Source organism: Sphingobacterium sp. UBA7253 (assembly GCF_002472745.1).
In the GTDB taxonomy this organism is placed as follows: domain Bacteria; phylum Bacteroidota; class Bacteroidia; order Sphingobacteriales; family Sphingobacteriaceae; genus Sphingobacterium; species Sphingobacterium siyangense.
Genome location: NZ_DKSP01000201.1, coordinates 63,109 through 118,897, shown reverse-complemented (window position 1 = coordinate 118,897; position 55,789 = coordinate 63,109). Strand labels below are relative to the sequence as shown.

Genomic DNA, 55,789 nt, shown 5'->3' with positions numbered 1-55,789 from the left:
GCATAATCTGTGTTTTTCCATAATTTTTCAATATGCTCAGGCTCATTTTGAATAATTTCCAAAGCTTTCAATGTTGAAGCAACCGAAGCTGGAGTCATTGAAGCACTGAACATCACAGAGCGCGCATTATGTTTTAAGAAATCAATCACATCTGCATCACCGGCCACAAATCCACCTAAAGAAGCTAACGATTTACTAAATGTACCCATAATCAAGTCTACATCATCATTAAGCCCAAAATGAGAAGCTGTACCAGCTCCTTTGTGCCCAATAACACCTAAACTGTGTGCGTCGTCAACCATTACGGCAGCATCAAACTCATTGGCAATCGATGTAAGCTCAGGCAAATTAACAATATCACCCTCCATACTAAAGATACCATCCGTACAAATTAACTTGGCACTATCCTCAGGTAGGCGTGATAACTTAGCACGTAAGTCCTCCATATTGTTATGACCGTATTTGATTACTTTGGAAAAAGACAAACGGCTACCATCAATAATTGACGCGTGGTCACGTTCATCCAACAAAATATAATCATTACGTCCCATTAGACATGACAAAGGGCCTAGATTTGATTGGAATCCTGTACTAAAAAGAATCGCGGCTTCTTTACCTACATAAGCAGATAATTTTTCTTCCAGTTCCACGTGAATATCCAACGTACCGTTTAAGAAACGAGATCCAGCACATCCAGTACCATACTTTTCCAAAGCATCTTGCGCTGCCTTTATAATACGTGTATCAGTCGTTAACCCTAAATAAGAGTTAGAACCAAACATCAATACACGTCTACCATCGATTTTTACTTCGGTATCTTGTTTTGATTGAATAGGTCTAAAATAGGCATATAAGCCCTTAGCTTTCAACTCCTCAACAATCTTAAATTGCGATATTTTTTCGCCTAACTTTCCTTTACTCATGCGATAAAAAGGTATTTCTAAAACTATTTCTAACTTTTAGATGTTATTGTAACAAACAAAATTATCGAATTGGACTTTTATATAAAAAACTCGGTCTCCGACTAAAAATCTGCTAATATGCACAATGCAAGTTGAAATTCTACGTTGTATATATTCACAATAATTCCAAAAAACGTTGCAAACATACGAAAACATAATCTGACTTTCGCTTAAATTTAGTCATATTTTTAACACATCGCCCAAAACCGTTAATTTTATTTTAATACTCCGCTAACATCTGCCCACACAATTCTACTTTAAAATAAGACAATTTTAATAATTATATTTGCGAACTTTAAATTATCCTATAATTAGTTACATTTAGGTTCATTGCAATAGCAATGGTATAGACTTACTAATATACAACAATATATGGCTTTATCTTCAGATATCAATATAAAAAATAAAAAAGCTTCTTTTGAATACCACTTACTGGACAAGTACATTGCAGGAATTCGATTATTGGGTACAGAAATAAAATCCATACGCGAAGGAAAGGCAAATATTAACGATAGTTTCTGTAGTTTTTTTGAGGACGGATTATATATCCGAAACATGCACATCGCTGAATACTCCATGGGATCTTTTTATAACCATGAAGCAAAACGCGACCGTCAACTACTATTGACAAAAAGAGAATTAAAAAAGCTAAAAGAGAAGGGGGAAGAACGTGGTTTTACCATTGTACCCCTACGCATCTTTATCAGTTCCCGGGGGTTTGCCAAAGTTGAAATTGCCTTGGCACAGGGTAAAAAAGATTTTGACAAACGAGAAAACATCAAAGAAAGAGATGTTAAACGAGAGCTTGATCGCGTGATGAAATTCTAGATTAACGCGCCAGGACAAATGCGCCTGGCGTCATTCCTACCCTGCTTTTAAAAAGCCTGACAAAGTAGTTGACATCATTAAATCCAGCCCCATAGCAAGACTCCTTTACATTCCGGGTGAGTAAAAGCATTTTTTTTGCCTTCTCGATACGCTGTTGGATCACATACTCCATCGGACTAAGTCCAAGTTCACGGTTAAACATCCGCGTAAGACTCGCTTTGCTCATGTGGGCAGTCCGCTCCAATAAACCAATTGAAATTTTCTCGGTAATATGTTTCTGAATAAATTCCTGCACATGTAACAGCACCTTGTTGGGCGACTTCCCAATTTTTAATGCAATCAGCGACTGTGACTGAAGTAGCCGAATCGTAAGCTCTTTAAAAGTCAAATCTGCAAGTACATCTTTCAACGGATTTTCGCTAATAATAATTTGAAACAACTTGTTCACCAGGTCGGCGAGCTCAGTCGAATTGTACAGATGAAAAAAATCCGGATCAATCCGCCACTGACTAAATTGTTCTTTCGGATAAAACTCATTTAGATAGTCCAAGACTGCTGCTATCTTCTCTTTATGAATTGTTAAAGCGGTACACTGCGTGGGCTGGTCGAGGCTCGCTTCCGGAAAGTCAATATGCATAGCCACCGATGCAGGCAACACCATCATCTGACCGGGCAGATAGTCAAAAGCCTTTACATTCTCCAAATGCATGATCTTTTTACCTTGGATCATGTTAATCATAACCAAATCCTCAAAACATAAAGGCACATGCTGCGATACCCGATATGTTTCGTAGATATTAAGCTCCAAGCTATCTAACGTAAATGCGCGTCGGTTCTCCACTAATGTGCTAAGCTCCCCAGCCCGCGAAAATGGCAATGTATGAATCAGCGTCCTATCTCCCATAGTGCAACAATTAAATATAATTGGCAGTCAATCAAATATAATAAAAAAAATAAATTGTAGCCGAAATTCATCTGCCACAATTGTGCTATGTTTTGGATCAATTCTGCTACGCTATTGAATAATTGCTGGCTAACTTTGATAAGAAGGGATTAAAAATAATTAATAATAAACCATATGAGCGCAATCAAAAGACCATCGTTCAAAGAACGATATGACAACTACATTGGTGGTAAATTTGTCGCACCAATTCAAGGAAAATACTTCGATAATATCTCGCCGGTAGACGGAAAAGTGTTTACTCAAGTTGCCCATTCAACAAAAGAAGATCTGGATCTCGCTGTCAACACTGCAGCCAAAGCTTTTGAAACCTGGGGAAAAACCTCCGCTACAGAACGAAGTATTATCCTCAATAAAATTGCTGACCGCATTGAAGCTAATTTAGCATATATCGCAGCCGTTGAAACAATAGACAACGGAAAAGCTGTACGTGAAACACTCAATGCGGATATCCCATTAGCCATCGACCATTTCCGGTATTTTGCCGGTGTAATCCGTGCTGAAGAGGGGTCCATAAGCGAACTGGACAGCAATACGGTGTCGCTGATTGTACACGAACCAATCGGTGTTGTTGCACAGATTATTCCATGGAATTTCCCGATTCTGATGGCCGTATGGAAACTAGCTCCGGCCCTTGCTGCAGGGAACACTGTCGTATTAAAGCCCGCTGAAAGTACACCAGCATCTATTCTTGTTCTTATGGAAATCATCGGTGATTTGATTCCTGCCGGAGTGGTCAATATCGTCAACGGTTTCGGCGCAGAACTTGGTCGTTCCTTGGTCACCAATCCTAAGGTCTCCAAAGCAGCATTCACAGGCTCCACAGCAACAGGACGTTTGGTCATGCAATATGCGACTGAAAATATCATCCCGGTAACCCTAGAATTGGGGGGAAAATCGCCCAATATTTTCTTCAGTTCGGTAATGGATGCAGATGATGCATTTTTGGACAAAGCAGTTGAAGGGGCGGTATTATTCGCGCTCAACCAGGGCGAAATTTGCACCTGCCCCTCTCGTCTACTGATCCAGGAGGATATTTATGAAAAATTCATTGCTAAAGTGATCGATCGGGTTAATCAGATCAAAGTCGGGGATCCATTAGACCCAACAACAATGATGGGTGCTCAGGCATCGAAGATTCAAAAAGATAAGATCATGTCCTATATTAAACTTGGCAAAGAAGAAGGAGCCGAAGTATTGACTGGCGGAGATGAAAACAATGTTGGTGCTGGTTTTGAAGAAGGCTACTACATCAAACCCACCCTATTCAAAGGTGATAATAGCATGCGCATTTTCCAGGAAGAAATCTTCGGCCCCGTGCTTGCAGTGACCACGTTCAAAGACGAACAAGAAGCAATTGCCATCGCCAACGATACCATGTATGGTCTCGGAGCAGGTGTATGGACCCGAGATGCACATCAGCTTTATCAGGTTCCACGTGCCATACAAGCTGGACGTGTATGGGTAAATCAGTACCACTCCTACCCAGCTGGCGCTCCATTTGGCGGATACAAACAATCAGGAATTGGACGGGAAAACCATAAAATGATGCTTGCCCATTACAGACAAGCCAAGAATATGTTGATTTCCTACAGCAAAGAAAAACTTGGCTTCTTTTAACTGAAGCATACCGGGTATACTTTTCGAACAGCTTGATACCCGAGTCTAGGGGGAGCAAATGCTGCCCCTTCCGCTGAATTTCATATGAACCAACGCTAAAACACATAAACTGATTTCACCATGATTAATAGATTAGACATCACTGAAAAAGCAAGGGAGCTCATCCATGAACTTGAAGCAAAGCATGGTAAATTAATGTTTTATCAAGCCGGAGGCTGTTGCGAGGGTACGCAGCCACAGTGTTTTGAGGAAGGAGGGTATTTTCCGAGGACGAATGATGCCATGATCGGATTAGCTGAAGGATATGAATTTTGGGTGGATCGTGATCTCTTTGAATATTGGAAACATGCGCATTTCACCCTCGATGTACTGGATGGGTTTGGTCCCGGAGGATTCTCATTGGAAACGCCACTGGGTAAAACTTTCAAAGTTCATTATCGCCTATTTACAACCGAAGAGCTTAATGACCTCGGCCCAATCAAACGAAACGAATAAAAAAAGCATAAAACACCATAGAATCACAACGTTGTAGAGATGACCTATAAAATTCTGGATCACTCTCTCAAAGAAAAAAGGGGCGCAGATGCGTCCCTTTTTCGATGTTATAATTTTAAAAAATTCTCTCCTGAGTTTCCGCATTCGGAATGCTAAAATTTTATTCAATATCCAAGCCTTCAAGGACTGGAATTGGCTGTTTGTTTTCATCTAGGGCAACAAATGTAAAAACACCCTCAATGGCCAGTTCTCTTCCCTCCTTGTACATATGTTCCAAAAATATCTCGACCTTCACCTTCAAGCTGGTCCGGCCTACATTCTGAACCCTTGCGATAGCTTCAATAATACTTCCGGAAGGAATTGCCCTATTGAAGTCTATACGATCTGTCGATACAGTCACCAACGTTTTGCGGCAAAATCGTGTTGCAGCCATAAACGATACTTCGTCCATAATGGACATCGCCTTGCCGCCGAATAAGGTATCGTGATGATTCGTCAAAAACGGAAACACGGTCGTGCAGACGTGTGTTTCTGATAAATCAATACGTTCTTGTAAAGTCATTTATTTTTTTATTAAGTGGATTTAAGAGGAGACAAATGTAAACCAATCTAGCTCCAGTTCCGTCATTTTTATTCCATATTTTCGTCGATATCCACTCCTATACCTTTCAATAAAAGCGAAGCATTGAATATTTTACATTCTCCTATCTTCAGCTTATAATCAAACAGCATCTGACCCTCGTCGACACGAATGTCAAAATGATAATTTTTGATATCTCCCGGAAATTCCTCTTGTAAACTGGACAGCTGTAAGTCATGTGTAGCCACCATACCTTTACCATCCAATCGAACCAGTTTCTTTATAATTGCACGGGAGCCCAGATATTTGTCGACAGAATTTGTCCCACGAAGCATCTCATCGATTAGAAAAAAACTATCGCTATGTGCTGAAACTGTATCCAATATAAATTTCATCCGATTCAATTCAGCTTTAAAGGTCGACGTACTTTCATTCAAATTATCCTTGATTCGCATATAGGATATCAGTTTATAAATCGGGAGCTGAAAAGAAGCTGCAGCAACCGCAGCTCCGGCATATGCCAAAATTGCATTAATACCTACTGTCCGCAGAAACGTACTCTTTCCAGCCATATTTGAACCTGTCACCAAAGCAACTCGATGGTCTATACTACTGTAATCATTGGCTACAACCTGATTGCTTGGAATCAATGGATGATATACCCCTTGCGCATCAATCTTATTTTCCAGTGGGTTATCCAAAATTACTGGATAAATGTACGACGAATGGTTTCTCATCCAAATAGCAAGGCTAGTTACAGCCTCAACCTTAGCTAAGGTATCAAATGAATTTAGAATCTCGTGTTCGTATTTATTCTTCCAGTCAACAATAGCCAATACTTGTCTAAAATCCCAAAGCAGAAACAAGTTTAGAAATATCCCGACAAAGACATTATTCCGGGCGTCCAAATTATTAATAAGACCAGCGAGTTTCTTAAAGGCAAGGGAAATGGATTCTGTACCCTGGTTTTGTTTAAGCTCTCCCGCAATCTCCCGCATAGCAATAGACTTCCATGCGTGGTCTTCAATAGATTGAATCGCCTCTGCGTATGAGCCCAGCACGCCACCTATCTTGTCTATTCGAGAGGAGAATATACTAACACTTCCAGCTTTGGCTAATGCCCAAAGAATATGAAATAGCCCTATCAATGTTGCCACCCCAGCCAATTTTGGCACGAAAAAACTGCCGACTAAAGCGACCAAAAATAAAACAGGCCCTACTTTGAGATAGACTCGCATGAAGGCATTTCCGAACTGAAAATTTCGGTCTTGAAAGTAATTTGTCAAAAATGCTTTGATATCCAATTTATGGTTCAGATTGGCCAAAAGCTTTGCCTGAAAATCCCATATCCATTCCGATTCATTTTCAAGTTCCTGGGAAGCTTCTTGATTGCGTTGAATTTGATGGCTTTGGAGAGGTGCATCAAGCCAAGAAGCCAAAAGATCAATTCCCTGTTTGGTCGTTGCCCGATTTATCTGTGCAAATAAGGAGTATGTTCCAAAGACATCCATATCGGAGCTATAAGGATGAGCTCCGTTTTCGAAATGCTGGCCATGATCATACATATTTAATTTTCCGTCCGCCAGGGCCTGTTCATTTGCCAAAACTTTCAGATAGGCTTCAAAATAGTTCTTCTGAAGCTCTAGCTGGCTCTGCTTCCGCACGAGATAGGCGAATAGGAACAATAATGCAAAAAAACAGAAAAAAACCAGCGGAAGGCTTTCCAGTTGAAAGGTATAAAATAATAATGCTCCGCCACCGAGTATCACAAATAGCCGCGACAAGCTGAGCGTGTTGACTTGTTTATTTAATTTGAGGACAGTTGAAGCGATTTCGCGATGCTTCTGGTCATATAGTATTGCAGTTGGAGTCATAAGGTGAATATTTATTCTTTCACGTTCATTTCAATTTAATCATGGATGTTTTGGTGTCGCTTAAAGACCTTGAGGGAAGTCGTTTAAGCTGGTTGAATGGATATCCTACCAGGCTTGATCACCCACCAAAGGCACAAAACGAAAAGTATCCAATTCGATACGGTCAAAATCATTTTCACCGACGCGAATGATCGTCATCATCTTTTGCGATTTTTCGTCTCCTACAGGGATTACAAAAATTCCGCCCATTTTCAGCTGCTTTAACATAACCTCTGGCACGAATGGCGCACCCGCAGTTACAATAATCTTGTCATAAGGAGCGTGCTCTTCAATTCCCTTGGAGCCATCGCCCAAAAAGAAATTCGGTTTATAGCCCATGTACGGCAACACTTGAATGGTTCGTTGATATAGGTTTTCCTGACGTTCGATGGTATATACGTCTGCGCCAAGTTCCAATAAGATACAGGTTTGGTATCCCGATCCCGTACCAATTTCCAGTACTTTATCTCCTTTTTTGACGTGGAGCAGTTCGGATTGATAGGCGACGGTATACGGCTGTGAAATTGTTTGCCCGTCACCTATTGGAAAAGCAATGTCCCGATAGGCCTGATTCCAGAATGTTTCATCAAAAAAATAGTGACGTGGTACCTTGCCAATGGCATCTAATACTTTCTGGTCCGCAATCCCCCGGCTTTTAAGATGTTCAACCAATTTCTTACGAGCACCTTTCTCTCGATAATTATCAATAAACTTGTACGCCATGATGTTTCAAATTTACCTTTTAAAAGGCACATTAAGCAGAATTAATCACAAATAATTCAATACCAATACAGTACACATTTTCAAGTCAATTTGCTTTATTTTCCAAATCACCTGTCCTTATGCCCAATCTACGCTGACCTCTTGAATTTGGGACCGAACAAAACGATAAGCGCATGTGGTTTAACTTTACCTAAAACGCAAGTCTTTAAAAGCTATATGGGTAATAATTGTCGCTAATATGGATCTACATCGACCTGAACGCGTACACCAGCATTGGTTTTATCTATTTCAAAATCCAGGAGAACCGAGCGGATCAATTCCTTGACCTTCGCAATACTAATATTTGTGCGTTCAATCTTTAAGGTAATGGTCTGGATAAAATTATTCCGCACGCGTGAAACTAAAGGCGGTTCCGGACCCAATACCCTTGCACCCAATTGTTGACGCAGCGCCGAGGCAAAACGATTGGCCGAATCATAGCATTTCTGAAAATCCGTATGTTTAATATCAATCCGAATAAGCCGGTAGAAAGGAGGATAAAGATAGTTTTTTCGTTCTGTAATTTCCGTCATAAACATCCCTTCATAATCGTTATTGACCACCTGTTCTAACACCCGATGATTCGTGGTGTAGCTCTGAATGATCACTTTTCCGCCTGCTTCGCGCCGACCTGCACGTCCTGCTACCTGGGAAAATAACGAAAAAGATCGTTCATACGAACGGAAATCCGGAAAGTTAATGATCGTATCTGCATTGACAACACCGATGAGGCTTACTCTTCCGAAATCGAGCCCCTTAGCAACCATTTGCGTCCCAATAAGAACATCAAATTCATGCTCATCAAAAGCCGTGATAATTTTATCGAAACCGTATTTACCTTTTGTGGAATCCAGATCCAACCGACCGATGCGAATTTCGGGCATCAGGATTTCAAGTTCTTCCTCTACCCTTTCTGTACCGAATCCTTTACTTTCGATATGCGGCATTCCACAGGCCGGACAAACACGAAGTGGAGGCTCCACATGACCACAATAATGGCAATGCATCATATTAGAGCTCTTGTGATAGGTTAAGCTGACATCACAATTGACACATTTTGCAACGAATCCACAGGTATTACATTGGATCATTGTCGTGTGCCCACGTCTATTTTGAAATAATATAACCTGCTCTTTATTTTTTACGGCTTCTTCAATTGCTTTTAACAAGGTGCCAGAAAAATAGGAAAACATATTTTCTTTTCTTCCCTCTTCGGGAATATTCACCAACTCAATACTTGGCAATTGTGCGTTGCCATAACGCTCAAGCAGTTGCACAAAACCATACTTCTTAGCCTTGGCATTGTAATAACTTTCCAAAGAAGGCGTCGCTGATCCCAATAGCACTTTGGTCTGATGTAGAAACCCGAGGTAAATAGCCGTATCTCGGGCATGGTAACGTGGAGCTGGATCAAACTGTTTATAGGAGCTTTCGTGCTCTTCATCAACGATGATAATCCCTAAATCCTGAAAGGGCAGAAAAACTGAAGAACGGGCCCCAATCACGACCTGAAATTCATTTTTCATTACTTTATGCCATACCTCGGCACGTTCATTATCATTAAACTTGGAGTGGTACACCCCCAATTTATCGCCGAAATGCAGCTTTAAGCGTGCCGTAATCTGTGCTGTCAGCGCAATCTCAGGCAGTAGATAGAGGGCTGATTTTCCAGCTGCAATTGCTTGTTCGATAAGCCGTATATAAATCTGTGTTTTTCCCGAAGCAGTAACACCATGTAACAGGGTAACTTCCTTATCTTCAAACGACTCTTGTATTTCAGTATAGGCCCTTTGCTGGTTTTCATTAAATTGAAAATTGGCATCCAGTTCGATATCTTCCCCCTGGAACCGGGATACAACCTTTTCCTTTATTTCAAAAACACCTTTGTCAATCAAAGCCGTAATAGCACCGTTACCACAGCCCGAGGCCTCAGCCAACATGGGCCGCGTGATCTCCTCGGTTTTTTTGACCAGCTGCATAAATGCCAATACCGCATCTTGTTGTTTTGGCGCACGGTTTAAGCTATCCAACAATTCTCTTTTTGCATCTTCATTTCTAAAGTCGGGAGCAAAACGTAAAAATGCTTTGGTCTTGGGTTTATATCTTTCTGTAATCTCTTCAGAAATCAAAACAATTCCTTTGTCAAATAATTGCTTCAATATGGGGAAGACTGTTTTTTGTCCCAGCAATTTCACAATATCATTGACTTTAAGTTCTCCCGCCACCTCCAAAGCCTCGATGATAAGATACTCTTTATCTGAAAGTGTAGAACGGTCAAAATCTGTCGCAATCGATGAAACGACTTTGGTCTCACTGGCCAGCTTCAATGCCGAAGGTAGCGCAGCCTGCATGACCTCGCCTAAACTACATATGTAATAATCGGCTAGCCAATCCCAAAGTTTAAATTGAGCCAAATTGACAATGGGTTTGTCATCAATGATGTCCAAAATATACTTTGCTTCATAGTGCTTTGGCGCCTCCTGACTAATGGACTTCACAACCGCAGAATAGATCTTATTCTTCCCAAATTGCACAATGACGCGTACACCAACCTGCACACGATCATTCCAGTCAATCGGAATACGATAAGTATATGTTCTTGCCAATGCTAGTGGTAGGACCACATCAACAAACAGCGTATCTCTTTCACTAAAAATCGTAGATTGTGGATTGGACATAAATTCAAATTATGGTATAAAAGTACAAAAAAAACTTCAGGAAAAGAGGTCAAACGACCCCGGCGATACCTAAACCGACAACACCCATGCGGGCTCAAAGCGATATCGGAGTGAAAAAACCAAGAGATCAAAGCTCAATCAATTGCAACCTAAAAAAGCCTTCCTGAAATCTATTCAAGAAGGCTCCGTTATAATTAGATACGAATATGATTTCGTATGAACATAGGCAATTAAATAGGATTACGATTTATTTTTTAGTGCAGCAATAAATAATGCAACCCAGCCAACGATTAACGACAATCCTCCCAAAGGGGTGATAGGTCCTAAAATAGACGGATTTCCAAAGCCGGTTATTTCGCGCACGCTTAAGACATATAACGATCCCGAGAAAAAAAGTATACCAATGAGGAAAGCTATAAATGACACTTTAATGGAGTACGTCTTTGCTCGCGAAAAAGTGGATAAAAATAGCAGGGCGAAGGTATGATAGAAATGATACTGATTTGCAGTTTTCCAAGTTTCAATATGATATGTACTTACCTTTCCTTCTAGACCATGAGCACCAAAGGCCCCTAATATTACAGCTAATGCTCCCAACAACGAAGCGGCTAAAATGATTTTCTTATTCATTATGTTAAAGTGAATGCTGAAAATGAGTTTCTAGCGATAAATGTATTAAAAACAGAGCAAAATAAGGAATTTTTTGTTAAATTTATATTACAAAGGCGCATTATAGGAACGATTTTCTATCTCTTCCCATATATTTTTATTAGGTTTGTTTTACGTATGAATCATCATGAGCATCGTGCAGCTCACCGAAATCTTGAACGAGGTGCAAGATTTGTATATTCTTGATAAACATCTGCCGCATGATGGCTTCATCACCATAAAAAAAACAAATTTAGTGTACTTATTCTGCTGACAAGAAAATGAGTACCTCATAAATAGTTGTTCTGATCAAACTGGATTTTTAATCGCATCGACCAGCGTGGTAGTGGCGATTTATTCGAGTTCCTATCAGACATTGAAAAAAATAAAAAGGATGAAAAAAACAATCATCATCACTGTTATATTATTCATCGCGGTCATCGCGGCCACGATCTATCTTTTTGGAGACTTCAATAAAAACAATAAACAAGATTCTAAAGCTTTACAATATCTTCCTGAAAGTACATTAGCAATTGCCTCCTTTGCCAATGATCAGACTGTAGATACGATCTTCAATGACTATGAGCTCTTTAAAGCCATTATAGGTCAACGCAATTTTGGCAACCTGGAGCGTCTTAAAGACGAATTATTACGTAGTGAACAGTTAGCACCTCTTGTAGCGGGGCAGCAAATATTACTCTCCTTTCACCAGGAAAAAGACCAGATTACCCCATTATATAGCGTTCAGGTTGGTCAAAGCATTGATAATAACTCGCTGGCAACATTACTTGGAAACGTCGGTAAAAACTACAAAATACAACCTTTTGACACCTTAGGGCAACGATTTTATGGGCTTAATCAAGGCAGCAAGGATAGTACACTTTATTGCGCTTATTCCCACGAAATCATTTTCGCCAGCTACTCCAAACAGGTACTTTCCCAGATCTTTGATAAACAGGTTAAGAAAATAAGTACCAAACAAATCGAGTTCTTCGTAAACCATAACAATAAAAACACGCCACTTAGTCTCTATTTTTTCAATGAACAATTGGCGCAAATTGCTCGAATATTGATGAAATCCAAATTTGGCACTTATCTCAACTTAATCGATTCGCTGAAGGGCCAAACGTCCTGGAACATGAATTTCAAAAAGGATGCTTTTATTTTTAAGGGTGAAACAGATCTCACGGCGAGCAAAAATAGCTACCTACAGTTATTTGCAACGCAGACGGCTCAAGTGCAAGCTCTGGGGAATTATCTGCCTAAAAATGCTGCATCTTATATAGACTTTAGTATTTCAGATCCCCATAGTTTTCGAAGCGGACTGAAAGCCTTGTTGGTACAGCAAAAAGAAGACGGCCGATTGGCTAAAAGTATAAAGAACTTTGAAGAAGACAGCAAAGTATCATTTGACAGTATCATCGCGCCAATTTTCAACGATGAATTTGCGCTCGCGGAATTGGATAATCAGGATGCAATAGGTTTGATCAGCATTTCGGATTCAACGCAGTTTGCTGATAATCTCAAGAAATTCAGCTCATCTGTAGGTGATTCAATCTATCAATTTAAATATTCGAATCTCTTACATGCGCTATTTGGTGAACCTTTCAAAAGCTTTACCCGACCCTATTTTACCATTGTAGATAACATTATGGTGGTAGCTACACGGACGGGCATCTTGAGAGATTATCGGGAATCTTTCCGGGAAAAGCAATTTCTTTCCGGAACGGCTATTTTCAAAAATCATGCAGCATTGCAGAATAGCCGCAGCAACGTGACTTTCTATTTAGAACCTAAAGCTGGTAAAAGCAATATTCTAGATAACTTAAAAGCTGACTTTGCAAAGAACTTTAAAGATGAGGATGCATATGGCTTTCAAAATTTCTACTCCTGGTCTTACCAGTTGAGTGGCAATCAGGGCACATTTTCGTCTAGTTTATATGCCCTCTTTAAGAGTGATACGAGATTAGGCGGCAAACCAGAATGGACAGTCCAGCTGGAGAACCGAATTATCAATAAACCTTGGATTTTCGATCAAGATGGGAAGAACAAGTTTATCCTGATTCAAGAACAAGATCATACGGTACATGCATTTTCGCCAGATGGAAAAGAACTCTGGCAAAACCTCTTCCAAGGTGAAATTTTGGGCGAGCCAATTCAGTTACAGGATCTCAGTATTGTCGCCGTTACAAAAAACCGCTTGTATCGCTTTATGCCCGATGGTAAAAACAGAACTGGCTTCTCCGTTGAACTTCCATACTCGGCAACTTACGGAGCTACAATCGCCACCTTCAATAAAGAACAACGTATTTACATTCCGGCAACAGACCGCATTCTTGCGTATACCCTGGATGGCAAAAAAGTGGAGGGCTTTGAAAATAATAGCGTGGATGGCCGAATTTTATTCGATCTAAAAACAACCAGCCTGGGACAGACAAATTATATTATTGCCGGTACAAGCACTGCTTCCGTGTATTTCTTCGATCAAAATGGTAAGATCATCCGTAAAAAAACAATGGATACCGATGGGGAAAGTGTTAAAAATCCAATTGGTTTAGTTGCGGCGTCGGATGAAAAAAACTCCTTCATTTACTTGGCAAACAATAAAGGCAGCGTATTCAAAATTCCTTTCGAAGGCGAAACCAAAAAAATAAAACTAGGTGATTGGGGTAAAGATGCGTTCTTTAATTTTGAAGATATTAGCGGTGGTGCTGACAGAGATTTTGTTATTCTAGCCAACAACAAACTGAATGCCTACAGTTCAAGAGACTCGTCTTCCTACTTTGAATATAAATTCATCGAAGAGGCCAGTAACAGACCGCTGTTTTTTAAACGAATAGGTAAATCTGATATCATAGGTGTTGGAACTGACAACCGCATGATTTATGTTTTCGGATCCGATGGCTTGGTCCAGGAGGGATTCCCTGTAGAAGGTTTTTCAAAGTTCTATTATGGACCGATTAACTTTGGCGACAATGCCAATTATTTAATCTGCATGAAGCGGGATTTCAAGATCTATGTTTATAAGTTTTAAAAACCTGAAAATCAATTTTTTAAAATCAACACCAAACGCTATAAGATGCTAAAAGATCTTTATAAAAAATTTGTCTAATCTAATTTTTTTATAGTAGGTTTGCAGACTTAATATGACTATGCTGAAATCGGAAGAATTAAAAGAATTATTAGCTGAACCAAAACGTATTGTAATTACAACGCACTACAAACCAGATGGGGACGCATTGGGTTCATCTTTAGGATTATATTTTTGGTTGACCGCGAAAGGACACCACGTAAATCTCATTGTACCGTCAGACTTTCCAGCCTTTTTGGATTGGTTGCCTGGCTTAGAAAATGTACAAATTTATACGCAGGATATTGACCTGCACAATCAACAGATTGACGCAGCTGAATTCATTTTCTGCTTAGATTTTAATGGCCTTGCCCGGATTCACGAAATGGGTGAACCTATTCGTCAAGCGAAAGGAATCAAATGCATGATTGATCACCATTTAGATCCGGAAGGATTTGAAGACTACGCATTTTGGGATCCATCTGCTGCAGCGACGGCACAATTGATCTATCGCTTCTTAGTCCATGAGATGCAAGATCCAGACCATATCAGTGCTGACATGGCGACATGCCTATATACCGGTATTATGACCGATACGGGCTCTTTCCGCTTCCGTTCTACCACTGCTGAAATTCATCGCATCATTGCATCACTCATTGATTGCGGTGCACAAAACTGGGCTATTCACGAAGAGATTTACAATAGCTCGTCAGAAAGCCGCCTGAAATTCTTAGGGTTCTGTCTATTGAATCGTCTAGAGGTTATCCATGAATATAACACCGCCATTATCCATGTAACCAAAGCGGATCTCACGCAGTTTGAAGTGATCACCGGTGATACCGAAGGATTAGTCAATTATGCCCTTTCTATCAAAGGAATTCGATTGGCTGCTTTAATTATTGACAGAAATGAACAAATTAAACTATCTTTGCGTTCGATTGGAGAAGTTCCTTGCAATGAGATCTGTAAATTGTATTTCAATGGAGGTGGGCATCTTAACGCTTCAGGAGGTAATTCGAAAGAAAGCCTTGAAGCAGTGATTGCAAAATTCAAATCGGTTTTACCAAATTATAAAGAAATATTAACAAAATAAGATATCGTAACATACATTAGAAAATGAAGAAAGCAATTCTATTTTTCGCGGCTGCCGGTCTTTTGATGACGTCATGCCAAAAATTCAAAAAGGCTGAAGGTGGTCTTGAGTATAAAATCGTGGATGATAATGCAAAAGAAAAAGCAGTATCAGGCGATTTATTAGCACTTGACATGGTTGTGAAAACGGACAGAGATTCTACAATGCAAAGTACGTATGACATGGGAGTCCCTCAAATCGTTCAATTATATCCAGATAGTATCATCGCAAAAAATCCAGGTGACCCTACAGGTTTATTCAAATACGTAGGTGAAGGCGATAGCTTGGTATTCAAAATCAATTTGGATTCTATGGCTGCTAAAACACATCAACCAAAACCAGAGTTTGCAGATAAATTCATTGTTTATTCGATCAAAGTCAAAAAACACTTCAAAAAAGGAAAGTTAACAGACCAACAATTGGGTGAACAAGTTCAGAAATATTTTGAAGAAGAATTGAACAAACACAAGGCAGCTGAACCAGCTAAACTTGAAAAATACATCAAGGATAAAAGCTTGAAAACAACGAAAACAGCTTCAGGTCTTCAATATGTAATTACTAAACCTGGAACAGGTACAAATGCGAAAGTAGGTGATTCCATTCACGTGAACTATGTAGGATCATTAACTACAGGAAAAGTATTTGACACAAACCTTCCAGATGTAGCTAAAAAAGAGAAAATTTTCAACCCTCAACGTCCTTATGAAGCATTAAAATTCCAATTAGGTGTTGATGGTGTGATCCCTGGATGGACTGAAGCATTCCAATTGTTTAACAAAGGTACAAAAGCAACTTTAGTCATTCCTTCATCTTTGGCTTATGGCGATCGCCCTTCAGGTGTTATCCCTCCATATGCTCCTTTAGTATTTGAAGTAGAAGTATTGGATATCAAACCTGGAAAAGTTCCTGCTCCTACAGCAACAACTCCAGGCATGGTAGCGCCTACTGGAACTACAGCTCCAGCGGCAACCGCTCCTGCAACTAAAGCTCCTGCAGCAAAAAAATAATTCGACTGTAAATTTCAGTTAACAAAAAAGCGGTTTCATCGAGATGAAACCGCTTTTTTGTTGTTCGTTTTTTTATTCACTATATGCTCATCTTCTTATCTTCTTTTTTGATCTTACGTATTTTCAGCCATAGTATTATTACCGCCAATATAAAACTGATGATCATAATGATGGTCAATGCGATCAACGCCTTATCGGTATGGTAATTTTCAGCATGCTGAATAAACATTAGCCTAAAAATTCGTAGATAATGGGTCGATGGGATTACATTTGCAATTGCTTGCACCCAGCCTGGCATTAGACTAGAAGGCCAGGTAAAGCCACTCAAGATAAATGCTGGCGTCGCAATTACCATTAGGACTTCCGTCGATTTCAACTGCGAAGGCAGTAGAATACTGACGAGTACACCTATAAAACACACGGCAAGCAAAAAGACGAAAGTACAGAGTACAAAGCGACCAAATTCGGCTTGTAAAGGCATACGGTAATATTGGCCAAAACCCCAATATAAAACCAGAATACCGACAGACATCAAAACATAAGGTAATATCTTAACAAGAATAAGTCCGATGGGATTACCGATTTTACGTACCAGCTCCGGAAATGTATTGCCTTCAAATTCTGAGGAAAAAGATAAAGCCAAGCCTAAGAGCAAGACCTGCTGCAGCACAGTAATTAGCACTCCCGGTAGCATAAAATACAGGTAATTTCCACTTCGAATATTCTGCTTAACAAAAGTTGTCTTAAAGGGTTCGTACTGCTGTGCAGCGATCTTTGCCGGAACACCACGTTTCATTTGCGCCTGAATCTGTATGCCCGCTTTCAACGTCGAGGCACACACATTGACAGCCATCATGGCGGTATTGGAGGTCAATGTATTGGCACCGTCTACAAAAACAGTCATTTCCGGCAAACGCCCCTGTTGTACTCCGGATGCAAAACCCTTGGGAATATGTACAATCGTAGTTGCCTCATATTGCATAGCAATATCTTTTGAATCAAATAAGGACGGTAATACACGGGCAACTTCAATACTCTCATTATCTGAAAGCATATCAATAAATGAACTGCTTAAGGGGCTATTATCCTCATCAACCACAATGACCGGCATCTGAGTTACCTTACCTTGTTTATAAACATGCCCCACCAAGACACCATACAATACAGGTGCACCTAGAAAAAGCATCAATAGCACTTTATTATTGAAGAAGAGCTTAAACTCCCGTTGGATCAATTCTAAAAATTTTTTCACAGTCAAGCTCTTTAATTCGCATGGAGAACCACAAGCGTTTTTGTTAACAAATCTTTGCTACCGGCAACATCTTCAGGAACAATTTTCAATTCAAACACAGCCTGTTGCGGATCGAAATCAGGATAAGCTGAGGCAATGCTTGCGTACGAATTTAAGGCTTTGATACTGATCACCTTTGCTTTAACCTTTTTGTGATTCAAATAAGGAATTTCTACCTCCACAGCCTCTCCTTTTTGAAGTTTTCCCATTTTATTTTCGGGCAATGTGAATCTAAAATAGGTCGATCGATCGAGGAAACCATTGATAATCGGATAGCCTGCCATCGCCAATTCACCGACTTTCAGATTAATCGTTTCCACACTCATGTCCTGTGGAGCAATGACATATTTCTCCTGGGCAGCAACATTGACTTCAGATACCGCTCCCAGCGCACGTTCTTTTTGCCCCAAGGCCATAATCTGCTGTTCTTGTCTAGCCCCTCCTTTTGCTTCAGCTAGTTCAGCCTGTGCTGCAAGATATTGATTTTTAGCCCCCTGAAATTTAGCGTAGGTCTCGTCGTACTTTTGCTGCGGAATCAGGCTGTCCTGCAAAAGGGCATCCAGCCTACCTATTGATTTTTTCGCAAATTCATATTGTTCCTTAAGTCCATCTACCTTTGCTTGCAATTGTACCAATTGCCCTTTCGTAGCACCTTTGACTGCCATATTATATTGAGCGTCAGCAGACTGCAGCGCTCCCTTTGCCTGCTCTTCTTTCGCATCTACCTCGGGAATACTCAAAATAGCCAAGGTATCACCCGCATGCACAAAGTCACCCTCTTCAACCAGAAGCTTCGCAATTTTCCCCGGAACCTTTGTCACAACCGTCACTTGCTCTCGCTCCACCTTGCCTTCAATAGGCTTCTCTTTCACTTGATTTGTACAAGAAACAAAAATAGACAGAGATAATATCCCATATAAATTCTTCATGTTACTCATGTATAGTTTGTAATAATTTTCCTGATGTATGTAGTAATTCAACCGCAGCGGTACGTTGCTGCAGAACATTGTTAAAATAACCCAAATTAACTTTGTACCAATCGTTTTCAGCAGCCAATAACTCAGTAACATCTATTAAGCCCGCTTGGTACTGTTTAACAGCCATGGAAAGGTTATTTTCGGCAACTTTCAATTGCTGTTCCCCCACTTTCAACTTTTGATTGCCTGTCGTATAGGTAACGGTATTTTTGCTGAGTAATAAATTTAATTTTTCTTGCGCATCTTCTCGCTTGGTCGTATTGATATGCTGATCGAGTTTAACTTGCTTTATCTTATTATGATGTTCTCCGCCCGTATAGAGATCCCATTTAACCCCTACGCCGACCATTAAATTGGGGCTCCCCTTGATGGAATTAAGCTGTAAGTTGACTGTCCCAAATAGCGGTTGATCTTTCACCGTGAGTTTGGAGTTGAATACATTTAGATAGTTTGCGGATCCAAAGGCAAAGACAGCAGGAAGAGCTCCCCCCTTTTCTTTTTTATACAGGTACTCATACGCTTTTGAGGAAGCATCCAGTGCTTTCAATTCGGATCTTTGTTCAACATCACGTGGAAGATCCGACAAAAATATAGGTTTAAGTCCATAATGAATTCCGCCAACCTCCTGAAAAGATACCCCTGTTTCTTGTTCGATCTTTTGACACAACAAATTCCGATTGCCAGAAACCTCTACCTTTTTCTCTTCCAGCTCCAGCAAGGCCAATTTCAATTTATCTCTATCATACGGTATTGCTAGGCCGTTTTGAATCGCTTTGTTGACCTTTTCCTGTTCTTTCTTTAATCGCTTCTCAGAATCGACAATCAATTTATCCACCTCATCCAACAACATCAGCTGATCAAAAGAAGCAATAATATCCTTTGAAAGTGTTTCTCGACCGGCCGATTCTAAATATTGTTGAGCCGCAGCTTTCTCCTGCAATGCTTTTATTCCATTCGGAATCTGTAATCCCGAGAAAATAATCTGCTTTACAGACACACCCGCATAGGCCGCTTGACCATGCATACTAAATCCTGTTGCGCCTTCAAACAAGCCGAGGTTCAATAAAGGGATATTAACCGTAGGAATATCAATACTCCCATTGCTATGTACATAACCGTATAATCCGAGTGCGGAGACATGTGGTAGCCGGTTTGCTTTTACCCCGTCGGCTTCCAGACGTGCTTTATCGACTTCGTAAGCCTTCAATTTCAATTCTTTATTTGTCTGAAAGGCTTTTTGAATAATATCTTTTACCGAAGGGTCAATCAATGATTGCGCATGTAGTTTGTTTAAAAACATAACCGACGCCAAAGTCAAGAAACCCAGGCATAACCTCTTATTCATCATATGATTCATTTGTTCTTATAAAAATAGGACAACAACCGCATCTTTTATCTGTTTAACAGTAAATCGGACGGTATGTTTGACTTCTGACTCTTTTTAATTAAACGTATCTTTTCAACAGCCAATAACAATCGTCACTTATGCATTCATGGCATGAAGGACTGAACTCCACCTGTTAGCTTTTCCAAGATACAAAAAAGGAATTCGTTTCTGTAGAAGGAATCCTGTATTAATTTTCATTTTTGCTAATTAATAAGTTATCTTTGGAGAGCGAATTGAAATTTTGGTAATTAAGTCTACCACTTTATTCGATAATAATAAAAACAAGTTTTTACCCTAACCCGCTGCTTCCACGCAGAAAACTATGTTGCTTACAGATACACATACACACATTTATTACCATGCAGGAACCGAAAAACTGCAAGAACATCTACAACGTTGCTTTGATAATGGCATCCAACGTCTTTTTTTGCCGAATGTGAATAGCGCTTCCATAAAACCTGTATTTGATACCGTAGCAGCTTATCCAGAACATTGTTTTCCCATGCTTGGATTACATCCATGCGATGTAAAGGAAAACTATGTGGAAGAGTTAGAAACCATCCGAAAGAGCTTGGAAACACACAAAGTCCATGCCATAGGTGAGATCGGGCTGGATCTTTATTGGGATAAAAGCACGCTTGAAATTCAAAAAGACGCCTTTCGAACGCAGGTTCAATGGGCTAAGGAATTAAATTTACCGATCGATATCCACTGCCGGGAAGCCTTCACTGAACTGTTCGAATTATTGGAAGAACTTCACGACGACAAATTATTTGGCGTTCTGCACTGCTTTACCGGCTCCCTGGAGCAGGCCCAACAGGCTATCGATTTAGGTTTCGCGCTTGGTATTGGCGGAGTCGTTACCTTTAAAAAAGCGGGCTTAGATCAGGTGGTCAAAGAAATCGATTTAAAACATATTGTTCTGGAAACAGATGCACCTTATTTGGCTCCTGTCCCCTTTCGCGGTAAAGAAAATGAAAGTAGCTATTTGGTTTACGTCGCACAAAAAGTAGCTGACCTTCACCAGATCTCCGTCGAGAAGGTAGCCGAAATCACAACAGAAAATTCAAAACGTATATTTGGTATATAATTTCAAAACTCAATGCATAATATCTTTATTATCTACACAGGTGGGACCATTGGAATGGTTAAAGATGAAACAGGAACATTCGTTCCTTTCGACTTTGAATTGATCAAACGTAATCTCCCTGATTTAAGTCGCTTAGACTATAAGCTGACCGTGCACTCTTTCGAACCCATTATCGATTCATCCAACATGAAGCCCGAGATATGGATTGAAATGGCACAAATTATTAAGGATAACTATGCAGATTACGACGGTTTTGTTATTCTGCATGGTTCCGATACAATGGCTTTTACAGCCTCAGTATTGAGCTTTATGTTGGAGGGACTCCAAAAACCGGTCATTTTATCTGGCTCTCAGCTGCCTATCGGAGAGATCCGAACGGATGCGCGGGAAAATATGATGACAGCCCTTGAAATTGCTTCAGCAAAACAAGATGGCGTATCTATCATACAAGAGGTATGCATTCTTTTCGACAATAAATTATTCCGTGGCAATCGCTCATTTAAATATAATTCGGCCAAATTTGAGGCCTTTAGATCACCAAACTATCCCGTATTGGTTGAAGCAGGTATTCACCTCAAATATAATACAGATGCTTTATTAAATAATATTGATAAAGAATTTATCCTACATACCAAACTGGACAATCGCGTTGCGGTATTGAAATTATTCCCCGGAATTTCTGCACAAACGATCAAAGCCGTCTTAGACTCCGATGTCCGTTCCATTGTGATGGAAACATTTGGGTCAGGCAATACCACCACCGACACTTGGTTTCTGGATCTATTGAAAGAAGCAATTGAACAAGGTAAAAATATCCTCAACATTTCGCAATGTAAAGTAGGCTCTGTTGAATTAGGTCGCTATGAGACTTCACAAGGACTTAAATCCATCGGCGTGCTCAATGGCTACGACCTTACATTCGAAGCGGCAGTAACCAAATTAATGTATCTTCAAGGCGAGTTAGAAGATCAAAAAGAAGTCGCTTATTGGATTGAAAAGGATATCCGTGGTGAATTGACGATCAATGACTAATGACCAACGGCACAAAATCACAAAAAAGGGAGCTGCACTTCACGCAGCTCCCTTTTTGTGATCGGTTTCTATGAATTCCTCCCGCAGATTTATTTGCGAGGAAAGGTGATATTCTTATTCCTGCGTCAAACGAGCAAGCACTTCCGCAACAACAAAATTGCTTCCGCCAACAAAAATAAGGTTCCCTTGTTGATACGCTTCTTTTGCTGCATCAAACGCAGCTCCTACCGATGCATAATCAAGTCCCGTTAGACCAAATTCCATAGCTTCTTTCCGCAGCTCCTCGGATGGCATTGCACGCGGAATATCCGGAGCAGAGAAATAGTAGGTTGCATCCTTGGGTAGATAAGGCAACATATGTGATAAATCCTTATCGCGCATGGCCCCTATCACAAAGTGCAATTTATCATAAGCGGTTGTAGCCAGATTTTTGAGCACTTCATGAATTCCGTCCTCATTGTGCCCCGTATCACAGATGATAAATGGATCCTTAGACAATTGTTGCCATCGGCCTTGAATTCCTGTGGTTGCCTGCACATTTTTTAGCGCTTGATGCACATGTTGATCACTGATCTCAAAGCCCTGTTGACGTAACTCATCCACAGCTAACAGGACGCCGGCGAGATTCTTGACCTGATAAGAGCCTTTTAAATCCAGTTGAAAGTCTGCTGAATGACTTGCAGTATCCCTCGCTTGTACCGTCAAATAATCTTGGTCCACGCCCAGCATTTTCGTGGCATACTTATCGGAAGCGAATTGGATCGGTGCATGCTCGATCGCTGCTTTATCCAAAAACACAGCTGCTGTCTCTTCAGCATATTCCGAAATAACGACAGGTGTATTTCTTTTGATAATTCCGGCCTTCTCAGCAGCAATTTCCACCAGTGTATTACCAAGAAGATTCATGTGATCAAAACCGATATTGGTAATTACCGACAGCAAAGGCTGAATAATATTGGTGCTGTCCAAACGCCCGCCAAGGCCGACTTCAATGACAGCGATATCAACCTTATTCTTCTCGAAATAATCAAAAGCCATGGCTACAGTAATTTCGAAAAACGATGGACTGACTTCTTCTATAAGCTCGCGATGGGTATTGACAAAATCAACAACAAATTCTTTCTCACATAACTGACCATTGACACGAATACGTTCTCTGAAATCCAGTAAATGTGGTGAAGTATAGAGACCTGTCTTATATCCTGCCTCGGCCAAAATAGCGGCCAACATGTGGGAGGTCGATCCCTTTCCGTTTGTACCGGCAATATGTAATGTTTTGAATTTTCGCTGTGGGTTGTCCAAAGCAGCGCAAAGTTTGATGGTATTGTCAAGGTCTTTTTTGAAGGCAGAGGCGCCATCCCTTGTAAACATAGGCAATCGAGTATACAGATACTCGATTGCCTCATTATAAGCATTCATGTGAATGATTTTTATCTTAATCTAAAATTGAATACAATCCGTCCTGTTTGGGAGTCGGGAGCATTTGGCAATTGGTTTAGCCGAGCGCCACGTACAGCACGCTCACATTTCTCCAACAAGGATGGATCGGTAATCGTCGTTCCTTTTACACCAGCACGCGCATAGGTGATAACCCCTTGCTTGTTCACTCTAAACTCCACAGCAACCTTTCCTGCTTGCTGTCCATTATCGTCGATACTTGGTCGTTGTGTAAAACTTCGGTTTTCAATAGACAACATCATGTTACCATTTCCAGATCCCCCTTCGCCGTAGTTACTTGCTAAAGGATCACCCAGTTTGGAACCCTGATTTCCAGGAGTTGTCCCTGTACCATCACCAGCCCCAGTGCCGTTATTTTTATTGCCTTTAAAAAGCGCTTTGGCATTGGCCTGTGGTGCCACTTCTTTTACAGCTTTGGTTGTTTCCGGTGCTTTTGAAACGACCTTCTTTTCCGTTTTTGTTACCGCAGGGGCATCTTCTAAATCCTGTGTGACAACCGCTTTCTCCGCAACTTGCTGCGTTGGAGTTGGGGTAGGTGTTTCAACAGGATCAATACGGTCAGGGCGTTCATTATTGGCGTTGGGGTCCACCGATGGTTCCTCAACACTCATATAGTCATCTCCCATTCCCTCAGGTGAAGTACCGTAATTGACGATCATTCCCCCCATTCCATATTCATCAGGTGCCTGAGATTTAAAAACAACAAAAAATCCAATCAAGAGCAACGATGCCATGACCAAAGTCGATATCCCCAATGCTTTGGGGAAATTATTTTCTTCATGTTGAAGGTGATATCTCATCGCATTAATCTCCTATATTAATAGCTGACCAATAAACTTAAAAAAAGTTTAATTGCTCCTATTTATCTTTTTTTGGCTCTGTTGCCAATACCACTTTAATCTTCAATCGATTAGCGACATCCATTACAGAAATAACATTTTGAATGGGAACCGTATTATCGACATAGAGCATAATGGTCACTTCCTCACCCGCAGCCATTTGCGATTGAATTGCAGCTTCCAATCCTTCAATGGGAACTGGAGTTTTGTCAATAAAATAGCCCAAATCTTTTGTAATCGATACCGTAACGGTCTTTTTAGCAACAGATTGTTCTCCCGCACTTGACTTTGGTAACAATAGCTTCACCACTTGCGGATTAGAAACTGCAGAAGCCAACAGGAAGAACAACATCAGGAAAAACATGATGTCATTCAGCGCTGAAGTATGTACTTCCGCAGATGGTTTATTTTTTCTACTTCGTAAGTTCATTATCTTCCGGGTTCATCCAATAAATCAATAAATTCTACTGCATCCGTTTCCATACGTAAAATCAATCGCTCCACCATCATATTGAGGATATGGTAGCCCAAATAAGCTAAGATACCCACCGCAAGACCTGATGCAGAAGACACCATTTTTACATATAGACCACCAGATACAGAAGCGATATCAATACCACCAGCTAATTCGACGTCGTGGAAAATCTTAATTACTCCAAAGATCGTACCTACGAAACCAAGCATCGGGGCAATACCAGCAATAATACCCAAAATATTGATATTCTTTTCTAACTTGGCAACTTCCAATTTACCCACGTTTTCGATCGCTCCTTCAATATCTTTGATCGGTCTGCCGACACGCAATAAGCCTTTTTGCAACATACGTCCCAAAGCGGAGTTACTTGAACGAACTACAGCTAATGCCGAATCCAAATTTCCGGACAAAACATTTGCCTTTACTTGCGACATTAAGCTGTTATCATATTTTGCGGCACGACGGATAGTCAAATAACGCTCAAAAAAGATAACCAATCCAATAAAGAACAACAATAGGATTGGAACCATGATCCATCCCCCTTTGATCATCATATCGATCAAACTCATGTTTTCTGTAGGCGCAGCAGCAGGTAATGGTTGTTGTGCAGCTTGATTAAACGAATCCACAGCAGCCCGTGCTGTATCTTGTACTAATGACATAATTATTAATAGTTTTATATAGTTTCTATAATGTTTCTACCCAAGCACCTTCAATCTTTTTCTCTACAGATTTCTTAGCGAGGTCTGCCTCCGATTTTGTCATGTAGGTGTTTAAGATGATTTTCTTTCTATTTCTTTTGAACTTTCCCTCTACAGCTCGTGCTGTTTTATAGCCCATTTCCCGAAGACGCTTGGCTTCCTGCTCTGCTTGTGCCATTGTCTTTGCAGAACCTATTACCAATTGATATCTGGGTTGTGCAACAGGAATAGACTCTTTGATCACAGGATTTGCTTCCAAAACCGGAGATTTTGCTGCCGCATTGGTCGCAGGTACAGTTGTTGTCTTTTTAACAGAATCTTTCACACCAGTTTTAGCCAATGAATCGACTTGCTTTAAACTATCTGCTTGCATTGTATTGGACAAGGTATCAGCAGGCATGATCGGCTGTTTTTGAACAAGCGTATCTGCCGCTTTTACAACAGGTTTGGTCGGCCCAAATAACGAATTCTTCAACGCAGGATTGGTGTAAACGACCGCAACAGCAACCATTGCCAGCACAATAATTCCAGTCATCCAATACCAGATCGCATTTGAATTACGCGGCTCTTCCTCATAGATATTTGGCGCGTATGTTGAATTAGCGTTAGCCGACGCAATAGCACCGATTTCTTTTTTTTCAGCGATTTCTTCCTCTGGAGTAACCGAATGATTGCTATCAGTTATCACAGTTGTATCCACAGGTTCAAACTCTTCAGTTTCCTTTTGCGCTAACGACGACTCTTCAGCTTCAAGACCGGTACGATCGTTTGTTGGTGCTGTCTCCTGCGAAAGCTCATCCGCTGCTGGATCCGTTACCACGACCGGTTCCTGTGCTGTTTCAGTTTCTTCTTTGACCTCTTCAACCTCGATCGTTTCATCTTGATCCACCGTATCCGGCATAGACTCTACCACAAGCTCCACCTTATCATTAGCTTCCACCACAGGATCTTCTTCCACAACAGGGTCTTCTTCAACCGCTAAGGTCGTAAATTCTTCTTCTTTGGTTTCTTCCAAAGAAGAAACGACTGTTTCAATCTCTGGTGCAACAAGATTTGTGACCGGCTGGAAGTCGAATCCCGATAGATCCAGGGGTTTGAAGACTAAACTTGCGCCATAACTAATTAATAAGCCAAGATCATCAAGTTTAGCCTGTCCAAACTGACCTAAATCAGCTCTTAGGTTATCAACAGCTTCCGATAAAATCTGCTGTGCCTGATTGAGGCCTAAATTTTCCTGTTGTTGGATATAATGAACAATATTAAATCCTTGTTGAGCAGAATAGTCCAGTTCGACGTAGGAAATCGGGGGCAAAAATACATTATTCTGTTTATCGAACTGAGCCGGAGAATGAATTCGTTTGAACACACCTATTCCGGGCACGTATACTTCCGCATAACGTTTTAATAAACTATTGATGTTTTTGCCTAGATTCATCGCGCACTATTTTAAGATGCAAATTTATAATCTTAATTCGTTAAAACGAATAATTAAGACCACCAATTACATTAAAGCCCAATCTTGGGTAATACATATAACGTTCGTATTCTTTTCCAAAAATGTTATTTGCTTTGACGAAAATACCAAATTGTTTTTTGATTCGGTATTCTGCGCCTGCATTAAGATCAGCAAACGACGCTATTGTTGCCTTATGCCCACTGTTGGCAATACGACTGCCATCTGCATTATAGTCATAAATATACGCATAGGTATTGCCTTGTGTAGAAAGTTCAGCATCTACGAAAAATTTATCGGAGATATTGAAGCGTGCATTAGCCTGCATACGGAATTTTGGCAATCCCCAAGCTTCTTCCTCATCACTCAATTTATAATCGTCTATATACACTTTTCCGCCCAGATTAACCAGTTGTGAAAGACGTACATTGATTTCTCCTTCCAATCCCATATGTTTAGCTTTATTGATCACGCCGTCATAAACGACATCAAAAGCCCAAGGAACATAGCCATTTTGACTATCGCCAAATGCACTGTTTTTAAATAAAGGCAATCCCTCAATCTGTTTGTAGAATACCTTTACTTTATAACCAAATGTTGCGCCAGCATTTCCTTTTAAACCCGCGTAAACATTCATTTTCTCAATCGAGTTTATCATTTTAGCATTAGGAGCCAAATACGGATTTTCTTTAGCGAAACTACGGAAAGAAGCTTGCTTCACTCCGCCATTGATTCCGGCAAACAAAGAGATATATTCAGGTGCCAAAGCAAAATCAGCTTCTACGGATGGGAAAATATTGAATCTTGAGCTATCGCCAAATTCAGAAGTTAAATTCGCGCCCAAGGTTACGTTATAGTTGTCGCCCTTAAAACGAATATATGGATTGATGACCGCCAAATGATTTTTTACTTCAGCACTATCTTTCACATTATTCATTGTCACGCTCAAATTCGCACCAACATTGAATGCACTTAGGCGTTTATTCAAATAACCGGATAATGCGATGGAATTTTCTTTGGCTTTATAAGCGTCTTTAAACAAATAACCATCAACTTTTGCGGAATAGCTTAAGGCTTGCTCATTTTTTGGATCCACATTACTTGACAGCTCTCCATTCAAGTAGATATCTGTAAAGGTCTGTTTATCCGGAGTCGTATTCAACAAGGTTGTTCCCGATTGATCAAAAGTCTGACCATAGAAGTTTGTGCCATAACGATTGTATCCGATGGTACCTTTAACGGTTACCGCATCCAATACACGACAACCAAAGATACCGATATCTTGTGTACTGAACTTCTGTCCGTCAATATTACCCTTTTGGCTCAAATGCTTTGCAAATAAACCAAATCGTGTATTTTCAAACTGTTCAGAAGCCAAATAAGCTTCGCCCAATATACTGTTATAGTTTCCGATACCAAATTTGACATAGTTGCTACTATGTTCAAAAGGTTGTGCAAAAGGAATCTCCTGTACATTCAATTGTTTCAAACCGGTATTGATATCCAATTTCTTGTCCAAAATATTGTTGTAGGACAATTTGGGCTGGTATTCTCTTTTATTGGTCATATCCGGACTGCGGCGGATTTTCACAGCATCCGCAAGAATTGGCTTATAATCACGAACAACATCAAAAGAATCGATAGTGACCGGTTTCTCAGGATCGTTCTTCTTGCCTGTTTCCTGTGCAAAAGAATTCAATCCCACGCCCATCAAAAGCGCTGCTAAAGTATATTTCTTCACGTTTCTATTTTGCAACTTCTTCATTGTATCCTATTTCTTTTTGTTGTTCAATTTATTTAGACGTTCTTTTGCTGCTGGCAAAATATCGTCTTTCGCATCATAGTTATCCACAATCGATTCAAGTGTAGCTTTCGCCTGGAAAGAATCTCCCTTACCTGCATAAGCATCAGCCATGGTAATAAAGCTTTTCGCCACCCAATATTCGTACGAAGAGAAATTATCGGATAGATCCATTGCTGTTTTGATACACGCATCGTATTGTTTATTTTCCAATTGTAATACCGCAACATTGTATTTTGCTTCGGCACCATATACTGTACGGCTCTTCAATGCAGCTAAACTGAATTCTTTCATTGCCTCAGCTTTCTTATTCTGCTTCACATAGCATTTACCGGCATATAAGAAGGCATTTGCAATCTCTTCTTCCGAAGATTTTTCGTAGTTCTTAACAGCGTTGGTATAATTTAATGCTTCTTTATAATCTCCAATTTGGAAGTAAGAAACCATTAAGTTATTTATTGCGAAACCATAGTTAGCCTTGTATTCAGAGGTAAGCTCCAGCTTTTTCAACAACTGTGTTGCTTCGTTATATTTCTTTTGTTTCAAATACAAATTTGACACCGAAATCAACGTGCGTTCTGTATAAGGAGATGTCCAGTCATTCAAGATAATATTGTAATCATGTAGTGCATCTTCTGTATTGCCCAAAGCTGCGTTACTTTCAGCACGAACAAAACGCGCATATTTTTCTTGATTTGGTTTCGGGAATTTATCGAAATACGCATTTACAGCTTCCACCGCCCCTTGGTAATTTCCTCTGGAGAATAGGGTTGTGGCAGTCGAGAATGAACGAGAATCTTGCTCAGATTTCGACGCATCCCCTAAGTTTGTTCCAGTTGCATATTTGATATACCCCGTTGCATCGCCTTTATCCAAATAGATGTTCTCAATCGATCGCATGGCCTGTCTTGCTTCATCTGTTGATCCATATTGGTCGACTACACGTTGGAAAGTTGCCAATGCAGCATCATTGTTATCTTGATTATACTGAACCAGACCAATCGTCACCAAAGCGCGTGGCACATAACTGCTGCGCGGATATTTTTCAACCATTGTTTGAAGGCCAGCAATTGCCTGGTCACTTTCTCCCATCAAGAAACGTGTGTAAGGAATCTCAAACGCAATATCATCTGCATAATTAGAACTCGGGAATTGTGCAATAACAGCATTCAATGTTGAAATTTTACCGTTGTTATCCCCTTGTAATCCTTGAATAATACCACGCTGGAATAACGCGTAATCCTGACTAGGCGCTTTAGAAGAGATCAACTTATTGTATTCTGTTAATGCTCTGCCGTAGTTTTTCGAAGAGAAATAAGAATCGCCCAAGCGTGCAATTGCATCATTACGTGTATTCATTTCTATTCCTTTCGAACCACCAGACGCTAAGAAACGCTCGAAGTAATTGGCCGCCGTGCTGTAGTTACCATTACGGAAAGCCGCATAGGCTAACGCGTAATTGGCATACCCATACACATCCGTTTTGCTAGCTCCCGGCAAGCGTAAGAATTTATTGAAATTTGTAACCGCTTCACCGTATTTACGCACTTCGTACATTGCTTCCGCTTTCCAATAGATGGCTAAAGCGTAAATTTCCTCGTCATAACGAAACTCTTCAGAGCGCATGAATAGGGAAATTGCATTTTCAAAAGCACGCTCGTTATAATACTCCAAACCTCTGTAGTAGGTTACCTTTTGATAAGCAGCGTCTGCTTCTTTTCCACGTTTAGGAATAGATTCCAAAATATCAACTGCCTCACGATAGTTTTTTGTACTCAACAATACTTCAGCAAGCAAAGTTTTTGCTTCCTCTAAGCGTTTCGATTTTGGGTACGTTTTCAGGTATTCTTGTGTCGAAGCCAAAGCCACTTGGTGGAATTCCAATTCATACGAAAGCTTAGCATAGTTGAATAAGCCCTCTTCTTGCATTGCTGGATCAAAATCCAATTTCGAAGCACGAAAAAATGCGTTACGAGCAGATTGCTTATTGCCTTTCTTTAAGAAAGCATCCCCTAGGGTAATCATCGCAGATTGATAATATGCGTCTGGATCGGTCATTTTTTCCAATTCAGTGATCGCTTTATCGTAATCTTTCAACTTGTAGGCGATGTAACCGATTTGGTAGCTATCCTGATTATTCTGGGTCTTACCTTGGTCCTGTGCCTGAAATTTATCGTAATACTCTTTTGATGTTTTTAAATCACCTTTGATAAAGTATGTTGCCGCGATAATACGAAACATCTCTGTTTCATTTTCTTGTTTTGTTCGCGACAAAATTGGCAACGCATAATCCAACACATCGTCGTAGCGTTTATCCAAGAAATACAAAGCAGTAATATAATAAGGGTAACTATTTTCGAATTGTTTCGATCCATTTAGGCGTTCAAATTCATTCAGCGCCGTTTTGTACTCGGCGTCTAAGTAAGAAAGATACGCGTAATAATAGATTGAAGCTTCCTGAAATTCAGTTTTCTGATCTTTCAATCCTTCAAATAATGGTTTCGCCGTTTTATAATCCTTTGTCATAAAGGAAGCATATCCATATTTAAAGCGATATTCTACATTTTCTTTACCTGCTAAATTTTTGCTATCGATCTTGTTAAACCACTCTAAGGCCTTAACATAATCTTTTTTAGCATAATAGGATTTACCGATTTGAAAATAAGCCGCTTTAGCATTTGCACTGACAGGGAAATCTTTAATGTATTTCAGAAAACGGTTTTCGGCATCGGATTCGCCCAATTCCAGTGCGCAAACCGCTTGATAATACCGTACGTTCTCTTTCAACAAAGACAGTTCCTCTGTTTCGTCCAATTGCAAGTTGGATTTTGTCCGCAAAGCTTCAACACGGTCAAATTGGGCAGAAGCAGAACTAAATTTTCCGCGTTCATACAATTCCATCCCTGTTTTGTACGCCTTGTTGATTTGTTGCCATTCTGTCTGTTGCGCTAATGCTGGCGTCGCCATAACGGTTAATGCAACTCCCACCTGGTAAATCTTCTTATACATAATATGTGAAACCTTAATATGTTATTTATCTGCAAATGTAAATGAATCTCCCTCCAAACCGCGGTAAATTCGCATTTCAAAGCAAATTTATCGAAAGCCTCTCTGCCATTAAAGGCTTTAAGATGGCCCCAAATTTATTGAAAATCAATTCAAACCTCCACTTCTCAGGGAGATAGTTTTATTCATTTTACTAAATTATACTTTAATTGAGCTATTTTACACAAAAGTTATTAACATCTGTGAATAATCCTGTATTATAACGGAAATTTTGCACAAAAAATATGCCCGACAAAAAAATAAAGTCAGGCATACTATTATTGCATTAGAAAACAGTGCTATTTAGTCTCACACGTACATTAACGCACGTTAAAACCAATTTAGACTATCCGCGTTGCCCTGCTAATAGATACAAGACAGCCATGCGCACAGCAACACCATTTTCAACCTGATCCAAAATAATTGAATGTTCGCTATCCGCGACATCCGATGTGATTTCGACCCCCCGATTGATTGGTCCGGGGTGCATAATTGTGATTGGCTTCTCTAAAGAATCCAAAATCTCTTTATTCAATCCATATAGCATGGAATATTCTCTTAAGGAAGGGAAATAGGCAATATCCTGACGCTCCAATTGAATCCGTAACATATTTGCAACATCACACCAGTTCAACGCTTTCCGCAAATCATGCTCCACTTTTACACCCAATGATGTAATATGTTTAGGAATTAATGTGGTCGGACCACAAACCATCACTTCTGCACCTTGCTTTTGAAGACATAAGATATTCGACAAGGCAACGCGTGAATGTGTAATATCCCCAACGATAGCTATTTTACGACCAGCTACATCACCATAGCGTTCACGGATCGAAAATGAATCAAGTAAAGCTTGTGTAGGGTGTTCATGTGCTCCGTCACCTGCATTGACAATTTGTGCATCAACATGTTTACTTAGAAATACCCCAGCTCCCGCGTATGGATGTCTCATCACAATCATATCAACCTTCATTGCAAGAATATTGTTCACCGTATCGATGAGTGTCTCCCCCTTACTTACCGAAGAGGAGGAAGCCGCAAAATTCACGATATCCGCAGAAAGTCTCTTTTCAGCAAGTTCAAAGGATAGACGTGTCCGTGTTGAATTTTCAAAAAACACGTTGGCAATCGTAATATCCCTTAACGACGGAACCTTTTTGATTGGCCTATTTAATACCTCTTTGAAATTACTTGCTGTATCCAGGATCAATTGGATATCGTTCTCATTTAGATCTTTGATCCCCAATAAATGGCGGGTACTTAATTGTTCTGCTACAGATGACATTTTATAGTATATTCAAATATTTACTAATCATTTTTTTTCTGAAAGTGTCTGATCTTATTGGCCAGAAAGAACCTTCAGTTTGCTTTCATTGCTGTTGGCGTCTGCGAAGTCATGAAGGTTTTATTGAAAGTGCCTGTTTCCAAAGATCAACAATAACCTTTAGTATCGTCATGACACCGCTATTAATCGCTAGCTGACGTCTTCTTTTCTGTAATCAAGATAATACTATCCTGATCCTCTGATTCTTTCCAGTTAACAATTACTTTTTGTGAATCAATAGAATCTACCTGTATTCCGATATAATCAGGCTGAATAGGAATCTGTCTAGAGAAGCGGCGATCGACCAAAACAAGCAACTCTATTCTTCTTGCACGGCCAAATGCCTGTACAGCATCCATTGCCGCACGAATAGTACGTCCTGTCCATAAGACATCATCTATAAAGATGACATCTTTACCTTCTACAATAAAATTGATATTTGTGCTATTTGCTAAGAGTGGACCAGTATTCCCTTTCGTACGGAAGTCATCGCGATAAAAGGTAATATCCAAATCGCCAACTAAAATCTCCTTTCCGATCATTTGTTCAAGCTCTTTGACGATACGTCTCGCTAAGAAAGTTCCTCGGGGTTGAATACCTATGACGACAGCATTTGAAAAATCACCGTGATTCTCAATCAATTGACGACATAGTCTTTGAATTGTGATTTGAAATTTTGGTCCGTCTAATAAAATCGACTGTTTCATTATGGGAATGTTTGAGCAAAGCTACACTTTTTTTAACAAAAACGAAGCCATGAAGGGCAATTAATTTCAATATTTGCATCCAGCTGGCACAATAACAAAAAGTGATTTAAACAAAGAATATCTTCCTTTCCGGGAAATTTACAAACCAATTATTCTAGTACATTAACAGATTTTGAAGTTATATACAATACGCATTGCCAACCATTTACAGCAAATTCCATAACATCGAAATGCTATAGGTAAAGACTATTCATCTAGCTCGGCACGTTTATTATTCCGTGCAAAAAAATACACCGGTACACCGATTAATACAAGTATAAAGCCTGGCCAGGTATATTGTGGCTTATAGATAATTAATAATACACAAAATACGGTACCTATCAACAGGTACAAGATCGGAGTGACAGGAAATAGAAATGTCTTATAGGAACGTTCCAAATCGGGTCTTCGTACACGCTGAATAATAACCCCTAGCACTGTAATCATATAAAATATAACAATAACAAAAGATATCATATCCAGTAAATTGCCATATTGCCCACTTAGACAAAGCAATGACGCCCAGATCCCTTGAAGCCATAACGATCGTGCCGGCACATCATATTTGTTATTGGGAATCGCTTGTTTCAGAAACAATCCATCTTTTGCCATAGTCTGAAAAACTCGCGCACCTGATAGTGCGAGCCCGTTAACGCAACCAAAGGTCGAGATCATGACCAAAATCGCCATCGCTATTGTACCACTATGGCCTAATATTTTTTCAGCCGCCGCTATGGCAACACGATCATTTGCCGCAAAAGCAATTTCCTCTCGATTTAATGCCGCCAGGTAAATGTAATTACAACTTATATAGAGCAACATCACCAAGCTCGTCCCGATAACCAATGCCCGAACAACATTACGCTGTGGATTGACAATCTCTCCGGAAACAAACGTTACATTCTCCCAGGCCACACTACTAAATACCGAACCCACCATCGCAGCAGCTAAAGCCCCCATCAGTACGCCCCCCGAGATCTGAGACCAGCCAGCACCTTTCAAATTTTGAAAAGAATCCCAGCCATAAGCCATATTTTCTGAAAAATGATTTTCCTTAATCAAGAACAGACCACCCAAAATCAATAAAACCAGCGCAATGATTTTTGCTGAAGTAAAGAAAGATTGAACAGCTTTTCCACTCTTGATCCCTCTTGTATTGATAAAGGTCAGGAGGATAATAACACCCATAGCGACAATCTGTATCCAGGTAATCTTAAACTCTCCACGCTGAAATAGGGGGGCTGCATCATTTAACTGCGGAATAAGGTAGGCCGTAAACTTGCCAAAAGCAACAGCTACAGCTGCTATAGTTCCCGTTTGAATGACTGTAAATAAACTCCAGCCATATAAAAAGCCAATTGGCTTCCCAAATATTTCTGTCAGATAGGTATATTGTCCCCCAGCCTTCGGATACATAGACGACAATTCGCCATAGCAGATTGCCGCCGCAACAGTTGCTAATGCGGTCAATAACCAAACTATCGCCAACCAATATCCGGATCCAAGCTGTCGCATCATATCACTCGATACAATAAAAATACCGCTTCCGATCATCGACCCCATGACCAGCATCACTGCATCCCACAATTTTAATTGACGTTTCATCATAACTTAAGGTTGGTTTTATATGGCGTTAAGCTAAGAAAAAATAATCAAAAAAAAGCCGCCCTTTCCTACATCGCATCAAAAAGTGTATTTCCTTTCGAATACTGTAGTAAAGGGCAGCTCCTTCGTTTAAAGTGATGTCTCTAATTGTTACTCAACACCATACTGTTGTTTATACGATTTTTCTAAATCGGTCACTTGCTGTAGCAATTGTTTTTCCGAGGTAGAGGCCAAGATACTCTTATAGGCACCCAAAGCACGTAATGCTGTACCTATATTTGAATATTCCAGCTCAGGTTTTGTTTGTGCAATATCCTGATACCAACGCATGTTTTGGGTCATAAACTTCAGGTTACGGTTTACGATTTCATTTGCACGCTTCGTTTCACCAGTTTCATACAACACATTAACAATTGGAATATAGCCTAAAATATCGCGCATCAAATAAACACGTTTTGGCATTTTCTCGTAAGTTTCGACAGCGACTTTACGCGCCTCATCCTTATGACCTTCCATCATCAACTGTGTCGCTGTACCACCCATTACGGTATTTGTAATCATGGTAATCATGCGGTAAGATTCAGGATCCAGGTAAGAAGCATGCGCCATATTACCCCATTGGTATTTCGTAGTAATGTCTTTATAAGCAGACTGTGTATCAACCAATGTACCTTCTGCCCCGGCAGGAGTTGCAATCGGCATCAAGCGCAAGGCAAAACCCTCTTGCACCAAATATTTATCTAAACCAAGGTAGTTATCATTTGGAACTGTTGCCGCAAAATAAATTGGACGTTTCCAATCGTTATTCAATAACACGTTTAAGATAGATAATTCAGCTCTAGAGATATAATTTCTATTGTAGGTCCAGCTCATGGTGTCGACAATAGATTCTTGCCAAGCTTTAGGAACGACATTATTTTTCAGAACAGATTCTTTGTTCACCGGAAGGCTAAAGTTTTTGGTTGGCAGAAAGTTCTCAAATTTACCACCACGCAATTCCAATTTATTCTTTTGATCATCAGACAATAAAATCTGCATGATCAAATCAAGATCCACATGACCCGGAACTTTCATATCCTGATAATAAAGCACTTCGCGAACACCTTTCTTGAACTTTTCATCATCGATATTGATCGGTAAACCATCTGCCTGATTCACTTTTTGTTTCATCTGGCGCATATACCAGTCCGAACTCAACAAACTTAAGTTTACGACACGTACATCCGGACGATAATTTTCGACTTCCTGAACATACCATAAAGGATAGGTATCATTATCACCATAAGTAAATAAAATCGCATTGGGTGCACATGACGCCAAATAGTTTTTAGCAAGATCACGGGCAGTTGTTTTCTCCGAACGGTCGTGATCATCCCAGTTTTGGAAGCCCAACAATACTGGAGCCCCCAATAGACAGGCTACTGTAGCGGCACCGGCGGCAATTTTACCATCCACTTTTTTGCTCAGATAATCCGCAATAGCGAAAACACCGAGCCCGATCCAGATGGCGAAGGCATAAAAAGAACCTGCATATGCATAATCACGTTCACGTGGTTGAAGTGGACTTTGATTTAGATACAATACAATTGCTAATCCTGTAAAGAAAAACAACAGACCCACAATTCCCGCATCACGTTGTCTTTTTCCAAAATGCCAGAATGCACCAATTAAACCAATGATCAAAGGCAAGAAATAATATTTATTGTTTGAAGGGTCAGTCTTCAATGAATCTGGAATGGCATTCTGTCCGCCCACATGCATCTGGTCTACAGGTTTAGCCCCTGAGATCCAGTTCCCCTCAGTGAAGGAACCCTGTCCTTGTTGGTCATTTTGACGACCAGCAAAGTTCCAAAGAAAATAACGACCGTACATGTGTCCGATCTGATAGCTAAAGAAGAACTTTAAGTTATCCCCAAATGTTGGCGATTGTCCTTCAGGAATCTTTAGGTAATCGCGGTAATAATCTATATGATTTTGGTCTCTTGAGCTATAAACACGCGGAAAAAACATCGTTTTATCGTATTTATAATCCATGCCGTTCTCCACCTTGGTATACTTGTCTTTATCTTTTCTGTACGTATACGTAGGCTCGGCATCAACCACTTGCGCATCAAATGTAGGTCCATTCAAAAGCGGCTCACTGGCATATTGCTCACGTCCAAGATAACTCACAAAAGAAAATGCATTATCCGGATCACTGTTATTTAACGTAGGATTTGCCTTGGCGCGCACCATGATCATGGCAAAGGAACTATAACCAAAAATAATAAATGCTGCACTGATTAAGATCAGATTTAACATCGGTTTTACCTTTTTGATTGAATACCAGATCCCATATACGAAAAGAGCTACCGCTAAAATCATGAATAAGTTAAATCCAGTACCAAAGCCCATGCCCAAACTATTCACAAAGAACAGATCAAAATATGCGGCGGCTTTAACAGTGTATTGAATAATACCCCATAAAATCAGCGCCAAAACAACAACACCGGTTAAGAAAGCTTTGATCGCACCCGACGATGTCACTGTTTTTGAACGTTTAAAATAAATGACCAAAGCAATTGCCGGAATCACCAGAAGGTTCAATAAGTGTACCCCGATAGAAAGTCCCATCACATAGGCGATAAAGATCAACCAGCGGTCCGAACCAGCTTCATCGGCATGATTTTCCCATTTTAGAATACCCCAAAATACGACGGCTGTACATAAAGAAGACATGGCATATACTTCGGACTCTACTGCTGAGAACCAAAAAGTATCCGTAAAAGCATAAGCCAATGCACCAACAGCGCCTGAACCGAATATTTTGATTAAATCGGTGGATGTATATGATCCATCAACACCTTTTACAACGATTTTCTTTGCTAAAGCTGTAATTGTCCAAAATAAAAACAAAATGGTCAGACCACTACATACTGCCGATCCTACGTTCATCCAGAAAGCAATTCGTGTAACATCTCCACCAGCAAGGTTTGAGAATATATTTTGAATCATTAAGAATAAAGGTGCTCCTGGCTGGTGCACAATTTGAAGTTTAAAGGCTGAAGCGATAAACTCGCCACAGTCCCACCAACTCGTCGATCGTTCGGCAGTCATGACATACGCTACAGTTGCTATTAGCGCACATATCCATCCTAAAAGATTGTTGATTTTAGTATAGTTCATAAAATGATAACTGTAAAAAGTATTATTAATACGGCTCGAAAATAAGGATAAGTTAATAAGAAATGAACTTTATTCTGATTTTTTAACACATATTAATTGAAAAAATTTCATTACGCGATCCAATATTGGCTGAAAGGAAAGCATTCCCAAAATCACGCATGTACTTTTGTGGGCCAACATCTCGATAAAAAAGCTTAGCGTGCATATCTTTTCAAATCAAAACAAAAATTATTTCTTTGAAAATCAGCCCTAATACACTTTTAAGTTCATTTTTATTTGCAGAAATGAGAATAGTCCGTATATTTGCATCATCAAATGTGATCGACATCATCACGATAGCAATCACTTTTGAATTGTTTGTCCGATAGTATAAGGGTAGTACAACAGTTTTTGGTTCTGTTTGTCTTGGTTCGAATCCAGGTCGGACAACAAACAATAGAAAAGGCTTGCAGATGCAAGCCTTTTCTGCGTTATATGCAAGGCTTATTATTTATAAAAGGGTTTAGATTTTTTTAAATTTACATTTTGATTTTTAAAACAAATCTCTATCTTTGCGTCGTCAAAAAGAGAAAAACGGAAACGTTGACTTTTTAGAGACATTGTCCGATAGTATAAGGGTAGTACAACAGTTTTTGGTTCTGTTTGTCTTGGTTCGAATCCAGGTCGGACAACTTTTAAAGTTAAGCGTATATGGATTGTGAAAACAATCCATTTTTTTTAATGTTTAACTTTAAAAAACAGTAAGGGAATAAAAATATTGAATAAACGACAATACAATAACCCAACATAAATATACAAAACCATGCCTTTGCAATTCAACACGGTTAAACTATTTGCAGGTTCTGGCACTACAGAACTAGCCGAAAAAATCGCACAATCTTACGGGAAACCACTAGGAGACAAAACATTGTCGCGTTTTAGCGACGGTGAGATTCAACCTTTCTACAATGAGTCAGTTCGCGGAAGCGATGTATTCATTATCCAATCTACCAACCAACCTACCGACAATCTTTTTGAATTATTATTGATGACAGATGCAGCGAAGAGAGCTTCAGCGCATTATATCACCGCGGTGGTCCCTTACTTTGGTTTCGCAAGACAAGATCGAAAAGACAAACCAAGAGTTGCTATTGGCGCAAAAATGATCGCCAATCTGTTGACTGCAGCTGGTATCCACCGTATCATGACAATGGACCTGCACGCAGCACAAATCCAAGGTTTTTTCGATATCCCTGTTGACCATTTGGATGGTTCTATCATTTTTGTTCCTTATATCAAATCGTTAAAACTTCCAAATCTAACGATTGCTTCACCAGATATGGGTGGTTCATACAGAGCACGTACCTTTGCTAAATTTTTCAATGCAGAAGTTATTATCTGTGACAAACGTCGTAAACGTGCAAACGAAATCGAATCGATGTCTATCATCGGTGACGTAACAGGTCAGGACGTTGTTTTAATCGATGATATCTGTGATACTGCTGGTACACTTTCAAAAGCAGCAGCACTGATCATGGAAAATGGTGCAAAATCTGTAAGAGCTGTTTGTACACATGCTGTATTGTCCGGAAAGGCATATGAAACAATTGAAAACTCGGTCTTGTCAGAAATGATCGTAACCGATACCATTCAATTAGATCCAGAAAAAGCAAAACAATCGACCAAAATCAAAGTATTATCAACGGCTGATTTATTTGCAAAAGCAATCACAAGTGTAAATCAACACTCTTCAATCTCCGATTTATTTGAAGTAGAATAATCTTTGAGTTTTAGATTCTAGATATTGGACCCTGGTACAGAAAGCATTCAGCTTAACGACCAGGGTCTTTTTTTTGTATTGCGCCACCACCCAATCTTCTCCCAAAAACCAACAAACATTTAAAAACACTCTTCCGCTTGGTTCTTATCTTTTAACCACAGGCGATTAGGCATTTTTATCAAGTATATAGGTTAGCAATTGACTGCTGTCAACTTCTCCAATAACAGGGGATTTACAGGGGGTTAACAGGGGGTTAGTAGGGGTATAACAGGGGTAAAGCCCTGCTAACCCCCTGTTATACCCCTACTAAAAGAGTCCTATTCCAGTTTTAATATAGGAAATGGTATCAATTTGGTCATACTTTAGGGTAAATTAGTAGCCTTGAATAGGCATAGTCATGAACATGGAAAAATCAAAAACCTGGAATAAGTATCTGTTTCCGAACTAATAGCGGTCGTATTTTTTTGATAATATCAGAAATTAGATTATCTTTGCACCTCAAATTTATAAAAAATTAAAAGATGAAATCAATTGCTATTAGCGGTTCTGTAAGACAGAACGTAGGGAAAAGAGATGCAAAAGAATTGCGTTACCAAGGTTTAGTACCAGCAGTACTTTACGGTGGTACAGAGCAAACAGCTCTTTCTGTATCCGCAGCTGATTTGAAACCAGTTCTTTACACTGCAGACGTAATCATTGTTGAATTAAACATTGAAGGTCAAACTAAAAGAGCTATCGTTCAAGACGCACAATTCCACCCATTAACTGACTTAGTTACGCACGTTGACTTTTTAGAATTATTTGATGATAAAGAAGTATCATTGAATATTCCTATCAAATTAACAGGAACTTCTCCAGGTGTTAAAATGGGGGGTAAATTAGTTCAAAAATTACGTAATTTACGCGTAAAAGCATTACCTGCAAACCTACCACAAGAAATTGCTGTACCAATGGAATCTTTAGAAGTTGGTAAATCAGTTCGTGTAGGTCAAATTCAATTGGAAAACGCAAAAGTATTAAACAATGCTGATGATACAATCGTATCAGTAATCATGTCTCGTGCATTGCGTCAAGCTGAACAAGAAGCAGCGAAAGCATCTAAAGGTGGTAAAAAATAATCTGAACAAGATTCTTAAAATACTACAGAAAGCACCGAAATTCGGTGCTTTTTTTGTTTATTAAAATTTTTATTTTTGCATCATGAATTATCTTATCGTTGGATTGGGCAACATTGGCAGTGAATATGCCGATACACGGCATAATATAGGTTTTATGGTTGCCGACGAGCTTGTCAAACAGGCTGGCGCCAGTTTCTCCTTGCTCAAGTTAGCCTATTATAGCGAATTTAAGCAAAGAGGCCACAACGTCACAGTAATTAAACCCACGACTTACATGAACTTAAGTGGTAAGGCTGTTAACTACTATATGCAACAATGTAAAGTTCCAATTCAGAATGTATTGGTGATTGTGGATGATCTGGCCATTCCATTTGGTTCGCTACGGATGAAGCCCAAAGGAAGCAGCGCCGGTCATAACGGACTTAAATCCATTGAACAGCTTTGTGGCGGACAGGTTTATCCGCGCCTACGTTTTGGTATTGGTGACAATTACCCAAAAGGTAGACAAGTAGATTATGTACTTGGCCCTTTTGACAAAGAGGAACAAGCTGAACTACCGGCTTTAATTGACCATTCCGTTAAAATGATCCAGAGTTTTGTCAATATCGGCATCGAGCTGACGATGACGAACCTCAATACAAAATAATAGAAGTCACTAAAACTCATTAATGTAATACCCTATATTGGTATTGATTTATAACAAAAAGAGACCGATTTAAATCGGTCTTTTTTTATCTTTTACTAAGAGAGTCTTACATTAGTTGCTGCTTTCTGCCCGGACCTTTTCTTTTTCTATCTCCATCTTAATGATGCCGCTTACCTTCAACTTCAACTTCCCATTAGCTTCCTCACTACTTTTAACCTCACTTGCTTTCTTGCGGGTCGTAACGAGAATAACCCCATCTTTGCCGGCATTTCCATATAACGCAGTCGCACTGCTATTTTTCAGGATCTCCATGGATTCAATATCCTTCGGGTCAAGTTTATTCATAACCCCCTCAGCCTTTATATCCCCATCAACCACAATTAATGGCTTGACTTTTCCATTATAACCACGAACACGAACAGATGGAAAATCAGTACCAATAGACTCATTCGCTGAATTATTCCCCAACAATCCCATTACCGCGTCAGAACTTATCCTTTTTGATCTATCCGAAAAAACATCCAGTTTCGCGTCATCCAATTTCTCACTTTTCTTATAACCAACCACAGCAACAACTTTTTCACCCTGTCCTTCGTTTTTCTTAGAACCAATCGTCGAACTAATCTTATCATCCACACTGTTGTCTCTCTTATAGCCAACGACGGTAACGACATCATCCCTTTTTTTATTTTCCTGCCCTATGAAACGAAACTTATTATTCACCTTATCCGGATTTTCACGAGCCCATTTTTTTGTCGTAATAACTAAAACACCATTCTTAGCATCCTCACCATATTTCTTAATTGCTTCAGCATCCTTCCAAACCGATAAAGTCGCTATTTCTTCCGGTGTCAGCACCAGCTCCTTAATCATTTTTTGATCTGCTCTCTTGCCATCAATAACATACACCACATCAGTTGACTTATCATTCGTTAACTGATCATCACGATACGTCACCCCAATCGTAAGACCTTTAAGTTTGGTCATATCTTTACCAATATGAGCTCCTTCTTTTAAATTCACTTCAAGGATACCATCTTTCCCAACATCTTCACCATACTTATCAATAGCTGCCTTACCTTGTAATACCGAGACTGACGCTATAGTATTCGGATCGATATCATCCACAGTAAAAGTCTTTTCTTGCACAATACCATTCATAACACAGCGTATTTTTTTTTGTGCTATATCCGCATGTTGTTGCATCTCAACAGTATTGGCCAAAATTGCTCCGCCAGAAATATCAATTGAAGACTTTGTCCGATACTTGATCATATCACTGTCATTCGAAAACCAGTACTTCGCCAGTTTTCCTTCAGGAATAGCCAAAAATTCTGCCTTAGAGACCAATTTATTATCCACAAAATACTTTTGATTTTTAGAGAAATCAATAGCGGATCTCTTGATTTCCTTAAAATCTCTCGCCTCCACTTTATTTGCTTTAGCCAAAGTATCCGCCAATACAGTAGTTTTCATATTTGATTGATCTGTCTGAGATCGTAAATCAACTGTTGGTAACTGAATAGGTAATACTGTCTCATTTGCCTTCTCAACTACCCCCTCTATACTTCCCTCCGCTTTACTTACCGTAAATGCTGCTCCCGTCAATAAAAATACGGGTAAAAGAAAGGCGTATTTACTCAGCTCTATTTTCGATGATCGCTTCTTGTTCATCATCATAATGCGACGTTTTAAAAGTTTAAAATTAAATTGATTGCTCAATCCTACTGAAGTGCCCTTTTTGGACACATTCAATAGGCTGTATTGGTACGTCTGCTTGTCAATTCCTTTATCGAGAACCTGTTGATCAGTCAGAAACTCCAAATTTTGGCGAATGGCCCTGCGCATGAGCCAGACGAAAGGATTGTACCAACAACACACCAATATCATTTCAAACAGTAAAATATCCAAACTGTGAAGGCCTTTCACATGAATATCCTCATGCTTAAAAATATCTTTTAGTTCAGCATCAACATGCTGCCCTTTATTGACATAGATTTTATTCAAAAACGAAAATGGAACAATAGGAATAAGCACATTCCGAAATAGATACGTCCGCCATTGATCGGACTTTGAATTCAGATGAATCCGTAATAAACTCAATAATTGAAATACAAACTTCAATAACAATACAATCGCACCAACCATAAACACAATTTCCACCAACCTTCCCAAGGTCAGTTGTTGCTGCACTTCCGGCTCAGTAATATAAAGCGAAATCTGCTCGCCTACCGCCCCCATATTCAGCCCGCGCTGCACGAACAAAGACTTTAAATCCAGAAATGGATACAGAAAAGCAAATAGCCCTCCTGCCAAAAAGTAAACTCGATTTAGCACATAGAACGTCAGCCCTTTCAATAGTCCAATATATCCCAAATAGATAATCCCCAAGAGCAGGTTGACTTGAATAATATAGGTCAGTAAGCTTTCCATGTTATTAAGATTTATTATGCTTAATCATGTCCATAATTTCCTTTAATTCATCAGCCGTTAGTTTTTCTTCCTGCACAAAAAAAGATACCATCTCCTTATAGGAATTTTTAAAATAATCGCCCACAAAGGAATTCATAAATTTCGCTTTATAATCTTCTTCACTCACCATCGGTTCATAGCGCTTGGCATTGGCATAACGTACTGCTTTCACAAAATCTTTACGTTCCAGATTCTTTACTGTTGAAGCCAAGGTGGTATAAGGCATCTTTTCACCCTTGATATTATCCAAAATCTCTTTTATAAAACCTCCATTGAGACTCCAAATAGATTGCATTGCCTGCTCTTCCTGTGCTGTTAATTTTTCCATAGCTATTTATTCCTTTTTCTAATCTTTCACTAATCTACGAATAATTCGTAAATACCAAAAATATTTTCTCTTTGTTTTACAAATTAATAGTGAACAGCGCCGTCTCCCTTGTTTAAAAAAATCAAACGGCTCATTTCCTGCGTATTTAAACTCAGATTCGACGAATATAAGTTAGCTGGCAGAAAATTTGTTATACGATTATTTTAATTCTAAATTCACACATAAATCGTTTCATCAATTGAAAAGGCAGAACTTTCAACTGGATAGAATCCCCTGGAATCAGTCCGGTTGTATGCGCCAAAAGATGGTTCAAAAAAATACAGGTAAGATAAATGGCTAAAAATATCAAAGCGATTAAATGTCCGCATTGCGGAAGTATAAAAATCACCACACTACGCCCCGATTATTATAAATGCGATAGCTGTGGAACAGAATTTTTTTTAGATAGCGACGACATCAATATCAATCACAACTACAACTATCCGCGCAACAATCCGGATCAATATAAAGCCGTACGGATTGTATTATTTGCTGTCGTGGGCTTTATTGCGCTTATGTTTGTCATTGGAGCCCTAAGCGCTATTTTTTCCAAAAAGCCAGCGACCAATTATTCAACTTACAGCACCTCTAATACAGCAGAGGAAAAAGAAGAGGTAGAACCTCTTGAATGGAATTACGCAAGCAACACACTATTTTTGGACAAAGATAATACGCCCCACGTTGTTGTCGTCGGTAATGTCGGAACCTTCAGAAAACGAATGGACGAAAACAAGGACAATAAGGTTTATATTGGGCTCTTCGATCCCAAAACGGGTAAAAAAGAATGGGTAAAAGCTCTGATGGAAACACCTGTCGAACTGTCGAGCAGCGACGTCAAACTTCAGGTATTTGAAGACCAGAATCTCTATATTATCGTCAAAGCCAAATACATTTATCAGCTGGACAGAAATACACTTACATATAAAAGTGTGCTTGAGAACTATGTGAAAGATGCGCCATCTTTAAGCACAGGCATCGCTAAGGTTGAATTTAAATACGAAGACTATGGATCAGCCTATCAAATTGTCAACAATGAGGGTCAAAATCTAGCTTATTACCCCTTAATTAATAAATCTATCCCCGATAAACAGCTTTACGATGAGAGAAGGAAAAAACTTCCCAATCCAACGACAAAAACGGAATTCGCTTTTTCAAGTAAATCCAGTTATTATCCGGAAGAAAAAATCCAGTTAATCCAGTACAGTTACCAATATCAATATGGATTTCCTAAAGATAGCCCGCGCTTTTCCTGGGATAAAGACTATGGCGGTTCGGGTATTTTTACCGACCGTGATCCTTATAAAAAGGTATTGATTAATCCATGGCAATTTAAGGGCGCCCGTCTGATTAGCTTCAAGGACTTTACGCCAGGAAGACTTTACTTTCAGCCTGTAATCATTGCGCAGAATGACAAAACGCTACTCATTGCGTATAAACCAACGCCTGCCGAAGACGATCCTTTCCAGATCCAACTATTGGATGTAACAACTGGCGCTATACAAAAAACAGTGACTACAGATCTTAAATCCATGTATGGAAATGGGAGCCTGCTCAAAGATGGTTTTATTATAAAGGGCGCCAGCGACTATTATTATTTTGATAATAATGGAAAACAAATCAACAAGTTTGAAGGGTATAACCCCAAATTCGACACACTAAATTAATCACTATGGGACTATTTAATCTTTTTAACAACCAACTTTCTGAAGTCATCGAGTGGAAAAACCAAGACCCTCGATTATTGTGGTATAAATTCCCATCCGAAAGGAATGAGATCAAAAATTCCAGCAAGCTGATCCTCGCTCCAGGGCAGGGCTGCATCCTTGTGTATGAGGGAAAAGGTGAAAACCTGCTGACCGAACCAGGAACGTACAACCTCAAAACGGACAACCATCCCTTCTTTACCACTTTAGCGCGTTTACGGCAGAATTTTGAATCCGAACATAAGCTTTACATCTACTTTTTTCGCACAGCCGCTATCGTCAATCAATCCTGGGGAACCGGAACACCTATTAAATATATCGACCCCCATTACAATTTACCAATAGAAATCGGCTTGAATGGTACATTCTCTTACCTGATCAAGGAACCAGTGCATTTCTATAAAAACATTTTAGCAAATCAAAATACGGTCAACACAGCTGTCATTCAAGACATCATCAATAATCGGATCCCACAACAAATTATTGCGCAGATTGCACAAAAGAAACTAGGTTATAATGAGATTGACAGCCAACTGGGGCTGCTATCCAGCGATATCAAAACTGCAGTTGAACAAGACTTTAAGGATCTTGGGCTCGATGTTACGGATTTCAAAATCTTAGGAACTCAATTTGACGCCAATACTCAACGAAGAATCGGAGAAATCGCAGATTTGACCACCCAAAACCAAGCGGCACAGCAGGCAGGCTTAAGCTATGTTGAACTGGAAAAATTACGGGCGCTACGCGATGCAGCTAAAAATGAAGGCGGGATCGCCGGTGTAGGCGCACAACTGGGTGTCGGTATGGAACTCGGAAAACAGTTTGACCTTCAAAAAGAGGAAATCAAAGATCATATTCAGCAAGAGGGCGACTTTGTCGAGAAACTTCAAAAGCTGCAGCTGCTGCTCCGTGAAAACATCATTACCCAAGAAGAATTCGATACGCTCAAAAAACAGATCCTCAATAAAATATAATGCATGCGGGGATATTCATATCACGATTCAGCTCAATTATACCGAGGTGAATCAATTCATAACACATAAATTAATTCAGCTATGAAATACATATTCGGTATATTACTCACCTTGGTGATACTTTTCGTTGCCACCTATTTCCTACTGGGGCTTTGGGGCATTCAGCTATTGGATGCAGAGAACTTCAGCAAAATATTGTGGACTACGGGAATTCTGACACTAACCTCTATTATTCTGGTATGTTTTGTCATACTCCCCTTTTTTGGATCGGGTAAACAGGGTAACTACGAAGACAAAGGAAAGGTTGCGCAAAGAAAAATAGATTGATATTTTTTGCAAAATAAGATAATGTTAAATTTGAATAAATTATTTGCTTATTTAAGTAAATAATTAGTGAATATTATCCAAAATGACGCAATCATGTCATTTTAATTCCAAAAGAACTTTCAATTTTAAATATCAAATAGTTAAATTTGTGAGATTAGCACAACAAATCAGATATAAGATAATATATAAACATGTCAGATAAAGCATCTATAAATTTAGACGGCACTTCGTATGACCTACCGGTCATTGTCGGTACTGAAAATGAAAAAGCAGTTGATATTTCCAAATTAAGAGATCTAAGCGGATTTATTACGTTAGACCCAGGATACAAAAATACAGGTGCAACGAAAAGTGCGATTACTTTCCTTGATGGTGAAAAAGGCATATTGAGATATAGAGGATATCCAATTGAACAATTGGCAGAGAAATCGACTTTCTTGGAAGTTGCTTATTTGTTGATTTATGGAGAGCTTCCCAAAAAAGAGGTATTGGAAAAATTCAGAGCTGACATCAAAAAGCAAATGATGATTCATGAAGATATGAAGAACTTCTTCGCTGGATTCCCATCCAAATCTCACCCAATGGGCCAACTTTCGTGTTTAGTAGGCGCATTGTCGGCATTTTATCCAGAATCTTTAAATCCAAACTTAACAGACGAAGAAGAAGATCAAACGATCATCAATCTTTTGGCAAAAATGCCAACAATCGTTTCCTGGATTCAAAAGAAATCATTAGGTCATCCTGTTGTTTATCCCAAAAATAATCTTGGCTATATTGACAACTTCCTAAACATGCTGTTTGGAGAAGTGAATGATGAAAAAACATTTGATCCTGTTGTCATTGACGCCATGCACAAATTGTTGATTTTACATGCTGATCATGAGCAAAACTGTTCGACATCTACTGTTCGTATCGTTGGTTCATCCAATGCAAACCTTTATGCATCTGTTGCATCAGGTATCAATGCATTATGGGGACCATTACATGGTGGTGCAAACCAAGCCGTAATCGAGATGTTGGAGGCCATTAAAAATGATGGTGGTGATGCTGAAAAATATCTTGCTAAAGCAAAAGACAAAAACGACCCTTTCCGTCTAATGGGATTCGGTCACCGCGTTTATAAAAACTTCGACCCTCGTGCTAAGATCATCAAAAAAGCATGTGATGATATCTTGGAGAAATTAGGCGTTCAAGATCCGGTATTGGATATCGCTAAAAAGCTTGAAGAAGCAGCATTGAATGACCAATATTTCATCGACAGAAAACTTTATCCAAATGTTGACTTCTATTCAGGTATCATCTACCGTGCATTAGGTTTCAAAGCAGATATGTTTACCGTATTATTTGCTTTAGGCCGTCTACCGGGATGGATTGCACAATGGAAAGAAATGCGCGAAAACAAAGAGCCTATCGGTCGTCCTAGACAAGTTTACGTTGGCCACACAGAACGCGACTACGTTGAATTTTCAAATCGTTAATCCGATTTCGATTTATATCCTAAAAAAGCATCCCTCGGGGTGCTTTTTTATTTTCACCCGAGCTAACATGGATGGCATTACAGCCATCCGAAACCACCTACTCGAACAAGATATGATTACTTGTCGTTACGCTATTGTCACGATAATCTACTTGTTAAGTATATTTTAATTTTTCCTTATCTAAATTCCCCGTTTTTCGTTAAGTTTGCGTATTCATTGGTCTCTTATTAAAAATCATTATAAATAAGACTTGTTAGAAACAATACTACATATCTTGGTTCCCATTGCTATTTTCACCTTTATAGCAGCTTTCACCTTGTTTGCAGTATATGCCGAGCGAAAGATCGCAGGATTTGTACAAGATCGCTTAGGACCGATGGAAACAGGGAAGTATGGCAGTCTCCAAACGATCGCCGACATTCTCAAATTATTACAAAAAGAATTAATTACCCCCTCATCAGCCGATAAAATTCTCTTTAGAGTTGCCCCTATCGTTATTTTCGTGGCTGTATTTACAGGTTTTGCCGTTATTCCCTGGGCCAAAGATTTTATTCCAGCGGATACGCATACGGGTCTGTTCTTCATAATGGCCATCATCTCCATTGATGCTTTGGGCATTTTAATGGCTGGTTGGGGATCTAACAACAAATATTCTTTATTAGGCTCCATGCGTGCCATAGCACAGATGGTGTCCTATGAAATTCCGGTAGGCCTCTCCCTAATTACGGTCGTTATGCTAACCCAAACCCTAAATTTGAATGAAATCGCTATTGGACAGGGCATCCTAACCAATGGAAGCATTAAATTCTTGGGCCTTTGGGAAGTCAATGAGATTGGGGGCCTCTTCGCCTGGAATATTTTTCAGGCTCCACATTTGATTATCACCTACATCATATTCTTTATCGCAACCCTTGCCGAGTGTAATCGTGCTCCCTTTGATATCCCGGAAGCCGAATCTGAATTGGTCGGTGGCTTCCATACAGAATATGGCGGGATACAATTTGCCTTTATCTTTTTGGCGGAGTATGCCATGATGTTTTTGGTATCGATGTTGGGGGTTGTTCTCTTCTTAGGAGCTTGGAATACACCGTTACCAAACATAGGTGCGATCCGTTTGGCCGATTGGACCACAGGCTTAGTGTGGGGAATATTTTGGACATTAGCCAAATCATTGTTTATTGTTGGTATCCAAATGTGGATTCGATGGACATTACCGCGGTTGCGTGCAGATCAACTGATGAGTTTATGTTGGAAAGTATTGACGCCGCTGGCTTTTCTTTGTATGGCCATTTCTGCAATTTGGCGAATTTTAGTTATAGCATAGGATATGATATTTAAAACGGCTTCGCATGCATTTCGTACGGCAATCAAGGGTTTATCTTTGACTGTTAAACACTTGTTTGGTGCCCGACGTTCGCGAACGGAATTAAATATCAAAAAGGATAACTACTTTGATCAGCAGGAAGGTATTGTTACTGTTCAATATCCGCGTGAAAAAATGCCTATCCCCGAGGTTGCCCGCTATCAGCTGCAAGTCGATATCGAGGACTGTATTGTATGTGATTTATGCGCAAAGGCTTGTCCTGTCGACTGCATCGAAATCGAAGCCATCAAATCACCAGAAGCGATTGGAAAAACCTCCGATGGTAGCGTTAAAAGACTATACCCGGCCAAATTCAACATTGACATGGCTAAATGTATGTATTGTGGGCTATGTACTGTCGTATGTCCGACAGAATGTATTACCATGACCAACGAATATGACCGCAGCTCACAAAAACTGACTGATCTTATCTATGGTTTTTCAGATATGACCGATAGCGAAGTCGCACAACGTAAAGCAGAATGGACCAAATTTCAAGCTGAAAAGGAGGCAGCAAAGCAAAAATAAAAGATGGAAAGTATTTTATTCTACGCCTTTGCTACCCTAGCAATCGGTTCAGCACTTTTACTGGTCAATCTTAAAAATATCGCGCGTGCATTGTTCCTGTTTTTTATTGTGTTATTTGCTATGGCAGGACTCTACTTATTTGCTTTAGCCGATTTTGTAGCTATCACGCAAATTATGGTGTATGTCGGAGGCGTGCTCATATTGATGTTATTTGCCTTTATGCTTTCTAATAAAGAGCTTTTAAAAGATCTCCAAGATAGCAGCGGTTCATTCTTAAGCATACCCAAATGGCAGACTATTCCTGTAGTGCTTGGCTTCCTATTACTCATGCTATACGGCATTATTGAATGGCAACAAACCCCTTCGACGTGGATTTTACAAGCTAGGGAAAATAACACCGAGATTGTCGCAACAGACAATAATATTCATCAGATCGGATTACGTTTTATGACTTTTTATGTATTGCCATTTGAAATCATATCCGTGTTTTTGATGATGGCCTTGATAGGTGCCTCACATTTATCCAGAAAGGAGCGTACAATATGATTACGCTGACGCATTTTTTAGTTGTCAGTGCCTGCATCTTTTGCATTGGTCTTTATACCGTTCTTTCCAAGAAAAATGCAATTATGATTTTGGTCGGTATTGAGTTGATGATCAATGCAGCTATCCTGAACTTTGTTGCTTTTGGAAAATATGATAAATTGAGTTATGGTGGGCAAATTTTTGCATTATTTGCCATCGTTCTTGCTGCGGCCGCAGTCGCTGTTGGATTGGCTATCGTATTAAATGTTTATAGACATTACAAAACCATTAATCCGGATGAGATAAACCAATTAAAAGACAAGTAAGCATTGGATCAATTTGTTCACATATCGCCCCTTCTGACTGCGCTGCTTACCTTAGTGGCACCATTAGCGGCATTCGTATATCAAGCAATAGTAGGTAAACGCGACCAGTCCGGCCTTGTTTCTCTCACGGCCATCATCCTCAGCTTTATCGCTGGCGGCTTAACCTGGTTCTCCATATGGAATAATCCGGCGGTATCAATTCAGGTAAATTGGTTCACCATCGGTGAAACGTCATTTAAAGTTGGTATCCTGCTGAACAATTTGAGCACTTTGATGCTTTTTTTGGTACCGACTGTTGCCTTACCCGTACATATATACTCCAGAGCCTATATGCATGGCGATACAGGTATTCACCGCTATTGGATGTATCTCAGCTTATTCTGTTTTGCAATGTTGGGATTGGTCATTATGGATAGCCTCCTGTTGATGTATGTTTTTTGGGAATTGGTCGGTTTTGCATCGTATCTCCTCATCGGCTTCTGGTTCACACGTGAAACAGCTGTACAAGCCAATAAAAAGGCATTTTTGGTCAATCGCATCGGCGACCTCGGTTTTCTAATCGGGCTTGCGATCCTATTTACACAGTTCAAAACCCTCAATTTAATCGATCTATTTGGGGACAATGGCTTAATCTATCAATCCACAATCGCCCAAGGATTATGGATATCTCCAGTCAATAGCTTACCTCAGATTTGGCTTACCATTGCTGGATTAGCCTTCTTCTTGGCAGCTATGGCTAAATCCGCACAATTTCCATTACATGTATGGCTTCCTGATGCCATGGAAGGCCCTACATCCGTATCCTCGCTGATTCACGCCGCGACAATGGTTGCTGCTGGTGTATTCCTGCTGGCTACTGTATTTCCATTATTTAATGAATCTGCCTTATTATTTATTGCCATCATTGGTACAATAACCGCTGCTTTGGCCGCATACTTCGCGCTTGGCCAATACGACATCAAACGTATTCTTGCCTTTTCGACCATATCCCAGCTTGGTTTTATGATGGTTGGCATTGGCATTGGAACATGGGATGCTGCACTATTTCACCTAACGACTCATGCCTTCTTTAAGTGTCTGTTGTTTCTTTCTGCCGGAGCTGTCATTCATGAAATGGCCCATCTTAAAGAACATAGCCACCTGGACTTTGACCCGCAGGATTTACGGAATATGGGCGGGCTACGTCAATATATGCCAAAGACCTTCGTGCTGATGAGCATAGCTTCGCTAGCACTTGCAGGATTTCCGTTGACTTCAGGTTATCTATCCAAAGATAGTATCGTTATCTCTTCCTTTGAATGGGCTATTTCAAAAGGTAACTTATACCTTATCATCCCCATAAGTTTGATTCTGGTGAGTATTTTAACAGCTTTCTACATCGGTCGTTTGCTGTTCAAAGCCTTTTTTGGGGAGTTCAGACTGTTGAAACAGCTTCAGGGCAAACTACATGATCAACCGCTACATGAAGCACCAAAGACCATGTTGATCCCCATGTTTGTTTTGGGACTGTTCTGCTTATTTCCACTGTTTTCTTTCAAACCGTTTTCGTATCACGATTCCTGGTTGATGGACGGCCTATTATTGGATGAATATACTTTTGCACCAAGCCATAGTGCGCACCTTATTATCCCAGCAATACTGCTTCTTGGTTCTGCTATTGGCTGGATCATCGGTTGGAAATGGTATGTACAGAATAAATACCCTTTAAACCCTGCTAACTGGGCATTGAAGATTTCTTTCAATCAAGGGTATATCAATCAGTTTTACGAAGTAGTATTTGTCAATGGCACCTTAAAATTGGCACAGTTCTGCTACTGGTTTGACCGTTATGTTGTTGACGCCTTTGTTTCTTTGATTCAGTTTCTCGTCTTATCCCTTTCTCAGCTAAGTGTATGGATAGACAAATATATTGTAGATGGTTTTGTTAATACGGTTGCTTCTGCGGCTTACTGGACCGGCAATCAAGTCCGCCTGGTCCAAAATGGGAAGCTACAGACAGCGTTGTATTCCGTCTTTTTATTAGTTTTACTTGGTTTAATTTATCTTATATTTTTTTAGGAAATGCCTATTTTATCCTTATTGATATTTTTACCGCTATTGGCTACGGCGCTCATTCTCGCCTTACCGACACGATATAAATCGAGTTACAAATATATTGCTTTAGCATTCACAGCAATACAATTTGTACTAGCCGGAATATGTTATGCACAGTTTGATGCAAGCAAAACAGGAGTCCAAGATCTGGCGGGCTTTCAATTTGTTGAACAGCTTTCTTGGATCCGATTAGATTTAGGATCAATAGGTAAATTAGAGATCGATTATCTTATTGGTATTGATGGGATCTCCATGCCCTTGTTATTGCTGAGTGCTTTCGTTATGCTAATGGCTATAGGCGCTTCTTGGAATATACAGAAAAGTCCGAAGGGATACTTTGCCTTGCTCATGGTACTCAATATGGCAATTATGGGAATTTTCTGCGCACTGGATTTCTTCCTATTCTATTTGTTTTATGAAGTCATGTTACTGCCACTCTACTTCTTGATCGGTATCTGGGGTGGTGCAAGACGGGAATACGCAGCCATAAAATTCTTTCTATATACCCTATTCGGGTCGGTATTTATGTTGTTGATTATCGTAGGATTGTATTTTTCAGTAATCAACCCTTTGACTGGAGCACATACCTTCAACATGATCTATATGATGAATCCACAGAATTATCTTGAGGGCTCTATTTTCGGCTGGGAGGGTTACCAGGAAATTTTGGGGGTTTCGGCTCGACTGATCGGTTTCATTGTGCTCTTCTTTGCCTTTGCCATTAAAGTACCCATTGCTCCCCTACATACTTGGCTACCGGATGCGCACGTTGAAGCGCCGACACCAGTATCTATTATTCTTGCTGGTATCCTTCTGAAAATTGGTGGTTACGGTATCATCCGTATCTGTTATAGTATCTTTCCCGATATGGCAGCCTTATCCAATTGGTGGCTTGGATTGATCGGTGTTGTATCCATTATTTATGGAGCCTTGAATGCCTTATCACAAAAAGACCTGAAACGAATGATTGCTTATTCATCGGTCTCTCATATGGGTTTTGTGCTGCTTGGTATTGCATCGCTGACTGCAGAAGGTATTTCTGGCGCCATGTTTCAGATGATTTC

Annotated in this window: 44 protein-coding genes; 21 read left to right on the top strand and 23 right to left on the bottom strand. The window is 39.8% G+C overall.

Annotated features, from left to right (window positions below; translation table 11 throughout):
- Positions 1-923 (bottom strand): aminotransferase class I/II-fold pyridoxal phosphate-dependent enzyme (locus tag B2X72_RS20550; RefSeq protein ID WP_286851298.1); only part of this gene is annotated, 923 nt, incomplete at its 3' end.
- Positions 924-1,334: 411 nt separating this feature from the next.
- Here B2X72_RS20550 and smpB point away from each other — a divergent pair.
- Positions 1,335-1,790: an SsrA-binding protein SmpB gene (smpB, locus tag B2X72_RS20545; protein ID WP_075994200.1), complete on the top strand. Its 456-nt coding sequence runs from the start codon at positions 1,335-1,337 to the stop codon at positions 1,788-1,790.
- Position 1,791: 1 nt separating this feature from the next.
- Here smpB and B2X72_RS20540 read toward each other — a convergent pair whose 3' ends face one another.
- A complete protein-coding gene (locus tag B2X72_RS20540) occupies positions 1,792-2,694 on the bottom strand; it encodes an AraC family transcriptional regulator (RefSeq protein WP_145329440.1) in 903 nt (300 codons plus the stop codon).
- A 174-nt stretch (positions 2,695-2,868) separates the two neighbouring features.
- Between B2X72_RS20540 and B2X72_RS20535 the strand changes: the two genes are divergently transcribed.
- Both B2X72_RS20535 and B2X72_RS20530 read left to right on the top strand, forming a co-directional pair.
- Positions 2,869-4,371: an aldehyde dehydrogenase family protein gene (locus tag B2X72_RS20535; protein ID WP_088162964.1), complete on the top strand. Its 1,503-nt coding sequence runs from the start codon at positions 2,869-2,871 to the stop codon at positions 4,369-4,371.
- A 120-nt stretch (positions 4,372-4,491) separates the two neighbouring features.
- Positions 4,492-4,866 (top strand): DUF779 domain-containing protein, encoded by a 375-nt coding sequence (locus B2X72_RS20530; protein ID WP_088162965.1) that lies wholly within the window; start codon positions 4,492-4,494, stop codon positions 4,864-4,866.
- Between the two features lie 160 nt (positions 4,867-5,026).
- Here B2X72_RS20530 and B2X72_RS20525 read toward each other — a convergent pair whose 3' ends face one another.
- The 5 genes from B2X72_RS20525 to B2X72_RS20505 form a co-directional block, all read right to left on the bottom strand.
- Positions 5,027-5,428, bottom strand: coding sequence for an acyl-CoA thioesterase (locus tag B2X72_RS20525; RefSeq protein ID WP_088162966.1), 402 nt, complete (start codon positions 5,426-5,428; stop codon positions 5,027-5,029).
- Positions 5,429-5,496: 68 nt separating this feature from the next.
- Positions 5,497-7,320 carry a MutS-related protein gene (locus tag B2X72_RS20520; RefSeq protein WP_145329437.1) on the bottom strand — a complete coding sequence of 608 codons (1,824 nt, stop codon included), beginning with the start codon at positions 7,318-7,320 and terminating at the stop codon, positions 5,497-5,499.
- A 105-nt stretch (positions 7,321-7,425) separates the two neighbouring features.
- Complete coding sequence (locus B2X72_RS20515) at positions 7,426-8,082, bottom strand: protein-L-isoaspartate(D-aspartate) O-methyltransferase (protein WP_075994205.1); 657 nt, start codon at positions 8,080-8,082, stop codon at positions 7,426-7,428.
- Positions 8,083-8,315: 233 nt separating this feature from the next.
- Positions 8,316-10,799, bottom strand: coding sequence for a replication restart helicase PriA (gene priA / locus B2X72_RS20510; RefSeq protein ID WP_286851295.1), 2,484 nt, complete (start codon positions 10,797-10,799; stop codon positions 8,316-8,318).
- Between the two features lie 240 nt (positions 10,800-11,039).
- A complete protein-coding gene (locus B2X72_RS20505; RefSeq protein ID WP_046672738.1) occupies positions 11,040-11,429 on the bottom strand; it encodes a DUF423 domain-containing protein in 390 nt (129 codons plus the stop codon).
- A 412-nt stretch (positions 11,430-11,841) separates the two neighbouring features.
- On the opposite strand from B2X72_RS20505, the gene B2X72_RS20500 reads away from it, so the two are divergent.
- The 3 genes from B2X72_RS20500 (at position 11,842) to B2X72_RS20490 (ending at position 16,656) form a co-directional block, all read left to right on the top strand.
- Positions 11,842-14,481 carry a hypothetical protein gene (locus B2X72_RS20500; protein WP_286851293.1) on the top strand — a complete coding sequence of 880 codons (2,640 nt, stop codon included), beginning with the start codon at positions 11,842-11,844 and terminating at the stop codon, positions 14,479-14,481.
- Positions 14,482-14,599: 118 nt separating this feature from the next.
- The gene (locus B2X72_RS20495) at positions 14,600-15,610 is read left to right on the top strand and encodes a DHH family phosphoesterase (RefSeq protein ID WP_070561228.1); all 1,011 of its coding nucleotides are present in this window, start codon (positions 14,600-14,602) and stop codon (positions 15,608-15,610) included.
- Between the two features lie 23 nt (positions 15,611-15,633).
- Positions 15,634-16,656 (top strand): FKBP-type peptidyl-prolyl cis-trans isomerase, encoded by a 1,023-nt coding sequence (locus B2X72_RS20490; RefSeq protein WP_070561229.1) that lies wholly within the window; start codon positions 15,634-15,636, stop codon positions 16,654-16,656.
- A 79-nt stretch (positions 16,657-16,735) separates the two neighbouring features.
- Here B2X72_RS20490 and B2X72_RS20485 read toward each other — a convergent pair whose 3' ends face one another.
- The 3 genes from B2X72_RS20485 to B2X72_RS20475 are packed head-to-tail and all read right to left on the bottom strand — an operon-like array spanning position 16,736 to position 20,272.
- The gene (locus B2X72_RS20485) at positions 16,736-17,908 is read right to left on the bottom strand and encodes an ABC transporter permease (RefSeq protein ID WP_070561230.1); all 1,173 of its coding nucleotides are present in this window, start codon (positions 17,906-17,908) and stop codon (positions 16,736-16,738) included.
- An 11-nt stretch (positions 17,909-17,919) separates the two neighbouring features.
- Positions 17,920-18,876, bottom strand: coding sequence for an HlyD family secretion protein (locus tag B2X72_RS20480; RefSeq protein WP_070561231.1), 957 nt, complete (start codon positions 18,874-18,876; stop codon positions 17,920-17,922).
- A 1-nt stretch (position 18,877) separates the two neighbouring features.
- A complete protein-coding gene (locus tag B2X72_RS20475) occupies positions 18,878-20,272 on the bottom strand; it encodes a TolC family protein (RefSeq protein WP_254667636.1) in 1,395 nt (464 codons plus the stop codon).
- Positions 20,273-20,633: 361 nt separating this feature from the next.
- On the opposite strand from B2X72_RS20475, the gene B2X72_RS20470 reads away from it, so the two are divergent.
- Positions 20,634-21,401, top strand: coding sequence for a TatD family hydrolase (locus B2X72_RS20470; protein ID WP_070561233.1), 768 nt, complete (start codon positions 20,634-20,636; stop codon positions 21,399-21,401).
- Positions 21,402-21,413: 12 nt separating this feature from the next.
- Complete coding sequence (locus B2X72_RS20465) at positions 21,414-22,433, top strand: asparaginase (protein WP_070561234.1); 1,020 nt, start codon at positions 21,414-21,416, stop codon at positions 22,431-22,433.
- 114 nt (positions 22,434-22,547) lie between these two features.
- Here B2X72_RS20465 and B2X72_RS20460 read toward each other — a convergent pair whose 3' ends face one another.
- From B2X72_RS20460 to B2X72_RS20410, 11 genes are all read right to left on the bottom strand, one after another.
- On the bottom strand, positions 22,548-23,852 hold the full coding sequence (locus tag B2X72_RS20460; RefSeq protein WP_070561235.1) for a bifunctional folylpolyglutamate synthase/dihydrofolate synthase: 1,305 nt from the start codon (positions 23,850-23,852) through the stop codon (positions 22,548-22,550).
- Positions 23,853-23,863: 11 nt separating this feature from the next.
- Positions 23,864-24,691 carry an energy transducer TonB gene (locus B2X72_RS20455; protein WP_070561236.1) on the bottom strand — a complete coding sequence of 276 codons (828 nt, stop codon included), beginning with the start codon at positions 24,689-24,691 and terminating at the stop codon, positions 23,864-23,866.
- 58 nt (positions 24,692-24,749) lie between these two features.
- A complete protein-coding gene (locus B2X72_RS20450) occupies positions 24,750-25,160 on the bottom strand; it encodes an ExbD/TolR family protein (RefSeq protein ID WP_046672748.1) in 411 nt (136 codons plus the stop codon).
- Positions 25,160-25,867, bottom strand: a complete 708-nt coding sequence (locus B2X72_RS20445; RefSeq protein ID WP_046672749.1) for a MotA/TolQ/ExbB proton channel family protein — start codon at positions 25,865-25,867, stop codon at positions 25,160-25,162. The genes B2X72_RS20450 and B2X72_RS20445 overlap by 1 nt, the downstream gene beginning before the upstream one ends.
- 25 nt (positions 25,868-25,892) lie before the next feature.
- Complete coding sequence (locus tag B2X72_RS20440; RefSeq protein WP_286851290.1) at positions 25,893-27,341, bottom strand: SPOR domain-containing protein; 1,449 nt, start codon at positions 27,339-27,341, stop codon at positions 25,893-25,895.
- A gap of 40 nt (positions 27,342-27,381) precedes the next feature.
- Entirely contained in the window at positions 27,382-29,124 is a 1,743-nt protein-coding gene (locus B2X72_RS20435; protein ID WP_286851288.1) for a TonB-dependent receptor, read from the bottom strand.
- Positions 29,125-29,130: 6 nt separating this feature from the next.
- Entirely contained in the window at positions 29,131-32,169 is a 3,039-nt protein-coding gene (locus B2X72_RS20430) for a tetratricopeptide repeat protein (RefSeq protein ID WP_286851286.1), read from the bottom strand.
- Positions 32,170-32,551: 382 nt separating this feature from the next.
- Positions 32,552-33,490: an aspartate carbamoyltransferase catalytic subunit gene (locus tag B2X72_RS20425; RefSeq protein WP_075994218.1), complete on the bottom strand. Its 939-nt coding sequence runs from the start codon at positions 33,488-33,490 to the stop codon at positions 32,552-32,554.
- A 182-nt stretch (positions 33,491-33,672) separates the two neighbouring features.
- On the bottom strand, positions 33,673-34,236 hold the full coding sequence (gene pyrR, locus B2X72_RS20420; RefSeq protein ID WP_286851284.1) for a bifunctional pyr operon transcriptional regulator/uracil phosphoribosyltransferase PyrR: 564 nt from the start codon (positions 34,234-34,236) through the stop codon (positions 33,673-33,675).
- A gap of 246 nt (positions 34,237-34,482) precedes the next feature.
- Entirely contained in the window at positions 34,483-35,883 is a 1,401-nt protein-coding gene (locus B2X72_RS20415) for an APC family permease (RefSeq protein ID WP_286851282.1), read from the bottom strand.
- Between the two features lie 147 nt (positions 35,884-36,030).
- The gene (locus tag B2X72_RS20410; protein ID WP_286851280.1) at positions 36,031-39,045 is read right to left on the bottom strand and encodes a DUF2723 domain-containing protein; all 3,015 of its coding nucleotides are present in this window, start codon (positions 39,043-39,045) and stop codon (positions 36,031-36,033) included.
- 802 nt (positions 39,046-39,847) lie between these two features.
- Here B2X72_RS20410 and B2X72_RS20405 point away from each other — a divergent pair.
- From B2X72_RS20405 to pth, 3 genes are all read left to right on the top strand, one after another.
- Positions 39,848-40,804 (top strand): ribose-phosphate pyrophosphokinase, encoded by a 957-nt coding sequence (locus tag B2X72_RS20405; RefSeq protein ID WP_046672755.1) that lies wholly within the window; start codon positions 39,848-39,850, stop codon positions 40,802-40,804.
- Between the two features lie 521 nt (positions 40,805-41,325).
- A complete protein-coding gene (locus tag B2X72_RS20400; RefSeq protein WP_075994221.1) occupies positions 41,326-41,922 on the top strand; it encodes a 50S ribosomal protein L25/general stress protein Ctc in 597 nt (198 codons plus the stop codon).
- An 82-nt stretch (positions 41,923-42,004) separates the two neighbouring features.
- Entirely contained in the window at positions 42,005-42,568 is a 564-nt protein-coding gene (pth, locus tag B2X72_RS20395; protein WP_075994222.1) for an aminoacyl-tRNA hydrolase, read from the top strand.
- Between the two features lie 111 nt (positions 42,569-42,679).
- On the opposite strand, the gene B2X72_RS20390 is transcribed toward pth, so the two are convergent.
- Both B2X72_RS20390 and B2X72_RS20385 read right to left on the bottom strand, forming a co-directional pair.
- A complete protein-coding gene (locus tag B2X72_RS20390) occupies positions 42,680-45,001 on the bottom strand; it encodes a M56 family metallopeptidase (protein ID WP_286851279.1) in 2,322 nt (773 codons plus the stop codon).
- 4 nt (positions 45,002-45,005) lie between these two features.
- Positions 45,006-45,368: a BlaI/MecI/CopY family transcriptional regulator gene (locus B2X72_RS20385; protein WP_209580554.1), complete on the bottom strand. Its 363-nt coding sequence runs from the start codon at positions 45,366-45,368 to the stop codon at positions 45,006-45,008.
- A 332-nt stretch (positions 45,369-45,700) separates the two neighbouring features.
- On the opposite strand from B2X72_RS20385, the gene B2X72_RS20380 reads away from it, so the two are divergent.
- The 10 genes from B2X72_RS20380 to B2X72_RS20335 form a co-directional block, all read left to right on the top strand.
- Positions 45,701-47,071, top strand: coding sequence for a hypothetical protein (locus B2X72_RS20380; protein WP_286851278.1), 1,371 nt, complete (start codon positions 45,701-45,703; stop codon positions 47,069-47,071).
- Positions 47,072-47,076: 5 nt separating this feature from the next.
- Positions 47,077-48,084, top strand: coding sequence for an SPFH domain-containing protein (locus B2X72_RS20375; RefSeq protein WP_286851277.1), 1,008 nt, complete (start codon positions 47,077-47,079; stop codon positions 48,082-48,084).
- Positions 48,085-48,165: 81 nt separating this feature from the next.
- Positions 48,166-48,411 carry a hypothetical protein gene (locus tag B2X72_RS20370; protein WP_286851275.1) on the top strand — a complete coding sequence of 82 codons (246 nt, stop codon included), beginning with the start codon at positions 48,166-48,168 and terminating at the stop codon, positions 48,409-48,411.
- 191 nt (positions 48,412-48,602) lie between these two features.
- The gene (locus B2X72_RS20365; protein WP_075994228.1) at positions 48,603-49,889 is read left to right on the top strand and encodes a citrate synthase; all 1,287 of its coding nucleotides are present in this window, start codon (positions 48,603-48,605) and stop codon (positions 49,887-49,889) included.
- A gap of 250 nt (positions 49,890-50,139) precedes the next feature.
- Positions 50,140-51,213: an NADH-quinone oxidoreductase subunit NuoH gene (gene nuoH / locus B2X72_RS20360; RefSeq protein ID WP_075994229.1), complete on the top strand. Its 1,074-nt coding sequence runs from the start codon at positions 50,140-50,142 to the stop codon at positions 51,211-51,213.
- A gap of 3 nt (positions 51,214-51,216) precedes the next feature.
- Positions 51,217-51,780 (top strand): NuoI/complex I 23 kDa subunit family protein, encoded by a 564-nt coding sequence (locus tag B2X72_RS20355; RefSeq protein WP_046672765.1) that lies wholly within the window; start codon positions 51,217-51,219, stop codon positions 51,778-51,780.
- A gap of 3 nt (positions 51,781-51,783) precedes the next feature.
- Positions 51,784-52,326, top strand: a complete 543-nt coding sequence (locus B2X72_RS20350; protein WP_145329395.1) for an NADH-quinone oxidoreductase subunit J — start codon at positions 51,784-51,786, stop codon at positions 52,324-52,326.
- Positions 52,323-52,631 carry an NADH-quinone oxidoreductase subunit NuoK gene (nuoK, locus tag B2X72_RS20345; protein WP_075994232.1) on the top strand — a complete coding sequence of 103 codons (309 nt, stop codon included), beginning with the start codon at positions 52,323-52,325 and terminating at the stop codon, positions 52,629-52,631. Before B2X72_RS20350 ends, nuoK begins: the two co-directional genes overlap by 4 nt.
- A 3-nt stretch (positions 52,632-52,634) precedes the next feature.
- The gene (locus B2X72_RS20340) at positions 52,635-54,689 is read left to right on the top strand and encodes an NADH-quinone oxidoreductase subunit L (RefSeq protein WP_286851273.1); all 2,055 of its coding nucleotides are present in this window, start codon (positions 52,635-52,637) and stop codon (positions 54,687-54,689) included.
- Positions 54,690-54,692: 3 nt separating this feature from the next.
- The coding region (locus tag B2X72_RS20335) for a complex I subunit 4 family protein (RefSeq protein ID WP_286851272.1) at positions 54,693-55,789 on the top strand (1,097 nt) is incomplete at its 3' end.

Excerpts from the sequence above, each read along its gene's own strand:
- B2X72_RS20365 (WP_075994228.1), top strand. The coding sequence starts at position 48,603 with ATGTCAGATAAAGCATCTATAAATTTAGACGGCACTTCGTATGACCTA.
- B2X72_RS20505 (WP_046672738.1), bottom strand. The coding sequence starts at position 11,429 with ATGAATAAGAAAATCATTTTAGCCGCTTCGTTGTTGGGAGCATTAGCT.
- nuoK (WP_075994232.1), top strand. The coding sequence starts at position 52,323 with ATGATTACGCTGACGCATTTTTTAGTTGTCAGTGCCTGCATCTTTTGC.
- pyrR (WP_286851284.1), bottom strand. The coding sequence starts at position 34,236 with ATGAAACAGTCGATTTTATTAGACGGACCAAAATTTCAAATCACAATT.
- B2X72_RS20375 (WP_286851277.1), top strand. The coding sequence starts at position 47,077 with ATGGGACTATTTAATCTTTTTAACAACCAACTTTCTGAAGTCATCGAG.
- B2X72_RS20460 (WP_070561235.1), bottom strand. The coding sequence starts at position 23,852 with ATGAATGCTTATAATGAGGCAATCGAGTATCTGTATACTCGATTGCCT.
- B2X72_RS20355 (WP_046672765.1), top strand. The coding sequence starts at position 51,217 with ATGATATTTAAAACGGCTTCGCATGCATTTCGTACGGCAATCAAGGGT.
- B2X72_RS20475 (WP_254667636.1), bottom strand. The coding sequence starts at position 20,272 with ATGATGAATAAGAGGTTATGCCTGGGTTTCTTGACTTTGGCGTCGGTT.
- priA (WP_286851295.1), bottom strand. The coding sequence starts at position 10,799 with ATGTCCAATCCACAATCTACGATTTTTAGTGAAAGAGATACGCTGTTT.
- pth (WP_075994222.1), top strand. The coding sequence starts at position 42,005 with ATGAATTATCTTATCGTTGGATTGGGCAACATTGGCAGTGAATATGCC.
- B2X72_RS20540 (WP_145329440.1), bottom strand. The coding sequence starts at position 2,694 with ATGGGAGATAGGACGCTGATTCATACATTGCCATTTTCGCGGGCTGGG.
- B2X72_RS20410 (WP_286851280.1), bottom strand. The coding sequence starts at position 39,045 with ATGAACTATACTAAAATCAACAATCTTTTAGGATGGATATGTGCGCTA.
- B2X72_RS20520 (WP_145329437.1), bottom strand. The coding sequence starts at position 7,320 with ATGACTCCAACTGCAATACTATATGACCAGAAGCATCGCGAAATCGCT.
- B2X72_RS20415 (WP_286851282.1), bottom strand. The coding sequence starts at position 35,883 with ATGATGAAACGTCAATTAAAATTGTGGGATGCAGTGATGCTGGTCATG.
- B2X72_RS20445 (WP_046672749.1), bottom strand. The coding sequence starts at position 25,867 with ATGTCATTAGTACAAGATACAGCACGGGCTGCTGTGGATTCGTTTAAT.
- B2X72_RS20515 (WP_075994205.1), bottom strand. The coding sequence starts at position 8,082 with ATGGCGTACAAGTTTATTGATAATTATCGAGAGAAAGGTGCTCGTAAG.
- B2X72_RS20390 (WP_286851279.1), bottom strand. The coding sequence starts at position 45,001 with ATGGAAAGCTTACTGACCTATATTATTCAAGTCAACCTGCTCTTGGGG.
- B2X72_RS20495 (WP_070561228.1), top strand. The coding sequence starts at position 14,600 with ATGCTGAAATCGGAAGAATTAAAAGAATTATTAGCTGAACCAAAACGT.
- B2X72_RS20455 (WP_070561236.1), bottom strand. The coding sequence starts at position 24,691 with ATGAGATATCACCTTCAACATGAAGAAAATAATTTCCCCAAAGCATTG.
- B2X72_RS20465 (WP_070561234.1), top strand. The coding sequence starts at position 21,414 with ATGCATAATATCTTTATTATCTACACAGGTGGGACCATTGGAATGGTT.
- B2X72_RS20435 (WP_286851288.1), bottom strand. The coding sequence starts at position 29,124 with ATGAAGAAGTTGCAAAATAGAAACGTGAAGAAATATACTTTAGCAGCG.
- B2X72_RS20450 (WP_046672748.1), bottom strand. The coding sequence starts at position 25,160 with ATGAACTTACGAAGTAGAAAAAATAAACCATCTGCGGAAGTACATACT.
- B2X72_RS20370 (WP_286851275.1), top strand. The coding sequence starts at position 48,166 with ATGAAATACATATTCGGTATATTACTCACCTTGGTGATACTTTTCGTT.
- B2X72_RS20380 (WP_286851278.1), top strand. The coding sequence starts at position 45,701 with ATGGCTAAAAATATCAAAGCGATTAAATGTCCGCATTGCGGAAGTATA.
- B2X72_RS20535 (WP_088162964.1), top strand. The coding sequence starts at position 2,869 with ATGAGCGCAATCAAAAGACCATCGTTCAAAGAACGATATGACAACTAC.
- B2X72_RS20490 (WP_070561229.1), top strand. The coding sequence starts at position 15,634 with ATGAAGAAAGCAATTCTATTTTTCGCGGCTGCCGGTCTTTTGATGACG.
- B2X72_RS20480 (WP_070561231.1), bottom strand. The coding sequence starts at position 18,876 with ATGAAGAATTTATATGGGATATTATCTCTGTCTATTTTTGTTTCTTGT.
- B2X72_RS20425 (WP_075994218.1), bottom strand. The coding sequence starts at position 33,490 with ATGTCATCTGTAGCAGAACAATTAAGTACCCGCCATTTATTGGGGATC.
- B2X72_RS20500 (WP_286851293.1), top strand. The coding sequence starts at position 11,842 with ATGAAAAAAACAATCATCATCACTGTTATATTATTCATCGCGGTCATC.
- B2X72_RS20430 (WP_286851286.1), bottom strand. The coding sequence starts at position 32,169 with ATGTATAAGAAGATTTACCAGGTGGGAGTTGCATTAACCGTTATGGCG.
- B2X72_RS20405 (WP_046672755.1), top strand. The coding sequence starts at position 39,848 with ATGCCTTTGCAATTCAACACGGTTAAACTATTTGCAGGTTCTGGCACT.
- B2X72_RS20385 (WP_209580554.1), bottom strand. The coding sequence starts at position 45,368 with ATGGAAAAATTAACAGCACAGGAAGAGCAGGCAATGCAATCTATTTGG.
- B2X72_RS20350 (WP_145329395.1), top strand. The coding sequence starts at position 51,784 with ATGGAAAGTATTTTATTCTACGCCTTTGCTACCCTAGCAATCGGTTCA.
- smpB (WP_075994200.1), top strand. The coding sequence starts at position 1,335 with ATGGCTTTATCTTCAGATATCAATATAAAAAATAAAAAAGCTTCTTTT.
- B2X72_RS20525 (WP_088162966.1), bottom strand. The coding sequence starts at position 5,428 with ATGACTTTACAAGAACGTATTGATTTATCAGAAACACACGTCTGCACG.
- B2X72_RS20440 (WP_286851290.1), bottom strand. The coding sequence starts at position 27,341 with ATGAATCTAGGCAAAAACATCAATAGTTTATTAAAACGTTATGCGGAA.
- B2X72_RS20400 (WP_075994221.1), top strand. The coding sequence starts at position 41,326 with ATGAAATCAATTGCTATTAGCGGTTCTGTAAGACAGAACGTAGGGAAA.
- B2X72_RS20530 (WP_088162965.1), top strand. The coding sequence starts at position 4,492 with ATGATTAATAGATTAGACATCACTGAAAAAGCAAGGGAGCTCATCCAT.
- B2X72_RS20470 (WP_070561233.1), top strand. The coding sequence starts at position 20,634 with ATGTTGCTTACAGATACACATACACACATTTATTACCATGCAGGAACC.